Here is a 57,671-nt window from a genome sequence, read left to right on the forward strand (position 1 = left end):
ATGCGGCCATGACGGTCGTCTGCCTGCTTCTGTTCATGGGGGCCATGGGCAAGTCGGCGCAGTTCCTGCTGCACACCTGACTGCCGGATGCCATGGAAGGCCCGACGCCTGTGTCGGCGCTTATTCACGCTGCGACCATGGTCACCGCCGGTGTTTTTATGGTGGCGCGTCTGTCACCTCTGTTCGAACTGTCGCATGTTGCGCTCACAGTGATCATCTTCTTCGGTGCGACCACGGCCTTCTTTGCTGCAACGGTCGGGCTGGTGCAAAATGACATCAAGCGCGTTATCGCTTATTCGACCTGTTCTCAGCTTGGCTATATGTTCGTGGCTCTGGGATGTGGCGCTTATTCCATCGCTGTGTTCCATCTGTTCACGCACGCCTTCTTCAAGGCACTTTTGTTCCTGTGCGCCGGTTCGGTGATCCATGCCGTGTCGGACGAGCAGGACATGCGCAAGATGGGTGGCCTACGCAAGTTCATCCCCTGGACCTACTGGACCATGATGATCGGCACGCTGGCTCTGACCGGTTTCGGTATTCCTTTCACGCACCTGGGCTTTGCAGGGTTCGTGTCCAAGGATGCCATCATCGAGGCCGCCTATGCGGCCGGGTCGGGTGAACATGCCAATGGCATGGCCATGTACGGCTTCTGGTTGACGGTAATTGCTGCCGCGTTGACATCCTTCTATTCATGGCGCCTGACGTTCATGACTTTCCATGGCAAGCCGAAGGCATCTGTCGACGTCATGAAGCACGTGCATGAAAGCCCGTGGGTCATGCGAGGGCCGCTGGTTCTGCTGGCCATTGGGGCCACATTGGCGGGGATGGTGTTCTACGTTTCCTTCTATGGCGCCGGTTACGATGCCTTCTGGAAAACGGCGCTTCCGTCGATGGAAGACAGTCATGTGCTGCACGCAATGCATGATGTTCCGGCCTCAGGTTTCTGTCAGTCCGTTCGTCATGATGCTCGGCGGCTTCCTTGTTGCATATTATTTCTACGTTGTTTCCCCGGAAACTCCCCGGAAACTGGCGCAGCGCCATAACGGCCTCTACAAATTCCTTTTGAACAAGTGGTATTTCGACGAGTTGTATGGCTATCTTTTTGTACGCCCGGCACTGAGTCTCGGACGCTTCCTGTGGAAGAAGGGCGACGGGACAGTTATTGACGGTTACGGGCCTAATGGTGTGGCCGCACGCGTTCAAAGTATTACGGCTTGGATGGTCAGATTGCAGACCGGTTACCTGTATCACTACGCCTTCGCGATGCTGATTGGCGTAGCTGCTCTGATCACCTGGTCGATGTTTAGTGGCGCGGGGCCAGTTGGAGGAGCGCACTAAATATGTTGAATTGGCCAATCCTATCTCTCACGACATTTTTGCCCCTTGTGGGCGTCGTGTTTATCCTGCTCGTCCCAGGCGACGATGAAGGTGCAAAGCGCAACATCCGTATGGTTGCGCTGGTGACAACTGTCTTCACCTTCGTCTTGTCGTTGTTCATCTGGGCCGGTTTTGACTATGGCAATCCGGGCTTTCAGATGGTTGAGCAGGGGGATTGGCTCGACGAAGCAATTGGCTACAAGATGGGCGTCGACGGGATCTCGCTTCTGCTGGTGATCCTGACGACGTTCCTCATGCCGTTCTGCATTCTCGCCAGTTGGGAGAGTGTGCAGAAGCGGGTGAAGGAATACATGATTGCGTTCCTGATCCTGGAGACCCTGATGATCGGCGTGTTTTGTGCGCTGGATCTGGTGGTGTTCTACGTGTTTTTCGAGGCCAGCCTCATTCCGATGTTCCTGATCATCGGCGTTTGGGGAGGACCGCGTCGCGTCTATGCTTCGTATAAATTCTTTCTCTATACGCTGTTCGGCTCGGTTCTGATGCTGATTGCGATGATGGCGGTGTACTGGGAGGCAGGCACCACCGACATCGTGCAGCTCTTACAGTTCAATTTCCCGCCTGAAATGCAGACGTGGTTGTTCCTGGCTGTTCTTCGCAAGCTTTGCGGTGAAGATGCCCATGTGGCCGGTGCATACCTGGTTGCCAGACGCCCACGTCGAGGCGCCAACGGCTGGGTCCGTTATTCTGGCTGGCATTCTGCTGAAGCTCGGTGGTTACGGCTTTCTACGCTTTTCGCTGCCGATGTTCCCGGTCGCGTCCGAGATGTTCGCGCCCTATATTCTGGTGTTGTCGGTGATTGCCATTGTCTACACCTCGTTGGTGGCGCTGGCTCAGGAGGACATCAAGAAGTTGATCGCCTATTCCTCTGTGGCTCACATGGGTTACGTGACGATGGGTTTGTTCACCTTTACGGAGCAGGGGGTTCAGGGCGCTGTGTTCCAGATGCTGTCGCACGGCATCGTTTCGGGGGCACTGTTCCTCTGCGTCGGGGTGATTTACGACCGAGTGCACACCCGCGATATTGCCGCCTACGGCGGGTTGGTCAATCGGATGCCGAAATATGCGGTGGTCTTCCTAATCCTGACAATGGCCAATGTCGGGCTGCCCGGCACCTCTGGTTTTGTCGGCGAAATTCTGACGTTGATCGGCGCCTATCAGGCCAACACCTGGATTGCGGTGATCGCAACCACGGGTGTCATTCTGTCAGCGTGTTATGCGCTGTATCTTTTCCGTCGAGTGGTCTTCGGGGCGCTTGAAAAGGAAAACCTCAAGCAGATTCTCGATCTGAGTATGCGGGAGAAGGTTCTTCTTGCTCCCCTGATTATCCTGACGATTGTTTTCGGTTTCTACCCCATGGCGCTTCTTGATGTGACGCAGGGTGCCGTCGACAATCTTCTGACACACATGCGCACGGCGCTTGACGCGGCTGGTTCCATCCAGCATGCGGCGAGCATCGCGTACTAACGTTCCTAAGGCGAGATTAAAGCCAATGGCTGATGTAAACAGTGTTCCAGACCTTCTCCCAGCGCTGCCGGAGATCTTTCTCTGCGTTGGGTCTCTCATCCTCCTGATGGTGGGAGTGTATGCGGGCAAGAGCGCCAATTTTGTGGTGAACGGGATTGCGATGGGCCTCATTGCTGTCACCGGCCTTGGTGGTGTTGCCCTTCTGGGCCACTCAGGGGAGCACGTTTTCAGGAAGCTTTGTCCTTGATGACTATGCCTTCTTTCTGAAGGAGCTGATCCTGATCGGCTCCTTCTTCGCCATCGCCATGGCCTGGGCCTTTTCCAAGTCCCAGACCTTCAACCGTTTCGAATATCCGGTTCTGGTGCTGCTGACGACGGTTGGCATGATGATCATGGTTTCGGCAACGGACATGATCTCGGCCTATCTCGCTTTGGAATTACAAAGTCTGGCGCTTTATGTCGTCACGTCGATCAATCGCGACTCGGTCCGCTCGACTGAGGCCGGGCTGAAGTATTTCGTGCTCGGCTCGCTGTCCTCCGGCATGTTGTTGTATGGCATGTCGCTGGTTTACGGTTTCTCGGGTCAGATCGGCTTTACGGAAATCTCGACACTTCTGTCGACGAACGGATCGTCTTTCGGCCTTATCGTTGGTCTGGTGTTCATTCTCGCCGGCATGGCCTTCAAGGTGTCTCTGGTGCCCTTCCACATGTGGACGCCAGATGTGTATGAGGGCGCGCCGAGTCCGGTGACCGCTTTCATGGCGGCCGCGCCAAAAATCGCCGCGATGGGTCTTCTCATCCGCATCATCGTTGAAGCCTTCCAGCCGATTACCCATGACTGGCAGCAAGTCGTCGTTTTCGTGGCGATTGCCTCCATGGTGGTCGGCGCATTCGGTGCAATCGCGCAGCGCAATATCAAGCGGCTGATGGCCTATTCCTCCATCGGTCACATGGGTTACGCCCTGGTGGCACTGGCCGCTGGCACCGAGACAGGTGTCGAAGGTGTGCTTATTTATATGACCGCCTATCTGGCCATGACGCTCGGCGTCTTCGCCTGTATCCTGTCGATGCGTCGCAAGTCGGGCATGGTTGAGGAAATCGACGAACTGGCCGGTTTGTCGCGCACCAATCTGCCGGTTGCCATTGCCCTTGCGGTGTTGATGTGGTCACTTGCCGGTATTCCACCGTTCCTGGGCTTCTTTGCCAAGTGGTTTGCCTTCTCCGCCGCCGTGCAGGCCGGATTGTTCCCGCTCGCCGTGATCGGGATCGTGACCTCGGTAGTTGGCGCCTTCTATTATCTGCGCGTCATCAAGGTGATGTTCTTTGACGAGCCGGCCGAACCTTTCGAGAAGATGCCGGTTGAGCTGGGCTTCATCCTGGCGGTGTCGTCCTTTGTGGTGGCCTTCTTCTTTATCGCGCCGGGGCCAGTGGTTGATGCGGCCGCATCGGCTGCCGGTTCTCTTTTCTGATCAAAGAGATGATCGTTGAACCGACAATAGAAACGAGAAACCCGGTCGGCGAACGACCGGGTTTTCGTGTGATGAAGTTCGGCGCAATGCCGTCGACCAACACCTATGCCCTGGAGCGCGCACGAGGCGGCGACGAGGGGCATCTTTGGGTGGTGGCGGCCGAACAGACCGCAGGACGTGGCCGGAGAGGAAGACATTTCGTTTCTTCGCGCGGTAACCTTTTTGCGAGCTTTCTACTTGTCTTCCCAAGAATTGAGGAGCATATAGGGGACTTGCCGATGGTTGCTGCCGTAGCGGCGGCCGAGGCTGTAGAGAATGCGACGGGTCAAAGTGATCTCGTTTCTCTCAAATGGCCCAATGATCTCCTTATTGGTGATGCGAAGCTCTCGGGAATCCTCCTCGAGGCAGAGCGTCTGCCAGATGGACGTCAGGCGTATGTCATCGGTTTCGGTGTAAATTGCGTCAGCCATCCAGATATACCGAACTACAACTGCACGGATCTGTCCGAAGAAGGGTTCACTGTTTCGCCGGAAGTGCTTTTCGAAGCGCTTGCACATGCATTCACGTCGTGGATTGCACATTGGCGCGGCGAGGGCGGGTTTGCAGCTGTGCGCGAGGCGTGGCTTGCGCGTGCGCGCCACCTGTGGGCAGCAGATTACGGTGAAAGATGGCAACACGGAACGCAGCGGAACGTTCGTAAATATTGACATGAATGGGCATCTGGTGCTCGAAGATGAGACTGGATGTCAGACCAAAATCTATGCGGGTGACGTTTTTTTCGAAGACGCCGAGAAGACATCGGCTCCGAGGCAGCGTTGACGCGAAGAATAAAGGGCGTGCAGCCTGACCCCAGCCGGGTTCGAAAGGGAAAACCCTCGGACCCGGGCGGCGTCAGCGTTGTCGTGCCTCATGCAGGAGCGTACTGATGAACGACTGGCCAATATTATCCCTCACGACGTTTCTCCCCCTGTTGGGCGTCGTGTTTATTCTTATGGTGCAAGGATCTGACGAGGCGGCGAAAACCAATATTCGCCGTGTAGCGCTGATCACCTCTGTTGCCACCTTCGTGCTGTCTCTTTTCATCCTCTTCGGGTTCAACTATGACAACCCGGGCTTCCAGCTCATCGAGCAGGACAGCTGGATGGGCGGCGCAATCACCTACAAGATGGGGGTTGATGGCATTTCGGTGCTGATGGTGCTTCTGGCAACCTTCCTCATGCCGTTCTGTATTCTGGCCAGTTGGGAAAGCGTTCAGACCCGCGTCAAGGAATACATGATCGCTTTTCTGGTGCTGGAGACACTGATGGTCGGGGTTTTCTGCGCCCTTGATCTCGTGATCTTCTACGTCTTCTTCGAAGCGACCTTGATCCCGATGTTCCTGATCATCGGCGTATGGGGCGGCGCCAAGCGCGTTTATGCCTCCTACAAGTTCTTTCTTTATACGCTGCTTGGCTCGGTTCTGATGCTGATTGGCGTCATGGCCGTTTATTGGCAGGGGCACACCACGGACATCGTTGCGCTCCGCGATGTTCAGTTCTCCTCGTCAATGCAGACGTGGTTATGGCTCGCCTTTTTCGCCAGTTTCGCCATCAAGCTGCCGATGTGGCCACTGCACACCTGGTTGCCGGACAGCTATTCTGAAGCTCCGACCGCCGGATCAGTGATGATGGCAGCCATCCTGTCGAAGATGGGCATTTACGGTTTCCTGCGAATTTCGTTGCCGATGTTCCCGGATGCCTCGCATTACTTCGCGCCAATGGTGTTTACGCTATCAGCCATCGCTATCGTCTACACCTCGCTTGTGGCCATGGTGCAGGGCGATATGAAGCGGCTGATCGCCTATTCCTCGATTGCTCATATGGGGTTTGCCACGATGGGCCTTTTCACGATGACACCAGAAGGGGTGCAGGGCGCTGTCTTCCAGATGCTGTCGCATGGCTTGGTCTCTGCGGCTCTGTTCCTCTGTGTCGGCGTGATTTATGACCGCATGCGGACCCGCGAGATTTCTGCTTATGGTGGGCTTGTCAGCCGTATGCCGAAATACGCCGTTGTCTTCATGATCCTGACAATGGCCAATGTTGGTCTGCCAGGCACATCTGGTTTCATCGGAGAAGTGCTGACATTGATTGGTGCGTTCCAGGTGAACTCGCTCGTCGCGGTGGTTGCCACGACCGGTGTTATTTTGTCGGCCTGTTATGCGCTTTATCTGTATCGCCAGGTGTTGTTTGGACCGATGGAAAAGGACAGCCTGAAGTCGCTGCTTGATTTGAAGCCGCGCGAGAAGGTGATCCTGGCTCCGCTGGTGATCCTCATTATCGTGCTGGGTGTTTACCCGAATGCTGTGCTGGATATCAGCCGCGGGTCGGTGAACAATCTGGTGTCGAACTATCATCAGGCCTTGGCGCAGCCCGCCAATGCCGAAAAAACGGCAAGCTTGGGCAAGTAATTCAGTCCGGTAAACCGCTTGATCTTGTGTCAACCGCTCTTCCGCCTTGCGCGGGGGGCGGTTTGCGCATATTCACGCTGAAGCGCGTCTTCATGAGGAGCGGGACGGCTGGCATCTTTTGGGATGTGAGGCCTGAGACCGCCCCTTTTGAAGGCACGTTCTTATTTTTCGCATGGGTGCAGGATCGACGGTCCTGGTCCCGAAGTTCATCCGGACGCGATTGTCCGGTCTGTTTCAAGGTCAGTCCCGCCGTCAAAACGGTGTGAAGGGCGACAAGGGAGCAGCAAGTGGAGTAACGTATGGCATCCGCCACTGATATTGTTTTTCTGCCCCTCGGTGGGGTAGGTGAAATTGGAATGAACCTGGCGCTTTATGGCGTTGGCCCGAAGAATGATCGACGCTGGCTCATGGTTGATTGCGGCGTCTCCTTCGCCGGTCCTGACCTGCCGGGGATTGATCTGGTGTTTCCGGACATCAGCTTTCTTGAAGAGAATATCGACCGTATCGAGGCCATGGTCATCACACATGCCCATGAAGATCATTACGGCGCGATTGCGCATCTCTGGCCGTTCCTGAAGATCCCTGTCTATGCAACGGCTTTTACTGCCGGTCTGCTGGCCTCGAAGATTGAGCGCGAGCCAGGCGTTGAAGAAGTGCCTGTCACGGTCGTCAAGCAGGGTGACCGGATTGATATTGGTGCATTCAATGTTGAGTTTATTGCCATGACACACTCGATCCCGGAGCCCTGTGCTCTGGCGATCCGTGCGGGGGGCAATCTGGTTCTGCACACAGGCGACTGGAAAATCGACCCGACCCCCGGAATCGGCAAATCGATCGATCTCGATCGTCTGCGCGAACTGGGCGACGAAGGTGTCACGGCGCTGGTTTGCGACAGCACCAATGCCATCCGTGATGGCGTCAGTCCGAGCGAGGCTGATGTCGTCGCCGAACTGACCAAGGTGATGAAGTCCGCCACCAAGCGCATTGCGATTACCACCTTTGCCTCTAACGTCGCTCGTATTCGCGGTATTGCACTGGCGGCTGCGGCCTGTGACCGGGATCTGGTGGTCGTTGGCCGCTCGATGCACCGCGCGATCGAAGTGGCGGGTGAACTCGGGTATCTCGATGGCTTGGCCCCGTTCCTGGACGAGGATGCCTTTGGCTATCTGCCGCGCGAAAAAGCCGTGCTGCTTTGTACCGGCTCGCAGGGCGAAGCCCGCGCCGCCTTGTCGCGTATTGCCGGTGGTGAGCATCGCCACATTGCCTTTTCCAAGGGTGACACGGTGATCTTCTCGTCGCGCACCATCCCTGGCAACGAGAAGGCTGTGGGCGCTGTTCTCAACAATCTTGCCAAGAGCGGTGTGCAGATCGTGACTGATCGCGACGCGATGGTGCACGTCTCAGGCCATCCGCGTCGGGGCGAACTTGAGCAGATGTATCAGTTGGTGCGACCGTCTGTGGCCGTGCCGGTTCACGGTGAGCCACTGCATCTGGCCGCTCATGCTGCCTTTGCTGAAAAGATGCAGGTTCCGGAAGTCATTCAGATCGAAAACGGCAAGATCACCCGTTTGAACGCGGGTCGTGCCGGTGTGGTGGGCGAGATTGAGCCGGGCATTCTGGTCATGGATGGCCACATCCTGGACGATCCGGATGAAACTGGTGTGCGGGATCGCCGCAAGCTGTCGTATGCGGGCATTCTTGTCGTGTCGCTTGTTGTCAATGCCTCTGGAAACCTGCTGCACGATCCAGCGATTGTCATGATGGGCATGCCGGAAAGTGATGACGAAGGTGAAGCGATGGAAGACATCGTGCGCAAGGCGGTTGTCGGTGCTGTTACCAGCATCCCCAAGGCACGCCGCAAGGACCGTGACTTGATCGGGGAAGCCTCTCGCCGTGCGGCACGGGCGGCCGTGCTGGACGTGTGGGGCAAGAAGACCCAGGTTCGGGTGACTGTCACCACAATCTGACGCGACCGTCAGACACTGTCTAATCTCTGCGAAAGCGGGGCGCGGGTTTTTCCCACGTCCCGCTTTTTCGTCTGAAACCGAATCTAGGCGAATACCTGCAAAGGCTGGGTATTTCGCAGACTTGCAGGGTCACGGAGATCCGCGCACAATAACTCTCGCAAGGGCAGTTCTAGGCGGAGAAGCTCAAGGGTGGAGCCTCAGCCAACCGGGAGAAGGCGATGGATATCATTTATTATTCCGCGATTTACATCATGATCTGGTGGATCTTGCTGTTTGCCGTTCTACCTTTGGCGGCTGGCCGCTCACAGGCAGAGACCGGGATAATTACTCCGGGCACTGAGCCGGGCGCACCGGTGCGCCCTCGGTTTCGCCGAGTCCTCATTTTGACGACACTTGGGGCCAGCGCGATCTTTCTTCTGGGATTTGTTGCCACCCATATCGGTCTGTCCTTGGACGAGATTCCATTTTTGACGCCGCCTTCGGACCGTTTTTAGGCACACCGACTTTCGCTTTTAGCGCCTGTGAACAGGTCTTTTCGCTGATATTTTTTTCCGGAAAAGTCATTGAATAGCTGCACGAGACAGTTTCAGGCATGAAGAAGTCGTGAATCATGCCTGAAATGGCCTTTTAAATGCCGATGTTCTGACGGGGCGGGGGCGAGGGAAGATCAATAAGACCACGATCCAGATCCATTGCAGCGCTGCTTAGCAATCTTGTCAGGGGCAATTGTGGCTTGCCTCAGCGTTATGCGGGTGATGAAAAAAGAGGTGAGGGGCGTGCCTGCTCATTCTTCGCCTGTCTCCACTTGCACTGGAGGTGGCAATCTATTGTCCTGAAACGGCGGAAAACAGGTAATCTAGGCAAAAAAAAGCAGGGCCGAAGCCCTGCTTTTTCAGTAACGCGTCTATACTCTCATCACTGGAACGATGTTACATTCCAATTCGGCAGCACACTTAGAGTTGCGCCAAAGAGCTCTTCCTCCCAAGACCTAGAACACGTTATTCTTTGGGACCTTAGCGTCTCCACCTTGCTCCCGTTCGATGATTTGAAACTAGCTCATTGTCTTATTCTTGTCACCAGTTTGTGCAGCAAAGCCTAAAATTTCCTCTTGCGCTCTAAATGATCAAAAAGCTTGCGCTTCTTTCGCGTATATTTCATTTCATTGCGTCTGCTTTCGTTTGTGTTTGTGTGCGGGAAAGACTGTTCTGGCCAACCGGCTTTCAAGGGCGTAAAGGTCGCGAAACAGAAGGGTTGGACTATTTGAAAAAGTGGCGTCAAAAGCGTGGCGAGGTCTTGTTTTTCCAAGTCTCATGCGGTTTGAGTAGTCAAAAGGCTGTCGCCCGGAAATAAAGAGAGAATACATGCGCCTGTCCCGCTATTTTTTGCCTATCTTGAAGGAAACGCCCAAGGAAGCGGAAATCGTTTCACATCGATTGATGCTCCGTGCCGGCATGATTCGGCAGCAGTCTGCGGGGATCTATTCGTGGTTGCCACTGGGGCTGCGCGCTCTCAAGAAGATCGAAAAGATCGTCATTGAGGAGCAGGAGCGCGCCGGGGCGGTTCAGCTTTTGATGCCGACGTTGCAGTCGGCGGACCTGTGGCGTGAAAGTGGGCGTTACGATGCCTATGGTGCCGAAATGCTGCGCGTGACTGATCGTCACGAGCGCGACATGCTGTACGGGCCGACCAATGAAGAAATGATCACCGACATCTTCCGCTCGTCCGTGCGCTCCTACAAGGATCTGCCGTTGAACCTGTTCCACATCCAGTGGAAGTTCCGCGACGAAGTCCGCCCTCGCTTTGGGGTCATGCGCGGCCGTGAGTTCCTGATGAAGGATGCCTATTCCTTTGACATTGATCAGGACGCCGCAGTGAAATCCTACAATCGCATGTTCGTGGCCTATCTGCGCACCTACAAGCGTATGGGCCTGACCGCGATTCCGATGCAGGCAGAGACTGGCCCCATTGGGGGCGATCTCAGTCATGAGTTCATCGTGCTGGCCGAGACCGGCGAAAGCGCGGTGTTCTGCCACAAGGATTTCTGGAAAAGGCTGTGCCAGGCACAGACATTGATTTTGATGGTGATCTGACCAGCATTGTCGAGGATTGGACCTCGCTTTATGCGGCAACTGAAGATGTCATTGACATGGAAGCCTTCGAGGCCAGCGTGCCGGCGGAAAAGCGCATCGCGGCGCGCGGCATTGAAGTTGGGCAGACATTTTACTTCGGCACCAAGTATTCCGAGCCGATGGGCGCTAAGGTCACCACCCGCGATGGCACCGATGTTCCGGTTCACATGGGGTCATATGGGGTTGGCGTGTCGCGTCTTCTGGGGGCGATTCTGGAAGCAAGCCATGACGATCAGGGCATCATTTGGCCCGCGGCTGTGGCCCCGTTCCATGTTGGTTTGATCAACCTGAAGGCGGGTGACGATGCCTCTGACGCAGCATGTGAAGAGCTTTATGCCAAACTCACTGCTGCTGGCATTGAAGTGCTTTACGACGACACCGATGCGCGGGCCGGGTCTAAGTTCTCAACCATGGATTTGATCGGTTTGCCGTATCAGGTTGTCGTCGGTCCACGTGGTCTTAAAGACGGTGTTCTTGAAGTCAAGGATCGCAAGACGGGCGAGAAGGAACTGCTGTCTCCCGAAGCAACGTTTGACAGGCTGAAAACGGCTTTGGCCGACATTTTCTGAAAGCCTGATCTGACGTTTGGGGTCTGAGGCGTCGCCCTGAAAAGGCCTCGTGGGAAGGTGGCAAAGTCCTGAAATTTCCCATGGTTTCTGATTCCTTCTTCAAAAAGCCGGAATTGGCCGGGAAGAAGGAATGGCTTTGGTGCCGAATCGCTTGTTCGAACCTGTGAGAAAAGGCAGGTTCGGTCAGGCTGATCAGATTTCGCAAGAGTGGATGGTAGATGACTGAGCATGAGACCGCTGAAGTCGGGTCTTCCGACTTGAGGGCCAACAGACCGTTTTCGGCATTCGAATGGATGCTGGCCGGGCGGTATCTGCGCTCCCGCCGCAAGGAAACTTTCATTTCCGTCATCGCCGGGTTCTCTTTTGTCGGCATTACGCTTGGCGTTGCAACGCTTGTCATCGTCATGGCGGTCATGAACGGCTTTCGAGCCGAGTTGCTCGACAAGATCCTTGGTATCAACGGCCATATGCTGGTGCAGACGAGCGGTGAGCCTTTCACCAATTATGATCCGGTCGCCAAGCGGCTGGCCGGCGTGCCGGGCGTTGTCGGGGCCATTCCCTTTGTCGAAGGGCAAGCACTGGTTTCCGGCCCAAGCGGTAATCTGGGGGGACTGGTGCGCGGCATGAACGAGAGCGGGCTGCGCAAGGTTCCTCTGGTGTCACAGAACGTCAAAATGGGCACCTTCAAGAATTTCGATCAATCTGGCGGCGTCGCAATTGGCACGCGCATGGCCCAGCAGCTTGGTGTGTCGGTCGGCGACCAGATCACCATTATCAGCCCGCAGGGCAATGTCACCCCGATGGGGGTAACGCCGCGGGTGAAGGGCTACAAGGTCGTTGCCATCTTCGAGATCGGCATGAGTGAGTATGACAGCACCTTTGTCTTCATGCCCATGACCGAGGCACAGAACTTCTTCAACATGGAAGACAAGGTCACCGGCATCGAGCTTTATGTGTCCAATCCCGACACCGTGGGCACGATGAAGGCAGCCGTGCAGAAGGCGGCGGGCCGTCCGACCTATATCACCGACTGGCGGCAACGAAACGTCACCTTTTTTTCCGCGCTTCAAGTGGAGCGCAATGTGATGTTCATCATCCTGAGCCTGATCGTGCTGGTGGCTGCGCTGAACATCGTCTCCGGGCTGATCATGCTGGTGAAGGACAAGGGCAGCGACATTGCCATTCTGCGTACCATGGGCGCCTCACGAGGCGCGGTGATGCGGGTTTTCCTGATCACGGGTGCCAGCATCGGTTTCGTCGGCACATTCGCAGGCTTCGGTCTTGGGTTGCTGGTATGTCTGAACATCGAGAACATCCGTGAGTTCATTTCCTGGATCACGCGCACGGAAGTCTTCGATCCGACGCTGTATTTCCTCTCCAAGCTGCCGGCGCAGATCGACAACGGCGAGACTACGCTGGTGCTCGTCATGGCATTGGTTCTGTCGCTGTTGGCCACTGTCTATCCGGCACTGGCGGGCTGCCCGTCTCGATCCGGTTGAAGCGTTGAGGTACGAATAATGCAATCCGCTTCTCATCAAACGGCCGCCCATCGCCCTGTCCCGGCGCTGGCGCTGCGTGGCGTCACCCGGGTCTTCGAAGAAGGTGACAGAGAGCTGCACGTCCTGCGTGGCATCGACTTTTCCATGGCGCGTGGTGAAATGGTGTCTCTGGTGGCCCCGTCTGGCACGGGCAAGTCGACGCTGCTCCACATCGCCGGGCTTCTGGAATATCCTGACGATGGCGACGTTTTCATTGCTGGCGAGAACGCCTGCGAGATGTCGGATACAGAGCGAACGACCTTGCGGCGTGACCAGATTGGCTTTGTCTACCAGTTCCACCATCTCCTGCCGGAGTTTTCAGCGGTCGAAAACATCATGTTGCCGCAGATGATTTCTGGCCTGTCCAAGAAGCTGGCGCGCGAGCGGTCGATGGACCTTCTGTCCTATCTCAAGATGGCAGAACGAGCCGATCACCGTCCGGCACAATTGTCCGGTGGCGAACGGCAACGCGTGGCGGTTGCCCGCGCCGTGGCCAATGCGCCGCAACTGCTTCTTCTGGACGAGCCGACCGGCAATCTGGATCCGGCGACGGCAGATTATGTCTACGATGCGCTGCATGCTCTGGTGCGGGCATCTGGCGTGGCGACGATCTTCGCGACGCACAACATGGAGCTGGCGGCCCGCATGGACCGTTGCGTGACCCTGTCGGGCGGCCACCTCGTTCCTCATACGTTCTGATCACCCGAGATCCTCGGGGCATCTGTGACATCATCTGACGGTTTGAAAGGGCTGGCACCATTTTGAGTGCCGGCCCTTTTTGTGTGCCGCCAAACGCGTCTTTCAGGCGTCCGGCGTCGTCAGAAAAGTCGGCCTTTTCGTAAAAAGAACAAAAAGTGCTTGCAAGGCGAACAAAATAAGAACAAAATGATTTTAACGAAGAGAGTTCGTCGTATGGAGTTTGAAAATGATCCTTCTTGCCCGTGACTGTGCCGCCTTTGCTTCCCTCGTTGCCTTTGCAACCTCGATGGTTGTGTGGGGGGATGTTCTGCTTCATCTCTAAGCTGTGCGTAGAGGTAAAAGCTGTCGATCAAAGATCGATGATCGGCTCTCTGCATTGCCTTGGCAGGGATCAGGGGGCTACCTTCGCCGCACTGTGAGCGAGTGTCCGGCTGTGTCGGCATAGCCTGTCGAGTTTCATAAGCGCGACAGGGCATTCCGGTGCGATCATGCGGAGCCTGAGCGATGAGCCAAGACCTTTCCAATCCTGTTGCCCTTGCGCCATCTGACGAAAGCCTTTTGGCGCGAGCAAGGTCGGAGCGTGACAAGGTTGGCTTTGTTCATCTCAGAGTTCACTCGGCGCTGTCCTTGCTTGAAGGGGCTTTGCCGATCAAGAAACTGCTGTCGCTTGCAGAAGATGATGCGCAGCCAGCGCTTGCCATCACCGATTCGGGCAATCTGTTTGGTGCGCAGGAGTTTTCTCACAAAGCGTGGGGCAGTGGCATTCAGCCGATCATTGGTATTCAGCTGACAGTGCGTCTTGAAGCGCCTACTGATGAGCATGATGACAAGGGCGAGTTGAGTGAGCTTGTCCTGCTTTCCATGTCGGAGATCGGGTATGGCAACCTGATGGAATTGTCGTCGAGGGCTTTTCTCGACACGGCCACGGGGCTGAAGCCACATGTCTCATTTTCATATCTGTTGGAGCATTCGGACGGGCTGATCGTCCTGACTGGTGGCAGCCTTGGGCCGATTGGTCAGGCGTTGTTGTCTGGCCGCAAGGGATTGGCTCGCGAGCGTCTGGACGCGCTGGCCGCAGCCTTTCCGGGTCGCTGCTACATCGAGATCCAGCGTCATGGCATGGAGGAGGAAAAGCGCACCGAAGCGCCGATGCTTGATCTTGCCTATGAAATGGGTCTTCCCATCGTTGCGACAAACGAAGCCTTCTTTAAATCACGTGACGATTATGAGGCGCATGATGCCTTGATCTGCATTGCCGAGGGTCGGGTGGTGATCGAGGATGATCGCCGCCGGCTGACGCCAGAGCATTATTTCAAATCCCGGTCCGAGATGCAGGAGTTGTTTGCTGATCTGCCGGAAGCGTTGGCGGCCACCGTCGAGATTGCACAGCGGTGCAGCTATCGTCCCTTGCGCCGTGATCCGATCCTGCCACGTTTTGCTGGCGCTGATGCGGACCCGGAAGAAGCCGAACGGGCCGAGGCGAGTGAATTGCGCCGTCAGGCGGAAGACGGTCTGCGCAACCGGCTTGCAGCGCATGGTACTGGCGCCGGGGCTAGATGAAAAAGCCTATTGGGACCGCCTCGAATATGAGGTCGGGATTATCGAGGGTATGAAGTTCCCCGGTTACTTTCTCATCGTTGCGGATTTCATCAAGTGGGCCAAGAACCACGACATTCCGGTGGGGCCGGGGCGTGGATCGGGCGCAGGGTCGTTGGTGGCCTTAGTCACTGACGATCACCGACCTTGATCCAATGCGCTTTTCCTTGCTGTTCGAACGATTCCTCAATCCTGAACGTGTGTCGATGCCGGATTTCGACATCGACTTCTGCCAGTCGCGGCGTGAAGAGGTCATTCGTTACGTTCAGGAAAAATATGGTCGCGGCCAGGTGGCGCAGATCATCACCTTCGGGTCCTTGCAGGCCCGCGCGGTGCTGCGCGATGTCGGTCGTGTGCTGCAAATGCCTTATGGCCAGGTCGACCGTCTTTGCAAGCTGGTGCCGTCCAATCCCGCCAACCCGGTTACACTTGAGCAGGCGCTCCTTGATGAGCCACGTCTGCGCGAAGCCGCAAGGGAAGAGGAAATTGTCGACAAGCTTCTGACGATGGCGCAGAAACTTGAGGGGTTGTACCGTCACGCCTCAACCCATGCCGCTGGTGTGGTGATTGGCGATCGGCCGTTGGAACAGCTTGTGCCGCTCTACCGCGATCCGCGCTCAGATATGCCGGTCGCGCAGTTCAACATGAAGATGGTGGAAGATGCCGGACTGGTGAAGTTCGACTTTCTTGGCCTGAAAACGCTAACGGTCATCGATACCGCAGTGAAGTTGATTGCGCGCCGCGGTATCGATGTCGATGTTGCGGGCCTGCCCATCGATGATGGTCTGACCTATGCGATGTTGACCCGTGGCGAGACCTTTGGCGTGTTTCAGCTTGAAAGTCAGGGGATGCGCCGCGCCATTGCGGGCATGAAGCCTGACCGGTTCGAAGACATCATTGCGCTGGTGGCGCTCTATCGTCCTGGCCCGATGGAAAACATTCCCGTTTACAACGCTGTGAAGCACGGCGAGCAGGAACCGGATTGTCTGCATCCATTGCTAGAGCCGATCCTGATGGAGACGAATGGCATTATCGTCTATCAGGAACAGGTGATGCAGATCGCGCAGGTTCTATCCGGCTATTCGCTCGGTGAAGCTGATCTTCTGCGTCGTGCCATGGGGAAGAAGATTGCTGCCGAGATGGAAATTCAGCGTGCTCGTTTTGTCGACGGGGCGGTTGAGCGGGGAATTTCCAAGGAGCAGGCAGGTACGATTTTCGACTTGGTGGCAAAATTCGCCAACTATGGTTTCAACAAGTCGCACGCCGCAGCCTATGCGTTGGTCTCCTATCACACTGCCTGGTTGAAGGCGAACCACCCGGTCGAGTTCATGGCTGCCTCCATGACACTTGATATGGGCAATACCGAAAAGCTGGGCGATTTCCGACAGGAAGTCCGGCGCATGGGGATCGAGATCGTGTCTCCCTCGATCAATCGCTCCTTTGTTCATTTCGATGTGCAGGATGGCAAGATCATCTACGCCATGGGGGCTATCAAAGGCGTTGGCGAGCAGGCGGTCGAACATATCGTCTCGGTGCGGGGCGACAAGCCGTTCCGCAGCATGGGCGATTTTGCCCGCCGGATTTCACCGCGCCAACTCAATAAGCGCACGCTCGAAAATCTGGTCGCTGCCGGTGCGTTCGACGAGATCGAGCCGAACCGCGCGCGGGTTTTCGAGGGGCTTGACCGGGTGATGGGTCTGGCACAGCGCTCAGAAGAAAATCGGACGCTTGGCCAGGACGAATTGTTTGGCGGTAGCGAAAGCGAAGAGCCGTTGCAGTTGCCGGATGTTCATGGCTGGAACTCGGAAGAAAAACTCAACCGCGAACATTCGGCCATCGGCTTCTATCTGTCGGCACACCCGCTTGATCAATATGATGCGCTGCTCGACAAGATGCGGGTGCAGCCCTGGGCGAAGTTCGCTGAAGCCGTGAAGAAAGGCGCTTCCGCGGGCCGTCTGGCAGGAACGGTGATCTCCAAGCAGGAGCGCAAGACCAAGACCGGCAACAAGATGGGCATTGTCCGCTTTTCTGATGGTACGGGTCAGTTTGAAGGTTTGCTGTTCAAGGAGAAGCTTGAGCAATTCCGCGATGTGCTGGAACCGGGCCGTTCAATGGTGGTGCTGGTGGGCGCGGATTTGCGGGATGATGAGCCAAGCATCCGCATCGAGCAGGTCGATCCGATCGAGGCCGTGGCCGCTCGGGTTCAAAAGAGCATGTGCGTCTTCCTGAAAGATATTCGCGCGGTGGAAAGCCTGTCGCGGCATTTGCAGCAACGCGGCGAGGGGGAGGTCCGGGTAGTGGCGATGCTGGACAATGGCGAACAGGAGGTTGAGGTGCGTTTGCCGCAGCGCTATCGGTTGTCACCGGAGATTGCCGGTGCCATCAAGGCGACGCCCGGTGTGATCGACGTTCAGATGGCGTGATCCCATAGCCTGTCCCTGAATGGTCAGCGCGCTCTTTTGTATATGAGCGCATGTCCAGGAGGGAAGGTCGAGGTGGTTGTCCGGTCCCGTGCCTCGTCGTTTTCCGAAGCCTTGTGTCGGGTTTGGAGGCGCCAATTTATGCGGAGCGGGCACATCTGCGGTCCATACCGGGAAATCGCGTGATCGGGCCTTGAAATTCATCCGAACCCCGCATATAAGGCGCCCATCCCACACGCGGGAGGTGGTTATCGGTGTATCCGATAGTCTATCCGGTGGTTCTTGCGAATTGAATGACCTTGCTTTGAGGTTTGTCGCAAGGATCCGCAACCTGCCCGCGGAGGAGTAACCGGAAAACAGGAGTAAAGAGCGATGGCTCTGCCCGATATCAACATGCGTCAGCTGCTGGAAGCTGGTGTGCACTTTGGTCACCAGAAGCACCGTTGGAACCCGCGTATGGGTCAGTACATCTTCGGTGTCCGCAACGACATTCACATCATTGACCTGGCACAGTCCGTGCCGCTCTTCCATCAGGCTCTGAAGGCTGTCAGCGACACCGTCGCTCGCGGCGGTCGCGTTCTGATCGTTGGCACCAAGCGTCAGGCACAGGAATCTGTTGCTCAGTCCGCTCGCAACTCTGCTCAGTACTTCGTGAATGCACGTTGGCTCGGCGGCATGCTGACGAACTGGAAGACGATCTCCAATTCGATCCAGCGTCTTCGCAAGCTCGAAGAAACGCTTGGTTCCGATGCAGCGAACTCGCTGACCAAGAAAGAGCGTCTGTTCATGGACCGCGAGCGCGAAAAGCTTGAGCGGAACCTGGGCGGCATCAAGGATATGGGTGGTCTTCCGGACCTGATCTTCGTGATCGACACCAACCGTGAAGCCATCGCCATTCAGGAAGCACGTCGTCTGGGGATCCCGGTCGCAGCTATCCTCGACACCAATTCCAATCCGGAAGGCATCACCTATCCGGTGCCGGGCAACGACGACGCCGGCCGCGCGATCTCGCTTTATTGCGATCTGATCGAGCGCGCAGCGATCGACGGCATCCTTCGTGCACAGGGTGGATCCGGCATGGACATCGGTGAAGCAGAAGACGCTCCGGTCGAAGAAGCACTCGTTGCTGAAGCTGCTGGCGAAGAAACTGCTGTTGAAGCAACTGCTGGCGAAGAAGCCGCAGCTGAGTAATCGGTGTTGTTTTGATGCCTGGGCCGGACGTGTTTGTGCGGAACGGGTCTTGAACGAAAAGGACGGAAACGCATGTCTGCGTTTCCGTCACATTTATGCGGTAGGACAGGTCTTACCGCTTTTGTCTATAACCTCCTATCCACGAGGCTTCCGATGAGCATTACCGCTTCGATGGTCAAAGAGCTGCGCGAAACATCCGGCGCTGGCATGATGGACTGCAAGACTGCCCTGACCGAGTCGGGTGGCGACATGGAAGCAGCCGTTGATTGGCTGCGCACCAAAGGTCTTGCAAAGGCTGCCAAGAAGGCTGGCCGTGTTGCTGCCGAAGGCCTGGTTGGCGTTGCTTCCGAAGGCGCCAAGGCTGCCGTGATCGAGCTGAACTCCGAAACCGACTTTGTTGCCCGCAACGAAGGGTTCCAGCAGCTGGTTCGCAATGTTGCAGAAGTTGCAATTGCAACCGATGGCTCTGTTGACACAGTCAAGTCCGCGAAAATGGGCGAAAAGTCTGTTGAAGACACCATCAAGGACGCGATCGCTACGATCGGCGAGAACATGAACCTGCGTCGCAGTGAAGTTCTTTCGGTCAGCACCGGCGTTGTTGCCAACTACATCCACGGCGGCGTTGCCGATGGTCTTGGCAAGATTGGGGTTCTGGTCGCGCTCGAATCGACCGGTGACAAGGACAAGCTGAACGCACTTGGTCGTCAGATTGCCATGCACATTGCTGCAACCAGCCCGCTGGCACTGACCACGGATGATCTGGATCCGGAAGTTGTCGAGCGCGAACGCGCCGTCTTCTCCGAACAGGCACGTGAATCCGGCAAGCCGGACAACATCATCGAAAAGATGGTCGAAGGTCGTATCCGCAAGTTCTATGAAGAAGTCACGCTGACCAAGCAGGCTTTCGTCATTGATCCGGACAAGACGGTCGAACAGGCTGTCGATGCGCTGGCCAAGGAACTGGGCACGGAAATCAAGCTTTCCGGTTTCTCCCGTCTCGCTCTCGGCGAGGGGATCGAGAAGGAAGAGGCGGATTTCGCCGCCGAGGTGGCGGCGGCCACCGGACAGTAAGACACGAGAAAGCGCCGGCATTGACCGGCGCTTTTTTTTAGAAGGAAGTTTGTAAAAGGAAAGGCCACACCATGACGAAGCCCTTGCGTTGGAAGCGCGTGCTGCTCAAGCTCTCAGGCGAAGCGCTGATGGGCTCGCAGCCCTTTGGGATCGATCCTCAGGTTGTGCAGCGGGTCGCGAAAGAAATCGCGGACGCAGTCGCACTTGGGGCTCAGGTGGGTATCGTGGTCGGCGGCGGCAATATCTTCCGCGGTGTTGCTGTGGCAGCCAAAGGTGGCAACCGCGTCAGCGGCGATCACATGGGCATGTTGGCCACCATCATGAACTCCTTGTCGTTGGCTGATGCCTTGCGCCGCGTGAATGTTCCCTCGCGCGTTCTCTCCGCTGTTCCCGTTCCCTCGATTTGCGAAACATTCACGCAGCGTGTCGCCGAGCGTTACATGGAAGATGGCGATGTGATCGTGTTTGCAGGCGGCACCGGAAACCCGTTCTTCACCACCGACTCAGGGGCAGCTCTGCGCGCCGTCGAAATGAAATGCGATGCGTTTCTCAAAGGTACACAGGTTGATGGCGTCTACTCCGAAGACCCCAAGATCAATCCGGATGCGGAACGCTACGATACGCTGACCTATGACGATGTCATTCAGCGCAACCTCAAGGTCATGGATACAACGGCAATTGCGCTTGCGCGTGACAACGACGTGCCGATGATCATTTTTTCGATCCATACACCTAAGGCGCACTGGTCAGTGTTCTTAAGGAAACGGGTCGCTATACGGTTGTTGGCAACTAAGACTTTTAATCAGGTCGGCGGTCATACCACTTGTAATTCACCACAGGTGTGCGATTTTGGCCGCCAACGACTGTTGCAAGACTTTCATAAATATCTAGTGAGGAAGCTATGCCGGTAGAAGGTGTGGATCTGGACGATCTGAAGCGTCGCATGCAAGGCGCGCTTGCGTCTTTGAAAACCGATTTTGGCGCGCTCAGAACAGGCCGTGCATCCTCGTCGATGCTGGACGCCATTACCGTCAGTGCCTATGGCCAGCCGATGCCGATCAATCAGGTCGCCAGCGTCACTGTTCCCGAGCCGCGCATGCTTGCCGTGCAGGTGTGGGACAAGGGCATGGTGGGGGCTGTTGAGAAGTCGATCCGGGAATCGAACCTTGGCCTCAACCCTGTCGTCGATGGAACGCTGCTGCGTTTGCCGATCCCCGAGTTGAACACGGAGCGTCGTCAGGAGCTTATCAAGCTGGCGCACAAGTATGCCGAGCAGGCCAAGGTGGCGATCCGCCATGTGCGCCGCGATGGTATGGACACGGCCAAGAAACTCGAAAAAGCCGGTGACATCTCTCAGGATGACAGCCGCGTGGCGTCTGATGACGTTCAGAAGCTGACGGATGAAATGATTACCGAAGTTGACGGTCTTCTGGAACACAAGCAGCAGGAAATTGCTCAGGTTTGATCCTGTCCTGATGGTTGACTTGACAAGGAGGGCCGGGGGTCGATGACCGCACAGTCCGACACGCAAGATGTGAGCGAGATGCAGGCGCGTGACACCACGCGCCTGCCTGTTCATGTTGGCGTCATCATGGATGGAAACGGGCGTTGGGCTCAGTCGCGTGGTCTTTCCAGATCGGAAGGGCATCGCGCGGGGCTGAATGCATTGCGGCGTCTGATCCGGCATTCCTCCGGCCTTGGCTTGAAATATCTGACGATCTTTTCGTTCTCCTCGGAAAACTGGAACCGCCCGCACGGGGAAGTGTCCTTTCTCATGGGGCTGTTGAAGCGGTTCGTGCAGCGTGACCTTTCTGAATTGCACCAGGGCAATATTCGCGTCCGCGTCATTGGCGAGCGCGACGGGCTAGACCGGGGCATTCGCCAGTTGCTTGAGCAGGCAGAAAACCTGACGTTGGCGAATACAGGCATGACGTTGGTGGTTGCGTTCAATTATGGCGCCCGCCACGAAATCGTGCGCGCCGTACGGTCTCTCGCCGAGGACGTGAAAAGCGGCGAGCTGACGCCGGATGCAATCACGTCTGAAATGATTGATCAGCGTCTCGACACAGCAGATTTTCCCGATCCCGATCTGATCATCCGCACCAGTGGTGAAATGCGCTTGTCCAACTTTCTGATGTGGCAGGCTGCCTATTCCGAGTTCTATTTCTGTCCGTGTCACTGGCCGGAATTTGACGAGCAGGCCTTTGATCTGGCTCTGGCAGAATTCGCCGGGCGTGAGCGACGCTTTGGCGGGCTCGGGGCCAAGGCGCGATAGATGGGCAATGACGACAAGGGGGCAGGGGCCGCAGATGGTCGCGGACGAATGTCCGACCTGAAATTGCGTTTGGCATCCGCCGTCATTCTCGGTCCGCTTTCCTTGCTCATCTGTTGGTTTGGTGGTGTGCCGTTTCTTCTTTTGACCGGCCTCGTCTGCGTTCTCATTCAGTGGGAATGGCTGATGATGACCAATCGTCAATGGGTTTCAACCCCGGGCATCCTGTCTTTGGTGGGAGTGATTGCGACTGGCGTCTTTTATGCCCTCGATTTTCCAGTATTGCTTCTGGCCTGCCTTGTTGCGGTGCCCGTTCTGGTGCTGCTCATCGGCCGCTTGACCGCACGGGCCAAATGGGCTGCAGCGGGGTTTTTGTATTCTGCCGTGTCGCTGGTCGGCCTGATAGGCGTTCGTCAGGGCGTCGATGGTCGCATCTTTGTCTTTTATCTGCTGCTCATCATCTGGGCGACGGATATTCTGGCCTACTTCACGGGTCGCACTTTCGGTGGGCCGAAGCTGTGGCCGCGCGTTTCCCCTAAGAAAACATGGTCCGGCGCACTTGGCGGTTTCGTCAGCGCCATTCTCGTTGCGGGCCTTTTTGCGCTGGTACTGGATCTGGAAGCGACTGTGCGCTGGATGGTGTTGGCTGGCGTCCTGTCTATTGTGGCGCAACTGGGCGATCTGGGCGAATCCTCTCTCAAGCGTCGGTTCGAGATCAAGGATTCCAGCAACCTCATTCCGGGGCATGGCGGTATCATGGACCGGGTCGACGGGCTTGTCGTTGCTGCGGTCATCGCCATGGTGCTTGGTCTTGTGCTGGGTGGCTCGCTTGGCGACCCGTTGGCCGGGCTTGGGTTGCGCTAGTGATGGCTCTCACTTTGCATCGTCCGCTCATCGGGGATGAGCGCAGCAGCTGCGCAGGCGCTGGCTCGCCGTCACAGTACGAAGAGGTATCCTCGTGTCATCAGTGGAAATTGACCGTGTCCGTTCGGATGCCGGTAAGCTTGCGCAGGACGCGCCGATGAAGGTCACCGTTCTTGGCGCGACCGGTTCCGTCGGCCAGAACACGCTGGACATTTTGCGACGCAACCCGGAGCGGTTCGAAGTCGTGGCCCTGGTGGCCAACAGCAATGTTGATGACCTGGCGCGGCTTGCCAAAGATGTTCATGCCGAGATTGCCATCATCGCACGCGAAGATCTTGGGGCGTCGCTGAAAGAACAGCTTGCCGGATCTGGCGTTGAGGCGGCGGCCGGCGAACAGGCCGTGCTGGAGGCTGTCAGTCGTCCGGCGGACATGGTGGTCGGAGCCATTGTTGGCGCCGCCGGGCTTCGTCCCACTTGGCAGGCGTTGCAAGCGGGACGCACGGTCGCCCTTGCCAACAAGGAATGCCTCGTTTCCGCCGGGGACCTTTTCATGCAGCGGGTCGGTGAAACCGGCGCAACACTGCTTCCCGTCGATAGCGAACACAGTGCCATCTTTCAGATCTTCGAGAATGCCAATCTCGATCAGCTTCATAAGGTCATTTTGACGGCCTCGGGTGGGCCCTTCCGCACGGCAACGCTGGACGATATGAAAAAGGCCACCGCAGCCGAAGCGTTGAAACATCCCAATTGGGCAATGGGCAATCGTTTGACCATCGACAGCGCCACGATGATGAACAAGGGCTTCGAGGTGATCGAGGCTCGCTATCTGTTCCCTGTCACGCGCCAGCAGCTTGATGTTCTGGTGCATCCGCAGTCAATTATTCATGGCCTTGTTCAATATAAGGATGGATCGACTCTGGCCCATATGGGTGTGCCGGATATGCGCACGCCGATTGCTCATGCCTTCAGCCTGGCCAAAGCGGATGAAGACACCTGTCGAGCCGCTCGATCTGGCTGAAGTTGGCAATCTTGATTTCGAGAAGCCGGATTTGCAGCGGTTCCCCGCCTTGCGTCTGGCCTTCGAGGCGCTTGAGACGGGCAAAGGAGCCACCACGGTGCTTAATGCGGCCGATGAAATTGCCGTCGCGGCCTTTTTGAAGGGGGGCATTGGCTTCATGGATATTCCAGCCGCAGTCGAGGCGACACTTGAAGCCATGGACCGGCGCGGGGCCTTGCAGGTGCTAGGGCGAAATCGACGCAGTGTTCGCGCTCGATGATGAGGCTCGGCGGGTGTGCTTAGGATTGGATTGCCGCCTATTGTTAAGTTTGTCAGGGCTGTTTTGCAGCTGGCCTTGATGATGTTGCGGAGGTCTTGCAAAAGGCCCGGCAAAAGCTCTGTGCGGCGCCGCGATGCATATTTGCCACGCGGTAAATTTAGGGTAGAACAAAGCGTAACAATTCTCTTTTCACCGTTGGGGGGAGAGACTAACGTACCAATCTGAACGGGCGATGCGCGGCGGTCTTCAAGAGGCATAAATGGAAATTCTGACATCTGCCTACCACCTGATCATTGGTTACATCGTCCCCTTTCTGTTCGTGCTGACGATCGTTGTCTTCTTCCATGAGCTCGGCCACTTTCTGGTGGCTCGTTGGTGCAAAGTGAAGGTTGATGCCTTTTCTGTGGGGTTTGGCCGTGAGCTGATCGGCCGTACCGACCGTCAGGGAACGCGCTGGCGTTTGTCGGCCATTCCACTCGGTGGCTACGTCAAGTTCGCAGGCGACGACAACGCCGCCAGTGTACCGGACCGTGACCAGATCGCTGCCATGAGTGAAGAAGAGCGCGCAGGCGCCTTCATGGCCAAGCCTGTGTGGCAGCGTGCCGCCGTCGTAGTGGCAGGCCCTGTAGCCAATTTCATTCTGGCAATTGCAATCTTCTCGGTCATCCTGATGACCTTTGGCAAGGTCGAGATTTCGCCAAAGATTGACAAGGTGCAGCCGGAAAGTGCCGCAGCGGCCGCAGGCATGAAGCCGGGCGATCTCATTCTCAGTGTCGATGGCGACAAGATCCACAGCTTTTCCGCTCTTCAGCAGATTGTCACTGTCAGTGCCAATCTGCCGCTGCATCTCGTGGTTGAGCGTGACGGTGTCAAGGTGCCATTGACGGTGACGCCGCGTTATTCCGAGATCAAGGATCGCTTTGGCAATGTGCAGCGGGTGGGGCTTCTGGGTGTCTCTCGCAGTCCCAAGCCCGAGGATCTTGTGGTCAAGCGCTACAATCCGGCGGAGGCGCTGGTTGGTGGTGTCCATGAAACCTGGGTAATCGTGGCACGGACCGGCGATTATCTTGGAGCTGTTTTTGCAGGCCGTGAATCTGCCGATCAGATCGGCGGGCCTATCCGGGTGGCAAAAGTGTCGGGGCAGGTGGCCTCGCAAGGCTTTGTGCCTCTTGTGTCATTGGCGGCAATTTTGTCGGTGTCGATAGGACTTCTTAACCTGATGCCAATTCCTATGCTGGATGGTGGGCATCTGGTTTTTTATCTCGCTGAAGCGGTTCGAGGGAAGCCTCTCAGCGAGCGGGTTCAGGATATCGGGTTCCGGTTTGGTCTCGCCATCGTATTGATGTTGATGGTGTTTGCGACCTGGAACGATGTCATGAGTTTGACGAATCTATGATGGGGAGCTGATCTCGTAACGTCGATAACCGCTTTTTGTTCCCGCTCTTATGGGAAATGCGGCATTGATGTGGTTGCGAAATTGGCAAAACACTGTAAAAAGAGCCGAGTAGCTCAGAATCAGGGCTGTCTGTACATTTGCGTGCAGAAAGCTTCAAAACATAAGGGCATAGCGCACTAATGCAGCGATTGCACAAATTGACTCGCGCCGTACTTGTTGCAGCGGCTGTCTTTACTTCTGGAGCCGTGGTTCCCGCTGTGCTGGGACCGCTTTCGGTAACGACTGCTGAGGCAGCTGTCGCACGCAGTATTGCAGTGCGCGGCAACACCCGCATTGAGCCCGAAACGGTGCTCAGCTACATGACCATCCAGAAGGGGAAGTCATACAGCGCGTATGATGTCGATGAATCGCTGAAAGCGCTTTATGCGACCGGCCTCTTTGAGGACGTCAAAATCACGCCAAGCGGTGGAACTCTGATTGTGACCGTCAAGGAGAATCCTGTGATTTCGCAGGTTTCTTTTGAAGGCAACAAGAAGGTCAAGGATAAGTCTCTCGAAGGGATCGTGCAGTCGTCTTCCGGCAGCATGCTGACGAAGGCGAAGGTTCAGTCTGACGTTCAGAACATTCTTGAAGCCTATCGCCGATCCGGTCGGTATGGCGCTTCTGTCGATCCCAAGGTCATTGACCGGGGGCATCAGCGCGTTGATCTGGTCTTCGAAATCAACGAAGGCAAGAAGACAGGCGTTGGCCGTATCACCTTCATTGGCAATCATTCCTTTAGTGACGGTCGACTGCGTGACGTGGTGCGGACCCGCGAAAGTGGTCTTCTGAGCTGGCTGCGGACAACAGACACATACGATCCTGATCGTCTGTCTGCTGATAAGGAGCTGCTGCGCCAGTACTACTTCAAGAAGGGCTTTGCAGACTTCCGTATCTTGTCTGCAACGGCCGATCTTGATCGCGGCAACAATGAATTCGACATCACCTTCACGGTTGATGAAGGCGAGCGTTACAAGATTTCCAGCGTTGATGTCGTGTCTTCCATTCCGGAAGTGCATGCTGATGATCTGAAGTCTGATGTGATCACCGATGCTGGTGACACTTTCAATTCTCTCAAGGTTGAAAAGAGTGTCGAGGACCTGACTGAAAAGGTCTCTGCGAATGGTTATGCCTTTGCACAGGTTCGTCCTCAGGCTGTCGCGTGACTACAAGGATCACACGATTGCGCTGACCTATTACATCGAACAGGGGCCTCGGGCTTACGTCGAGCGTATCAACATCACCGGCAATACCCGGACACGTGGTTATGTCATTCGTCGTGAATTTGATCTGGCCGAAGGCGATGCCTTCAACCGGACGCTTCTCGACAAGGCGAAGCGCCGTTTGAAAAACCTCGGCTTCTTTGAGAAGGTCAACATCACGACTTCTCAGGGCAGTGCTCCGGACAAGGTGGTCATCAACGTCAATGTCGAAGAAAAGTCGACGGGACAGATCTCCTTCGGTGTCGGTTACTCGACGACGGACGGTGTCATTGGTGATGTGTCTGTGAGTGAAAAGAACTTCCTCGGTCGCGGTGAGTTCGTGAAAGTCGCTGTCGGCGGTGGTACGGACACTCAGACGTATGAGTTCCAGTTCAAGGAGCCTTACTTCCTTGGTCGCCGTCTCGGGTTCGATCTGGACCTTTACAAGAAGGCCTATGATGCGAACGACTATCGTGACTACGATCTGGACAAGACCGGTGGTGAAGTTGGCCTGACCTTGCCGCTGCGTGAAGAAGAAACCTCGCTGCGTGTCTACTACCAGGGTTTCCAGACCAAGATTTCGGATGACAGCTCCAGCAGTAGCAACTGTTCGAATTCCGAACTGTCCTTCGCCATCTGTAACTCGCTTGGCAGCTACTTTACTTCGGCTGTTGGGTACACGCTGACCGAGAACACTCTCGACAACAACCTTGACCCGACGGATGGTTATTTCCTTCAGTTCGGTCAGGAAGTCGCTGGCCTTGGTGGTGACTCCAAGTACATCAAGACCACGGCTGAAGCCCGTGCTTACAAGGAATTGTTCCCGGATTGGGGCATTGTTGGTAAGCTTGGCATCAAGGGTGGCAACATCCAGGGCTTTGGTGACGACGGCCTGCGCGTAACTCAGCAGTTCATGCTTGGTGGCGATACAGTCCGCGGCTTCGAGACCCAGGGGATCGGTCCTCGTGATGCGAACTCCGGTGATGCTCTTGGTGGTCGCTTCTTCGTGGCAGCCACGGCGGAAGCAACCTTCCCGTTCCCGATGATCCCGGAAGACTTCGGTCTCTCAGGGGCTGTCTTCGCCGATGCCGGGTCCGTCTGGGATCCGGACAGCAAGATCGAGGATGCGGTTTCTGATGGCGGTAGCTCGGTGGAATCGGATGGCTTTGATGTCCGGGCCAGCGTTGGCTTCGGGATCCGCTGGAAGTCGCCCTTTGGACCGCTGCGTGCTGACTTTGCAGTGCCGGTTGTCAAGGACGACGCCGATAAGACCCAGGTCTTCCGTCTGAGCGGTGGAACGAAGTTCTAAGATCTTTGTTCTCTTGAATACTCCAACGGCCGCCGCATTCGCTGGCGGCCGTTTGCTATTGGGTAGGTGATATGTCTGATCCAGTTTTCTTTGAAGCTTTCTCGCCGGTCTCCGTTGCAACCCTGTGTGAGTGGGCGGGCGCGGAGCTTGTGCGCGGTGACGGTGCGGCGATGATTGCGTCGGTGGCACCTGTTGAGGATGCAAGTTCCGGCAGTCTCGTTTTCTTCGACAACACCATTTATGCTGACAAGCTGCGCGAGACCGGTGCGACCGCCTGTCTTGTTGCGAAGAAGCATGTCGACAAGGTGCCTGCCGGTGTTGCGGTTCTTGTCAGCAGCGACCCCTATCGCGGTTGGGCCAAGGTTCTGGCCAAGCTGTTTCCGGCAGCCATGTCGCCTGTGTCGGAGGCCGCACGAGGTGTGATCTCCGCGCGCGCCATCATTGATGAGACGGCATCTCTGGAAGACAATGTCACTGTTGAGCCGGGCGCTGTGATTGGCGCGCATGCCGAGATTGGTGCAGGCACGGTTGTGCGTGCCAATGCGGTGATCAGTGACAGGGTGCGCATTGGACGCGATTGCGTTATCGGGCCAAATACTACCGTTCAACATGCATTGCTCGGCAATCGTGTTTTCCTGCATCCGGGCGTGTCAATCGGACAGGATGGCTTCGGCTATGCCATGGGGCCAGGTGGGCATCTTAAAGTGCCACAGGTTGGGCGCGTCGTTATTCAGGATGATGTCGAGATTGGTGCCAACACCACCGTCGATCGTGGTGCCAATCGCGACACGGTGATCGGTGAGGGAACCAAGATCGACAATCAGGTCCAGATCGGCCACAACGTGGTGATTGGTCGGCATTGCGTTATTGTGTCTCAGGTTGGCCTGTCAGGCAGTTGCCGTCTGGAGGATTATGTCGCCATTGGCGGCCAGTCCGGTGTTCGTGGTCATGTCACGCTTGGCATGGGGGCGCAGGTTGCCGCCGTCAGCGTCGTACATGACGACATTCCTGCCGGCGGACGTTATGGCGGGACGCCTGCGAAACCCATCAAACAGTGGTTTCGTGAAATGGCAGCCATTCGCAAGCTTGCAGAAAAGGGTTCTGCAAATTAAAGGAACAGGCAGGAAATGGCTGTTTCGGACGTCGGTACAGGTGTCGCCCGTCCAGCTGCTTTTGAGACTGACCTTTGCAGGGTGCGCTGGGGCACTGTGCAAATCAACAATCTGGCGCGGATGGCGCTAGGGGGCTTAAAATGGAACAGACGGAAAACAAGACGCTTGGCAGCGCAGACATCATGCGGATCATGGAATTGCTGCCGCACCGCTATCCTTTCCTGATGATCGACAAGATCATCGAAATGGATGGGGATCGGAGCTGTATCGGCATCAAGAATGTCACGATCAACGAGCCGCATTTTCAAGGACACTTTCCTGTGCGGCCAATTATGCCGGGGGTGCTTCTGATTGAAGCCATGGCACAGACTGCCGGTGCGCTTTGCGTGGATTCTCGCGGCGAGGACGCTTCGCCGCAGTTGGTCTACTTCATGACGATCGACAACGCTAAATTCCGCAAGCCGGTTGTTCCGGGTGATGTGGTGGAGTTTCACGTCACCAAGAAGAAGCAGCGTGCCAACATCTGGCGTTTCGAAGCTGTCGCGCTTGTGGACGGTGCCAAGGTTGCAGAAGCCGAAATCAGCGCCATGCTGGTAGACGCGTGAGGACTTGATGAGCAACATCCATCCGACGGCAATCATCGAAGATGGTGCGACGCTGGGAGACGGGGTCGAGATCGGCCCCTATTGCGTTGTCGGGGGCAAGGTTACGCTGGACGACGGCGTCGTGCTGAAGTCGCATGTGGCGCTCGAAGGGCGCACCCATGTGGGATCTGGTACGAAGATCTATCCCTTCGCCAGCATTGGCAGTCAACCGCAAGACCTGAAATACGCTGGTGAAGACACCGAGTTGCGGATTGGCAAAAACAATCAGATTCGTGAGCATGTCACCATGAACCCCGGCACCGCTGGTGGCGGTGGCGTCACGCAGGTTGGTGATGGCTGTCTGTTCATGATGGGGGCTCACGTCGGGCACGATTGCAAGGTCGGTAATCGGGTTATTCTGGCAAACAATGCCACGCTGGCCGGTCATGTCGAAATCGCTGATCAGGTGATCATGGGTGGCTTGAGTGCGGTTTTGCAGTGGACTCGTGTTGGCACCGGCGCCATCATTGGCGGCATGACGGGTGTTGAGTTTGATGTCGTGCCTTTCGGCTCAGTGCTTGGAGACCGGGCACGCCTGCATGGCCTCAATCTTGTCGGTCTCAAGCGCAGTGGTCAGCCACGCGAGCAGATCCATGCTCTGCGCGCGGCCTATCGCGCCTTGTTTGAAAGCGACGAGGGGACGCTGCTGGAGCGGGCGCGTGCTCTTGTCGAGACCGCACAGGATCAACCGTTGGTCAAGGTGATGCTGGATTTCATTCTTGAAAAGGACGGTCGACGGTTCTGTACTCCGGACCGCGGCGCGTAAGTCTCGGCATGGCGGGCGGCTTTCTCTTCAAAAGGCGATCTGGCGGGCCACCGCGAAGCGTGACGCCATCTGAAGCTGGTCCGCTCGCCATTGTCGCTGGCAATGGCCTGTTGCCATTGCATGTGTGCGACAGCGTTGAAGCCAAAGGCCGCAAGACATTGCTCATTGCCATCAAGGGCGAGGCGCATGACACCGTGCGTGCGCGGGCGGATGTTGAACTGGGGTTTGGCGAAATTGGCCGGCTCTATGCCGCCTTGGCCGCAGCCGGATGCCGCGATCTCATTCTGATTGGCGGTATCACTCGTCGCCCCGATTTTTCATCCATTCTCGGCGATCTCGGAACTATCCGTCGCCTGCCCAAGATCGCGAAGGCGCTGACGGGGGGCGATGATAGCTTGTTGACCCGTGTGATGCGGCTTTTCGAAGACGAAGGTTACCGGGTGGTTGGTGTTGCGGATGTCGCGCCGGATTTGCTGGCCGGTCGTGGGCCACTCGGTCGGGTGAACGTCGATGAGACCGATCTTGCTGATATGGCTCTGGCGCGGGAAGCAACGCGACGGCTGGGTGATCTTGATATTGGTCAGGCTGCGGTAGCGATTGCGGGACGTGTCGTTGCGCTTGAAGGCGCTGAGGGGACCGATGCGGTTCTTCTGCGCTGCGAAGAGTTGCGCGCCTCCGGCCGCGTCCGGGCCAAAGGCCAGTGCGGCGTTCTTGTGAAGACGGCGAAACCCGCTCAGGATCTCCGCGTTGATTTGCCGACCATCGGCCCTCAGACCGTTGAAAACGCCGTCCGGGCCGGGCTGCGTGGCATTGCCGTTCAGGCAGGAGCCGCATTGATTGCCGAAACGGCGGCCACCATTGCGGCCGCAGACAAGGCCGGGATTTTTATCTACGGGCTTGAGGATGTGAGTCACTCAGGCTGAACCGTCAGCATCATCGCCCATTGTCAACGATCCGCTACACCAAACTTAACCGCCGCGATTGGAGACTGCTGTGATCTCGTCTGCAAAGCCCTTGCGTATCGGTCTGATCGTGGGGGAAGAATCCGGGGACGCGCTGGGGGCAGGTCTGATGGACGCTCTCTCGGCGCGGCTGGGAGAGGCCACAAGCTTCGTCGGAGTTGGCGGCGAACGTATGCAGGCGCGCGGACTGGAAAGCCTGTTCGATATTTCAGACATTTCCGTCATGGGCATCAGCGCGGTTTTGGCGCGTTTGCCGTCGATCATCAAGCGCGTCTATCAAACGGTCGATTATATCGTTGAGCAGCAACCGGATGTGCTGGTGATCATCGACAGTCCAGATTTCACTCACAACGTTGCCAAGCGCGTGCGCAAGAAGGCGCCGGGCATTCCCGTTGTCGGCTATGTGTCGCCATCGGTTTGGGCATGGCGGCCGGGCCGAGCCCGCAAGATGAGCGCATATGTCGATGAACTTTTGGCGATCCTGCCATTTGAGCCGGATGTTCACGCCAGACTGGGTGGCCCACGCACGCATTACGTTGGTCATCCATTGATCGAGCAGGTGGGTCGCCTGCGTCCAGCGCCAGGCGAGCGGCAGCCGATTGAGGGTGAACATAAGGTCTTGCTGGTTTTGCCGGGCAGTCGCCGTGGTGAAATTGATAGTCTTTTGGAAGACTTCGGGGCAACAGTTGCCAAACTTCATCAAGGATTTGAATCACTTGAGGTGATTCTTCCGGCCGTCTCCCATCTGCGTGACAAGATCGAAGACGGTGTCAGGAACTGGCCTGTCGCTCCGACAGTGGTGTTTGGCGAGGAGGCCAAACAGGCAGCCTTCCGTCGCGGTCATGCGGCCTTGGCTGCAAGTGGCACCGTATCACTTGAACTGGCGATTTCTGGCGTGCCGATGGCGGTTGCCTACAAGCTTGACTGGTTTTATCGCCGCATGAAGCAGATCAATCGCTATATCAAGTTGGCACAGGTTACCTCCATGGTTCTGCCGAACATCATCCTGGGCCGCAATGTGGTGCCGGAGTTTCTCGATGATGACGCGAGCCCGGATCAGCTCTCGACAGTGATTGCAGGTCTGTTGAGCGACACCGAGGCGCGGCGCCGCCAGATCGCAGCCTTTGAGGAACTGGACGACACCATGCGGTTGGAGGATGGCAAGCGGCAGAGTGAGGCGGCTGCCGATGTGGTCCTGCATACTCTGGGTCTCAAGGCACAAATCCTGCCCGAGACGGCATGATTCAAACTGACAGAATAATCATCCAAGGCTATGGAAAATAGTATGAATCCGGTTATGAGCGTTGAAGCGATCGAAGCGTTCCTGCGTGCAGACTTCCCTCAGATCCCGCTTGGCAGGGACGGCTTGCAGATTGAGACCATTGGCGCAACGTCTGTGGTGATGCGTCTTCAAACCGGGGATGATCATCTGCGCCCCGGCGGAACGATTTCCGGGCCGACGATGATGATGCTTGCCGATGTCGGTGGCTATATCACCGTAAACGCATTCGCGGGACCTGTAGCGGAGGCCGCGACCACCAGCTTCAATATCAATTTTCTGCGCCGTCCTGATGCTACTGATCTGATCTGTCGTTGCGAAGTTCTCAAGATTGGTCGCCGTCTCGCGGTTATCGAGGCCTATCTGTCGACGGCGGGTAATGAGGCCTGCGTGGCGCATGCCACGGCCACTTACTCGTTGCCCGCCAAAACGTCTGTTTGAGTGCCCCGCCACCGGGGCAGGGCATGGGGTTTTCATTTTGATGAGAAAATATGCGGTAATATAATACCGTTTTTTTAAGTATTTGATTTTATTGCATTTATTAAAGAGTAATGCGAAACATTGCGCTTGACGCTGGTTTCAGGCTGACCTATAAGCAGCCTCGACGAAAGCGAAGTCCGTCGTCCGGTCCCTTCGGGGCGCTGCGAGCGGGCTTTCTTGTTTCAAGACAAACGATGGATCTGAAACCATGAAGACCTATTCTGCCAAGCCGGCTGAGGTCGAGAAGAAGTGGATCTTGATCGACGCAGAAGGCATGGTTGTTGGCCGTCTGGCTGCCTACATTGCCAATCATCTGCGCGGCAAGCATCTGCCGACCTACACACCTCACGTTGATTGCGGTGACAACGTTATTGTCATCAATGCTGAGAAGATCGTTCTGACCGGTAAGAAGTACGAAAACAAGAAGTACTACTGGCATACCGGCCATCCGGGCGGCATCAAGGAGCGCACTGCGCGCGCCATCATCGAAGGCCGCTTCCCGGAGCGCGTCGTTCAGAAGGCTGTTCAGCGCATGATGCCGGGCGGTCCGCTGTCCAACAAGCAGCTGAAGAACTTGCGTGTTTACGCTGGCGAAGCACACCCACATGAAGCTCAGGCGCCCGAACTGGTCGACGTCAAGAGCCTCAATGTGAAGAATGGCAAGAGGGCATAACGATGGCTGAGCTGAACTCCCTGGAAGATCTGGGTGGCGCTGTCGAAAACGCTGCTCCCGAAGCACCGGTCCACGTTCAGAAGCTGGACGCACAGGGCCGTGCCTATGCAACGGGCAAGCGTAAAGACGCTATCGCTCGTGTCTGGATCAAGCCGGGCTCCGGCAAGATCCTGGTCAACAAGAAGGACTTCACCGAGTATTTTGCTCGTCCGGTTCTTCAGATGATCCTGAAGCAGCCTATCGTTCTGACGGATCGCGCTGGTCAGTATGACATCATCGCAACTGTTGTTGGTGGTGGTCTCTCGGGCAAGGCAGGTGCCGTACGTCATGGTATCTCCAAGGCTTTGACATACTACGAGCCAGAGCTGCGTGGCGTCCTCAAAAAGGATGGCTTCCTGACACGCGATAGCCGTGTTGTTGAACGTAAGAAGTTCGGTCGCCGCAAGGCTCGCCGCTCCTTCCAGTTCTCCAAGCGTTAATCGCTGCTATAGGTTTCTGGATTACAAAACCCGCCGGGGTCTCCTCGGCGGGTTTTTTGTGTTCGTTGGAGCACAACAGTTGGAGATAAATTGACGTTACGTGAAATGCTGATGATTTTGCGATAATCTTTTGAAATATATTCTGAGGGCAATATTTCGGGGAACGCAGAGGCAGTATGTCGTTAAATCCAATTCGGTTTGTAGTGAAAAAAATAAATAAGAAGCTCAGGAAACGTCAGGTGCTGAAAGCACGGGCTGCTGAAATAGATAAGGTTTTTGACTTTGTTCTAAAGATGAATGGTGGCGGCGATAGCCAATCTCAAATCAAGCAGGATATTTTTGCTCTGATTGCCACCAACTTCAAACGGGATGGTTTTTTCGTCGAGTTTGGTGCTGCAAACGGAATTGGCTTAAGCAACAGCTATCTTTTGGAGAAAGACTTTGGTTGGACCGGCATTTTGGCCGAGCCTGCTCGCGTTTGGCATGAAGAGCTGCATAAAAATCGTAAGTGTGCAATCGAGACCGATTGTGTCTGGGGCAAAACGGGCGAAGTTCTGGATTTTGATATGGTCGAGATCGGCCGAGCTATCGACGGTCTCGCAGTTTTCTCAGGGGGATCAGCATGCGAAAGAGCGGCTGTCTAAGACCAGCTATAAGGTCAAGACAATTTCTCTGGTTGATCTTTTAGAAAAATACAGTGCGCCAAGGCTGATAGACTACCTGTCTATCGATACCGAAGGGTCAGAATTTGAGATCTTGAGCAATTTTGATTTCGACAAGTATCGCTTTCGGGTCATCACGGTAGAGCATAATTTCACAAGTGATAGAGAGAAGCTGCGCAAGCTGCTTGTCGGAAAAGGGTATAAGCGTGCTTTTGATTATGTCGCACGCTGGGACGACTGGTACATTTTAGATGATGTCGTAGAGTGATCGCTTGGCAGTGTGTGAAAGTGTTGTGGCACGCGATAGCCGTGTTGTTGAACGTAAGAAGTTCGGTCGCCGCAAGGCTCGCCGCTCCTTCCAGTTCTCCAAGCGTTAATCGCTGCCAAGGTTTCTGGATTACAAAACCCGCCGGGGTCTCCTCAGCGGGTTTTTTGTGTCTTGTCGCGCGGTGCCGCTTTCGATCATCCTGTGAATATGGCTAGGGTGTTGCCACGTGCAGACCAGTGCCGAAAGGGAAAACAGAATGTCCGACAATCCACGCCCCACCGACAATGCTTTTCTCGGATCTTCGTTGACCGGCGGCTCCCATGAGCCGACCTATGGCGGTGCGCTGTCCTTCATGCGTCGACGCTTTACGCGCGACCTGAGGGGCGTTGATGTGGCTGTCTGGGGTATTCCCTTCGATGCCTCTGTCTCCAACCGGCCCGGCGCACGCTTTGGTCCGCAAGGGGTGCGTCGTGCATCCGCCATTTTCGATGGCGATCCGCAATATCCCTTTGCCGCCGATCCTTATGAGCATCTGTCGGTCATCGACTATGGCGATTGCTCATTCGATTATGGTCGTCATGCCGATATTCCAGGTCATATTGAACGGCAGGCGCGTGAGATCCTTGATGCCGGGGTGCATTTGTTCTCCATTGGCGGCGATCATTTTGTCACCTATCCCTTGCTGAAGGCGCATGTCGCACGGCATGGGCCTCTGGCGCTTGTGCAGTTCGACGCGCATCAGGACACTTGGGACGACAAGGGAGACCGTATTGACCACGGCACTTTTGTCGGGAGAGCCGTTCGTGAGGGGCTGATCGATCCCGAAAAGTCGATCCAGATCGGTATTCGGACCCATGCGCCTGAAACGTGCGGTTTGGAAATCCTGACCGGTGAAGACATGGAGTTGCTTGGAGTTAACGGCGTTGCGGAGCTGATTCTGGACCGCGTGGGCGATGCGAAAACCTATATGACCTTCGATATTGATTGTCTGGACCCTGCCTTTGCGCCGGGCACAGGCACGCCGGTTGCGGGCGGTCTGACATCACGCGAAGCCATGATGGTGTTGCGGCGTTTGGGAGATTTGAACTTCGTCGGTGGCGATGTTGTGGAAGTTGCCCCTGCCTATGACCACGCCGACATTACCTCAATTGCCGGAGCCACCGTCGCGCAACATTACATGGGCCTTCTGGCGGAAAAGAAGGCCGATGCGGCCAGCTGATCGTTACGCGAACTTTGAGTGAAACGCAACGGGTCGCGGTCGCTGTGAGGGGGAGGTTTCGCGCACGCACGTGTGTCGCGCTGTAAACTCAATGGCTCACTTGAAAGCGAGCAAAAGAGGCAAGGCAGGGCGGCGCGTTTCAGCCTGCTTTGCTTTGCTTCAGGTCATCGTTGGCAGGGCTCCGCGACCAGAACCGGTACAGTGGATGCGCTGATTGCATGGCGTCGTAGAGCTGCGCCATCCGATTGAGAAACGACAGGCGGGCTGCCAACGCTACGACAATGCCTGTTGCCGATAACACGGGCGACAGGAGCAGGGCCCCGCCAAGCGCGCTTACTGTGCCAAGCGCGCCAACCACCCAGAGAACGGTGCTGCTGCGGCTGTCATAGCCTGCCAGCGGCAACAGCAGCCGGTTCAGCCAGATACGCTCCCCAAAAGCGGCCTTTGCCGCCCAGCTCGTCCGCTTGCCAAATCGGCGGCCAATGTGCGAGGCAGCGAAAGTGCAAACCAGTACGAGGCCGAAGAGACCATATTCCAGCGCGGGCTGTAGGAACGGCGCGAGCCACAGGACTCCGGTCAAAAGTGGAACCGTCAGGAGGCGGAAATACACGCTCCAGGGCGCGGCCGGTCTGCGCCAGACCTTTGGCGGCAAGGTCATGACCCGCAAATGTCGCGATGCCAATTCTGCTTTTTTCAGCTCTGAAGCCGCCAATGTTGGCTGGGACATAGGTGCATCGAAACATGTCCTCCACGTTTTATCCCACGAAATTTAGCTGCTCGCCTCATTGAAGCCAACACTTACCGGTTGTTTGGGTGAAGAGTCAGTATCTTTTGACGTGCAGAGGCACTCATAGGATGCTTATCGGCGTCATCCTACACCTTGTTACAGCGAATTTTTCAAAATTCACAAGGCGGTGCATAAAAGGTGGAGGAGGGCGTCACATGGTCGCAGGGATGAGCCGCGTTTACCCTGAAGCAAGCCCGGTGTTGCGCCATCTCTTAGCGATCCGTTAAAAGTTCGCCAATCGCCAGTCATAATGCGGCGAAAATGCAGCCTTGCACCGGTTTTGTTGACAGGAAATATGCGTTAAGGTTTTTTGTAAACGACTTGGTTACCAAGATTCCCGACAATCAGTTTTGACGGGAGAGAGGTTTCACTCGTGAACAGCTCGGCTGCCGTCGCGAATATGTTCCGGTCAAACGTCCAGCAATGGGCGTCGAGTTTGAGTAGTTTGGATCGTATGTCAGTAACGTACTCGCCTGTTAGAAGTTCCGATTATTCGAAGACCAGTGTCTTTGGACCTAAGTCAATGTTGTTCGGCATTGCTTTGGCCTGCACTGGTGGAGCTGCGGTTCTGGGTCTGACCAGCGCATCGCTTGCTCCCGTCTACTTGTCGTCTTCGTCACTGTTTTCCGGCTAGGAATCCTTTATTACGCCAGCGTCAACGGTGATGCATGAACGTCAGGTTCAGCGTGCGCCAAATTGGCCGGTGCCGATGACCTGGCTGAGCAAAACCAAGCTTGCACGTGTGTTGAATGTCGAAAAAGACATTTTCCTGAGCGACGTGTCTGCGGGGCATCTCGAAATCAATCCTGACAAAATGCTCTATCGTGAGCGATCGGGCGATGCACAGCCGCTTCATGCGACGCAGCAGCAGGGTGTCGTTATTGCCTCTGCGCCGCCAGCAACGGATGCAGCGGGACAATGGCAACTCGCCAAGGCAGAGCTGCGCTCAAAACTGGCCCATGCGACGTTGGCGCGTCGTTTGATGTCAGTAAAAGATCATGTGCGCACTCAGGTTGCGATCGCCTCTGTTCCGGTCAAGCCCGGCTCCGTTGCCGAGCCGATGCCTGCGCCAGCACGCAACACCGTTGCCTCTGCCGACGTGACGGGCGATGTGCCCAACGCTGGCCAGATCAACGTTGTGCCACGCAGTGAACCGGACATCGCGGTGCAAACGTCAACTGTGGTCGCCTCTTTGCCAAGTGTCGCTCCGGTGCCGCATTTGCGTCCGGCCTCTGTTCCTGCAGCCTCCCGGGCGTCGTCACAATCGACGCTGGCATATGCCAAGGCGGAGGAGCCTGAATCGGGAGGTTTGTTTGGCGGTCTTGGCAAGGTGTTCAGTGGCGGGCACTCATCCGGTCGTGTTGAACTTCCCAGTCCAGGCAGTGAAATTGCGGTTTACTCGATCAAGCAGGCAACGGTTTATCTGCCGGATGGCCAAAAGCTGGAAGCACATTCCGGGCTGGGGCATATGACAGATAACCCGAACTTCACGAAGCAGAAGAACCGTGGTCCCACGCCGCCGAACATCTATCATCTGCGGATGCGTGAGAACTTGTTCCATGGTGTGCAGGCAGTGCGTATGCTGCCGGTCGATGCGAGCAAGATGCATGGACGTGACGGGATGTTAACCCACACATATATGCTGCGCGGACGGGCTGGTCAGTCAAATGGGTGCGTGGTGTTCAAGCACTACAATCGCTTCCTGCAGGCCTTCAAGGCGGGCAAGATCAAGACCATGATCGTGGTGCCCGACATTTCCAAGCTGCCAACCTACATGGCGTCGCTTTAAATCAGCGGTGTCGGTGGCCATACTGCGTGGCCGGGGCACCAAAGTACTCTCCCACCAACGCTGAAGGTGGGAAAGCGGCATCTGTGATCTTTAAGAGCGCCCCGTTGGGCGCTCTTTGTGTTTCGGGGTATTGGTTGTTGGTCGATGGAGCTGCAAGGCAGTGTGTGGTGTGTGCTTTCTCGGAGCATCGACGAGATCGGTGGGCAGTCGGGTCGGCGTCGCTTTGTCGTCACGCAGTGTGTGAGCGTGGGCGTCCAATCAATGGCGCATGAACCATTTCGCCTGACAGACAGTGTCTGTTCCACGGTGAGGCGCCATAGGTCATGCTCCCATGACCTTGGCGAGCTGCGGTTCAGGATTTTTCCTTCACGTAGCTGCCTGGTGCGTCCTCAATGAGCTTCATGCGGTAGGCTCCGGGCTTGCGCGCCTTGACGGTGGTGTCATCCTGCTTGCGGATCCAGTCATCCCAGTAGGGCCACCATGAGTCCTGGATGTTCCTCCGCTTTCTTCAGCCAATTGTCGAAGACGCCCTTGGGGGGCTTGCCGGTCCAGAACTGATACTTGTTGCGGGACGGCGGATTGACTACGCCTGCTATATGCCCGGAGCCAGACAGCACAAATTCCACCGGTGTGCCAAAACACTGCGTCCCCAAAAACACGCTTGGTGCCGGGGCAATATGATCTTCACGCGTCGCCAGTGAAAAGATCGGCAGATCGAGTGTTTCGAGATCAATACGAATGCCGTCAATTTCCATCTCACCTTTCGCCAACGCATTCTGCTGATAGCACTTGCGCAGATAGAACGAGTGATTGGCTGCCGGCATTCGGGTGCTGTCGGAGTTCCAGTACAGCAGGTCAAAGGGGAAGGGGTCTTCGCCCTTGATGTAGTTGTTGACCACATAGGGCCAGACCAGATCATTGGAGCGCAGCATGTTGAAGGCGTTCGCCATCGCCGAGCCATCCAGATAGCCCGTTGCGTTCATACGCTCTTCCAGCATTTGCAACTGGTCGTCGTCGATGAACACTTTCAGGTCGCCGGCCTGTGTGAAATCCATCTGCGCGGTGAAGAAGGTTGCGGTCTTGACCCGCTCGTCGCCCTTGGCCTTGAGATAGGCCAGCGCCACTGCAAGCAGCGTACCGCCAACACAATAGCCAATGGCATTGATCTCCTTGACGCGCGTCGCAGCTTGCACGCGATCAAGAGCAAACAGAATGCCGAGCTTGATGTAATCCTCGAAGGACATTGCAGCCTGTTGTGGGCCGGGATTGACCCACGAGATGACAAAGACGGTGTGGCCCCGATCAACAGCCCATTTGATGAAGGATTTTTCCGGCGACAGATCGAGGATATAATATTTGTTGATCCAGGGGGGACGATCAACAGTGGCCGTTTCAACGCAGTTTCCGTCGTCGGCGAATACTGAATGATCTGGCAGAGCTCATTTTGCGCCACCACCTTGCCATCTGTCATGGCGATGTTGCGGCCAAGCGCAAATTTGCGCGCATCCGTCTGGCGAATGCGGATTTCTCCTTTGCCCGCTTCAATGTCTTCGGCGAGATGCTTCATGCCCCGCACCAGATTATCGCCGTTCGATTCCATCGTCAGGCGCAACAATTCCGGATTGGTGAGCAGGAAATTTGAAGGCGACATCGCATTGGCAATCTGGGCCACATAGAAACCTGCCTTGTGGCGTGTGTGCTCATCCAGTCCATCTGCGTGTTCGACCAGTTCTTCGGCCCAGTTCGAGGTGATGAGATAGATCTGCTTGAGGAAGTCGAAATACTGGTTGTCGCTCCAGTCCGGATCCTTGAAGCGCTTGTCGCGCGGCGCGGGTGTAACAGCGGGAACGCTGTCTTCTCCCATCATGCGTTTGAGTGAATTGTTCCAAAGGTCGATATATCCTGACCACAGCCGCGTTTGTGCTTCCATCGAGCGCTGCGGGTCGGACATCCAGTATTCCCCGAGCTGGCCAAGGGTCTTGACGATATTGCTGATCTGCTCGACGTCCTGAGAGCGAATCTCTCCCTTTTCGCGGGGTCCGATATAGGCGGCGAGGGCCTGGCCGGCATTTTCAAGCGTCTTCGCAAGATTTTGTGCGAATGTTTCTGGATTGTTGATAATGAACTGCAACATCGGATGCTGAGCGTCTTCGGACATGCGATCGTCTCCCTGCAACCGCGTGGTTTCTAGAATGTTTTGGCAAGTTTGACGCGATCAAGGGGGCAAACGCAATGGCCTTCTGGACGGAAGCTGTCATTTCACGCAGGGCTGTGTTGCGGGCTGCGGATACGAAAAGTGTAAACCTTTCTTAACCGCTGCGTGACAGCAGTGATGTGGTAAAGCTTTTGCGTGTCCGCTTCGCTGGAGTGGAAGAAATGCAATTTTCGGCATCAAATCCGCCCTGATAGGGCCGCAAGGGCTTCCGTTTTACGATCTGTTCCGATAGATAATTGTGACAATCGGAAAGATAAATTGAGTGGAAAAGACTTGAGATCTCTGCTTCGCCCCGTCCTGTTGATTTCTGCCACCGTTGGTCTGGCAGGATGTTCGTCCTTCCCCGCAATGACCTTGTCGGGAATGTTGAGTTCGCCCAAGAGCGAATACGCGCAGACGGATAAATCGGAGACCACCAAGGCGGCAAAGCACACGCGGGTCGTCGCGCAGTCGGATGATGCAGATCATCAAAAGACCATTCGTTATCTTGAAGCGCTGGCTGATCGTGGTCGCAAGCAAAGCTTCCCGGTTTTTGCAAGTTCGCAGAAAGAGCTGGCCGACCTTCAGCTCGATCAGGAAAAGCAGGCTGCCGAGACCGAAGCTCTGATCAAGGCTGGTAAGGCTTACTGAGTTTCCAAGATATTTGTCTCTCTTTGTGTCTGAAAATGGGCGGTTGAGAGCCGACAAAACGACTGGTGCTGCGCTTGTCGGCTGAGCCTGCATGTCGCTTTTTGTGCAGAGCGTTGTATCGCTCTCGGTCTGGGGTTCGACGGTGTCAAATAACTGTCGATTTTCTCAAAGAATGGTGCAGAGCAGCTAACAGGCTGCTAAAAGTGGCAAACCTGTCGACGGATCCGCCGCCGACCCGCATTTGCAACACATCAAGGACTGCACCATGACCGAGGAGTTTCACAAGATACGGCGGCTTCCGCCTTATGTCTTCGAACAGGTAAACCGTTTGAAGGCCAGTGAACGAGCGGCGGGTGCAGATATCATCGACCTTGGCATGGGCAATCCCGATTTGCCAACGCCACAGCATATTGTCGACAAGCTCACCGAGGTTGTGCAGGATCCACGGTCGCACCGCTATTCTGCGTCCAAGGGCATTCACGGTCTGCGGAGGGCGCAGGCGGGCTATTATGAGCGCCGGTTCGGCGTCAAGTTGAATCCGAACACCCAGGTTGTGGCAACGCTCGGCTCCAAGGAAGGCTTTGCCAACATGGCGCAGGCGATTACCGCGCCGGGCGACATTGTGTTGAGCCCCAATCCAAGCTATCCGATCCATACCTTCGGTTTTTTGATGGCTGGTGCGGCGATCCGCTCCGTGCCTGCGGAGCCGAATGACGATTTCATTCGTGCACTGGAGCGGGCGCTGATCCACTCGGTGCCCAAGCCGATTGCGATTATCCTGTGCTATCCGGCTAATCCGACCGCCTATTGTGCGACGCTTGATTTCTATAAGGAAATCGTTGCCTTTGCGCGCAAGCATGACATCTTCATTCTGTCGGATCTGGCTTATTCTGAAATCTATTTCGGTGATACGCCACCGCCTTCTGTCTTGCAGGTGCCTTGGCGCCATGGATGTCACGGTGGAGTTCACCTCCATGTCGAAGACGTTTTCCATGGCCGGGTGGCGGATGGGCTTTGCGGTCGGCAACGAGCGCCTGATCGCAGCGCTTTCGCGGGTGAAGTCCTATCTCGATTATGGTGCATTCACGCCGATCCAAGTGGCCGCAACCGCTGCCTTGAATGGGCCGCAGGATTGCATTGCCGAAACGCGGGCAACCTACAAGAAGCGCCGTGATGTCGTTGTGGAAAGCTTTGGTCGGGCGGGCTGGGACATTCCTGCTCCGGAAGCCAGCATGTTTGTCTGGGCGCCGATCCCGGAGAAGTACCGCGATCTCAAGAGCCTTGCCTTCTCCAAGCTGCTTTTGGAAAAGGCGCAGGTGGCTGTTGCTCCGGGCATTGGCTTTGGAGAATACGGCGACGATTATGTGCGCATCGGCCTCGTTGAGAATGAACAGCGTTTGCGTCAGGCAGCACGAAATATTCGTCGCTTCCTTGAAAGCGCCGACGAAAAAATGCAAAACGAAGCCCTCGCATAAGGCTCGTGTCCTTTACGGCCTCATTGAAAACGGAAATTTCGGTTTATGACGAACGACTTGAGACTCGGTGTTGCGGGCCTTGGTACGGTGGGTGCCTCTGTGTTGCGCCTGCTGTCCACCCATGGTGAAGTGCTTTCCAGAAAAACAGGACGCTCTATTGCCGTGACCTCGGTCTGTGCCCGCGATCCCAACAAGGATCGCGGTTTCGATGTTTCAGGCTTCAATTGGTTTACCGATCCGGTGGAAATGGCGCGCTCCAGCGACGTTGACGTCTTTGTCGAGTTGATGGGCGGTGAAGATGGCCCGGCCGCTGACAGCGTTCGGGAGGCGTTGCGCAACCGCAAGCATGTGGTGACAGCCAACAAGGCACTTTTGGCCAAGCACGGCGTTGAACTGGCACTGCTAGCGGAAGAAAATGACGTCAGTCTCAACTATGAGGCTGCGGTCGCCGGCGGTATCCCGATCATCAAGACGCTGCGTGAGTCGCTCGCTGGCAATGAAGTGCGCCGGGTCTACGGCATTCTCAATGGCACGTCGAATTACATCCTGACGCAGATGGAAGCCGAGGGGCTGTCGTTTGATGCCTGTCTGGCGGAAGCTCAGCGTCTTGGCTATGCAGAGGCCGACCCGACTTTCGATATCGAGGGCAATGATGCCGCCCACAAACTGGCGATCATGACCAGTCTGGCGTTTGGCACCAAGATTGCCAGCGACGAGATTTACCTAGAAGGCATTTCCTCTCTGACGCCAGCCGACATTCAGGCCGCTGACGAATTGGGCTACCGCATCAAGCTTCTCGGCGTGGCACAACGCACGGACACGGGCATCGAGCAGCGCGTGCATCCGACGATGGTGCCAAAATCTTCGGCGATCGCCCGCATCGACGGGGTGTTGAATGCGGTGGCTGTAGAAGGCGACTTCATTGGCGACATCGTGTTGGTGGGGCCGGGAGCCGGGGGCGATGCCACCGCCTCGTCTGTTGTGTCCGACATTGCCGATATTTATCGAGGTATCAAGGTGCCTGTGCTTGGCACCCCGGCCAAGGCTCTGGTGGACTATACTCGCGCGCGCATGCGTTTACATGAAGGCGGCTACTACATTCGTCTGGCCTTGCAAGATCGTCCCGGTGCCTTTGCCGAGATCGCTCAGTCGATGGCCGAGGCCGGTATTTCGCTGGAATCAATTGTGCAGCGTCAGCGCATGCCCGGCGAGAGCCAAGGCGGACGTGGCGAAAAAACCGTGCCGCAACCGGTTATTCTCATTACCTATGAGACGACCGAAGTGGCCGTGCGCGAAGCGCTTGAGGGCATTGCCCGCAAAGGCGTGATTGTTGGCGATCCGCAGATGATCCGCATCGAGAAACTGGCGTAAAGACGGTTTCGTTGCACTGCGTCGCATATGAGGTGCGGTGCGCCGCAGCTTTTGGAGATGAAGATGGCCGAGACCGGAACAGGCGAGACGAGTGTTCTCGATCGTATTCTGACACTGGAACTGGTGCGCGTGGCCGAACGCGCGGCAGTGGCTGCAGCTCGCATGCGGGGACGGGGTGACGAGATGGCCGCTGATCAGGCTGCGGTCGACGCCATGCGCCGCGAATTGAACCGCCTGCCGATTGACGGCACAGTTGTCATTGGCGAGGGCGAGCGCGATGAAGCCCCGATGCTCTACATCGGTGAGCCGGTTGGCAACGGCAAGGGGCCGAAAGTCGACATCGCGCTGGATCCGCTGGAAGGCACCACCATCTGTGCCAAGAACCTGCCGAACTCCATGGCGGTCATTGCAATGGCGCCGAAGGGAGACCTTCTCAATGCGCCAGACAGTTACATGGAAAAGATCGCCATCGGACCGGGCTATCCGGACGGGTTGATTGATCTGGATGCGCCGATTGCCGACAATCTGGCGGCCGTTGCCCGGGCCAAAGGGTGTGCGGTCAGTGAGGTGACGGCCTGTGTTCTCGACCGTCCGCGCCACGCCCGGCTGATTGAGGATATTCGCGCCACCGGCGCTGCCATCCGTCTGATTGGCGATGGTGATGTGGCGGGTATCATTCACACCACGGACCCGGAAGAGACCGGCATTGATCTTTATGTCGGTATTGGCGGGGCCCCCGAAGGTGTGCTGGCGGCTGCTGCCTTGCGCTCTATCGGCGGGCAAATGCAAAGCCGTCTGCTGATCACCCGGGAAGACCAGATCCTGCGGGCGCGCCGGATGGGCATCGAAGATGTGAACCACAAATACACCCTGGAAGAGATTGCCGGACCGGATGTGCTGTTCGCAGCCACCGGTGTCACTGACGGCAATTTCCTGCAAGGCGTCCGTTTTGGGCGCAACGACATCACCACTCATACGGTCGTCATGCGATCATCAACGGGGACCGTGCGTTACATCAAGGCGCGACACACCCAACTGGACAAGTTCTATCTCGATTGAGGTCGGACAGGGAATGAAAGCCATCACACAACACAGGTCTGCTGCATCATGAGCGCGCCGGAGAGCCGGGATCCGTCTTCGGGGCGTCTTGTGCTGGGCGTGACACGCTCTGCCAACGACAATGCCTGCGCGTGAACGGCTCAGTGAAGCGGAAAGCCGGACCGCGATGATGATCGCGCAGCGTGAGGGCTTGCCGGATGTGCTGTCCCGGGTTCTTGCGGCGCGCGGTGTCGGGGCAGACGAGGCCGTCAGCTTTCTGGAGCCGTCCCTGAAGGCCTTGATGCCGGATCCCTCGCGTCTTGTAGATATGGACAAGGCCGTTGCCCGTGTCGCGGATGCCGTGATGGCTGGAACAAAAATCGCGATTTTTGGCGATTATGACGTCGACGGTGCGACATCCTCAGCGGTTCTGGCGCGCTATCTGCAATGGATGGGGTTGAACCCGGCCATTCACATTCCCGATCGTATTATCGAAGGCTATGGTCCGAACTCTTCAGCCATCGAAGCGCTTTACGCTGACGGAGCGCGGCTTTTGATCAGTGTTGACTGCGGCAGCACATCGTTTGAAGCCTTTGAAACCGCAGCCAATCTGGGCCTTGATGTGGTGGTCATTGATCACCACCAGGTGAGCGAAAAATTGCCCAAGACCGAAGCGCTGGTCAATCCGAACCGGCAGGACGATTTGTCGGGGCAGGGCCATCTGGCCGCAGTTGGGGTGACCTTTCTGTTTCTGGTTGGCCTGAACCGCGAACTGCGGACACGTGGCGTCTTCAATGGAAAACAGCAGCCGCCCTTGATGGAGCTGCTTGATCTGGTGGCGCTTGGTACAGTCTGCGATGTGGTGCCACTGCAAGGTCTCAACCGGGCCTATGTAACGCGCGGTCTTGGAGTCATGCACCAACGTGCCAATGCAGGGCTTGCCAGCCTTGCCGATGTGGCGCGCGTGGCGGGGAGACCCGCGCCCTATCACTTGGGATTTTTGCTCGGGCCTCGCATCAATGCAGGCGGTCGTATTGGCGATGCCGCCCTTGGCGCGCGATTGCTCCTGACGCAGGATCCGGCGCAGGCGCGCTTGATTGCGGAAAAACTCGATCAGCTCAATAGCGACCGTCAGATTCTGGAAGCTGCAATGCTGGAACAGGCCGACGCGGAAGCGGTCTTCACCGTGGAGCGGGATGATCCCGCCGTTCTGGTGACCGGACAAGATGGCTGGCATCCTGGTATCGTTGGGTTGGTCGCCTCGCGTCTCAAGGAAACCTGGCGGCGTCCCGCTTTTGCTATCGCCTATGATGCGAACGGGCAGGGCGCAGGTTCGGGCCGGTCCATTCCGGGTGTCGATCTGGGGCGCGCGGTGCGTCAGGCGGTAGACCTTGGTCTTCTGGTCAAGGGGGGCGGTCATGCGATGGCGGCTGGCCTGACCGTGATGCGGGACAAGGCTCCCGAATTTGCCGCGTTCCTGAACGAGACGCTGCGCAAGGATGTGGACATTGCAGCAAGCCGCCGTGACCTGAAGATCGATGCTGCATTGACTGCAACGGGTGCCAAGCTGGAGCTTCTCGAGATGCTTGAAAAGGCTGGGCCTTATGGCGCTGGTCATGCGGATCCGGTCTTTGCTTTTCCCGCACATCGCATCAGTTTTGCTGATGTGGTGGGTAAGGGCCATGTGCGCGCCACACTGGTGTCCACTGACGGGACAACGCTGAAGGGTATTTGCTTCAAGGCTGAGGACAAGCCACACGGTCAGCTTTTGCTGAACAACCGTGGGCGCAATCTGCATGTGGCCGGCAGCTTGTCGATCGACACCTGGCAAGGCACGCCGCGGGTGCAATTGCGCATCCTTGATGTCGCCGATCCGCAAAAATCTCGTCACTGAGCACGGCCGCCAGACCCGACAGTTCCAGACCTATGGATCCGTGTGATTTCGCTTGGTTAACTCCATCTTTATGCGCTGTGCAGTAGACTTTGTGCATCGGCGTAACAGAAGGGGTCGGCGGATGTCAGCTCAGGACGAGCTTCAACAGGTGATGAAAGAGCTGGATCAGGCGACTGATCGCTCCTTGTCGTCCCTGCGTAAGCTGCGTCATGAACAGGAAGCCGTCATCCTGGCACGCAATCTGCCAACGGTTGCAGATTTCATACAGCCAGGATGTTTGCTGGGCCGCGCAGAGAATATTTCGTACGGTTGTGGGCCTCACCGAAAGCTGTGAGATGGTCCTACGAGACGCCATTGCATTGCCGACAAACTTTGACAGGACTGCTGGGCGGTTTGAAAGAGCGTTGCCAGAATCTGCAAACTCTGATGTCCGTATTTTTTCTGTGTCTCGTTCTCGCACAAGCAGTTAGCATGTTGAAAAGCTTGCGCTGCCACTAAGCGCAGCCCTTGTGTCAGCGGCTGCGCGATGCACTCGTCTTGACGAGTGACACAATTCGTGAAATTTTCCGGCGCTTGTCTCGCATAGTTTGGTCGTGCGGCTTTGCAAATGCGATGGGACCTGGCCCTTGAGAACAACAAGAAAGGGCAGGGCGGTCGAAAGATCGCAGACAGAGCGAAACGTTTCTTGAACCCTGGACAGTTAGATTTCTTTGAGTGCTCTCAAGGGATGGATGAGGTGTTTTGCAATCAGTGCAAGGTGCCTTCTTGTGGGAGGGGTGACTGTGACGGACTGGATCGAGAAGAAGAAGCGCAGCCTCTTGCGGTTTAATCCGCTGGAGATGTTTCGCACACCGTCACGTTTGCAGATCGCTGCGCTGTGCTATCGCCGTGTTGGCAAGCGTTATGAAGTCCTGATGATCACATCGCGCGGCACGGGCCGCTGGATTTTGCCTAAAGGGTGGCCGATGCTGAAACGGCGTGCCCACCGGACTGCCTCTATCGAAGCATACGAGGAGGCCGGAGTACGGGGGCGCGCGCACAAAACGCCCTACACATCGTTCGAGTCGTTCAAGGGCGTCGATAATAATCTGGCTTTGAAAACCGAAGTCCTGGTCTATCTGGTCGAAGTTGACGAGCTTTTGGAAGATTTTCCGGAAGTCGGGCAACGTGAGATTCGATGGATGTCGATTGAGGAGGCCAAGCGTCACGCGAGTGAAGCTGGCATTGTGCAAGCTCTGTGTACATTTGAACGCGACGTTCGCCGCGAGAGCGTCCCGACTACGTGATGTTTTCGCGCTCATCTGAGCATTTTAAACAGACATTTTTGCTCATGTGAAAATTCCCAAGCCCGTTTTACCTTGCTTTTGTCAGCCCTCTTGTCTATGCGATTTTGAATGCAACTGCGCGCCGCCTGACTGGATGCCGTGTCATCCACGCCGAGCTGAAGTATTGTTTTTGCTCAAACGCGGCCGTTCTGATGGGTCTCCGCTAGCGCCATGAAGCCGACACTCGATAAGGATCTGGACAAGATTACCTACGTTCAGGAAGCGACTGCGTCTTTTTCGCAGGGCTTGCGACGTGTCGGGTTGGCCGTTCTTTTCATTGCGGTCTGTGCATCGTTGGCAGCACTCGTGCTCGGTGGGGCCTTTGACATGCTCGCCGTCGGTGCGGTGGCGGTCGGGGCCTATATGGCCCTGAACATTGGTGCCAATGACGTTGCCAACAATCTGGGCCCGGCGGTCGAGGCTAGGGTTCTCAGCATATCGACCGCGCTCGGCATTGCCGCCATCTTTGAATGCGCCGGCGCCTTCTTTGGCGGTGGGGATGTCGTTGGCACGATTGCCGACAAGATGGCGTTTCAGACGGTCAGCGGACATTCTCAGGTGCTGGCACTCGGTATGATGTCAGCGTTGATCGCGGCGGCCCTCTGGGTCAACCTGTCGACATGGTTGCGTGCTCCGGTTTCAACCACCCACTCCATTGTTGGTGGCGTTGTCGGGTCCAGCATTGCGGCGCTTGGCCTGTCCTCCATCAACTGGGGTCTGATCAGCGGCATTGCCGTGGGGTGGGTTCTGTCGCCCATCATGGGGGGCGTCATTGCGGCATTCTTCCTGTTTCTCGTCAAGACACTGGTGATCTACCGAGACGACAAGATCGCCAGCGCGCGCCGCTGGGTGCCGGTGTTTGTGGCTGTCATGTGCGGCGCTTTCACGGCGTATCTCGCTCTCAGTCGGGTCGGGCGCGATTACGGTGTCTCTCTGCATGCAGCATTGCTGGGCGGATTGGTGTTGGGGTGCCTGAGTTATCTGGTGGTCAAGCCGCTGATCGCGCGTCAGTCGCGGGGCATGGAAAATGCCAACAAGTCGTTGCGCCAATTGTTTGCGTTGCCACTGATCGTTGCGACCGCACTTCTCTCATTCGCGCATGGCGCCAACGATGTGGCCAATGCGGTGGGCCCCGTGGTGGCTATTCTTCAGATCGCTCAGGCTGGAAGCTTTGGCGGTAATGCAGACCTGCCGATCTGGGGGCTGGCATTCGGCGGCTTGGGGATCTCGCTCGGCCTGTTTCTGTTTGGTCCAAGGCTGGTGGCCATGGTTGGACAGCGGATCACCCGGTTCAATCCGATGCGCGCCTTCTGTGTGGCGCTTTCGGCCGCTGTCACCGTGTTGGTGGCAGCAATGATGGGATTGCCCGTCAGTGCCACGCATGTGGCGATTGGCGCGGTCTTTGGCGTCGGCTTCTTCCGCGAGTGGTATACGGAGCGATCCCGTCGCCGCATGGCCTATGTCAATCGGGCGCACGGCAAAGAGGTGCGACGGGTGCGCAACCGGGAAGAGCGGCAGCGGCGTCTGCTGGTCCGGCGCGCCCATGTGTTGACCGTTCTTGCCAGCCTGGGTGATCACGTTGCCTTGTGCCATGATGATGGGGGCAGCTGTCTATTTCATCCTCTCACATCTCTTCGGCGGCTGATCCACATCCGAGATCGACCAGACGATTGTCTTTCCCAAAACAAGACACGGCTGTGTGTGTCGGGACCGTCTTGCCGTCACACATGATCAGCTATGAGTGATCATATGTGACACCGACACGCCGATAGGATTTGAACGGAAAGGGGTCACGGCAGTGTGTTCATATGAATGCCGTTGGAGTTATGTGACAGTCTGGTGATTGTTTTCAGACATTTGCGTCATATTGGACCTTGAATTCGGCGTTTGTCTGGATCTGAGGCGCTGAGTACTGCTTTATATGTCTTGTCTCTGACCTCTTCTGCGCGGCGCTGAAAATTCAAAAACGCGCAGGAACTGGCGCTTTCCTAATGGACAAGAATGCAAAAAGCCGTGGTCAACTTCGCTGTACGGACGATATTTACCAGGTTTTGACGAGCATCCCTTGACCGTCACAAATGGTTCATATAGCGCGGCTACAAGGCCATCACACGAGGTTCACGGCATTAACACGCCGCCGTGAGCAAAGTTGATCGTCAATAGGAGAATATAGCCGTGAGCTTCTTCAAAACTTTGTCCGTTGGTGTTGCCGCAACCGCACTTGGTCTTTCCATGACCGGCGCATCGATGGCTGCGACCACCACCATCTCCGGCGCTGGGTCCAGCTTCATCTACCCGGTCTTCGCCAAGTGGGGCGCTGCTTACCAGAAAAAGACTGGTATCGCTCTGAACTACCAGTCGATCGGCTCGGGCGGCGGCATCAAGCAGATCGAAGCCAAGACGGTTACGTTCGGCGCTTCCGACAAGCCGCTCAGCGACAGCGAGCTGAAGAAGAACGACATGACACAGTTCCCGATGATCTCGGGCGGCATTGTCATGATGTTCAACGTCAAGGGCATCAAGCCGGGTTCGTTGGTTCTCGACGGTGACACCGTTGAAAAGATCTACATGGGCAAGATCACCAAGTGGAACGACAAGGAAATCAAGGCTCTTAACCCGAAGCTTGATCTTCCGGACGAAGCAATTGTTGTTGTTCACCGTTCTGACGGATCGGGCACGACTTTCAACTTCACCAACTACCTGTCGAAGGTTTCCAAAGAATGGAAGTCTCAGATCGGTTCCGACACGGCTGTTGAATGGCCGGTTGGTCTTGGTGCCAAGGGTTCTGAAGGTGTTGCCAACACGATCAAGCAGACCGAAGGTTCCATCGGCTACAACGAGTATGCCTATGTGATCCAAAACAAGCTTGGCTACTCCAAGATGAAAAACGCTGCTGGCAAGGTTGTCGAGCCGTCCCTGGAAACGTTTGCCAACGCTGCTGCAAACGCTGACTGGGCGCACGCTTCCAACTTCCGCGTGATCATCACGAACCAGCCTTAGCGACAAAACATGGCCGATTGCTGCTTCGACCTGGGTTATCATGCACAAGACTCCGACCGATAAGGCTGCGACTGCTGCTGCTCTGAAGTTCTTCTCTTGGGCTTACAAGAACGGCAAGCCAGAAGCTAAGGACCTTCAGTATGTTGCGATCCCGGAAAACGTTGTTTCCCTGATCGAAAAGTCTTGGAAAAAGAACATCAACGCTAAGTAAGCTTCGGCCCTTAGCTTTGTGAAAATGGAGCTGGCCGCCTTCTTTTGGGTGGCCAGCTCTCTTGCGTAACAGATCTCTTGTATCCAGCTCAATTGCGTGAATGACAAGCAGAAGCGGAACGTGGACCCATGACCCAATCTCTTGACGGCGGAGACGTGAAAACAAGCGCCCCCGCGGGAAATTCGCGGCGAGTGCAATTGCAGGACCTGCTGTTCGTGCGCCTGACTGCTGGCTCAGTGCCGCCCTTGTGGTTCTGCTGCTGCTGGGTGTGTTGTTTTCTCTTACGGTCTCTTCCCTTCCGACCTGGAAGGAATTCGGCTTAGGCTTTCTGTGGCATACGCGCTGGAGCCCGGCCAAAGAAATCTTCGGGGCAGCGGCTCCAATCTACGGCACGGTCATCACTTCGATCATTGCCATGGTGATCGCCATTCCGGTGAGTTTTGGCATTGCCATGTTCCTCACTGAAATTTGCCCAATGCCGCTGCGTCGTCCCATCGGGACCGCGATTGAGCTGTTGGCCGGTATTCCTTCGATCATCTACGGCCTTTGGGGCTTTTTTGTCCTTGCGCCTATCATGCAGCGCACCGTCCAGCCGTTTTTGATCAGTCATCTTGGGCCTATTCCCGGCATTGGGGTGCTGTTTCGGGGTGCGCCCTATGGCATCGGGTTGTTGACTGCGGGCCTCGTGCTGTCGATCATGATCATTCCGTTCATTGCCTCTTTTGCCCGCGATGTGTTTTTGACCGTGCCGGTCATGCTGCGTGAATCAGCCTACGGCATGGGCATGACCCGTTGGGAAGTCATTCGCCGCATCACCATTCCCTATACGCGCCGCAGCCTTGTTGGCGGCGTTATGCTGGGTCTTGGACGAGCGCTCGGTGAAACCATGGCGGTCACCTTCGTCATTGGTAACTCTCACCGGATTTCGGCGTCGCTTCTAGCGCCTTCAACGACCATTTCGGCATCCATTGCCAACGAGTTCACCGAGGCAACGGGGCATCTCTACACCTCAAGTCTCGTGTCCTTGGGTCTTATCCTGTTCGTGATCACCTTCATCATCCTGGCGCTGACGAAGTGGCTCATCGGGCGCAGCGAGACGTTTTGAGGATCTGACATGTCGATTACCTCCCGTCGTTATCTCATCAACAAGATCGCCGTTGGGCTGGCTGTTTTCTCGGCGCTCTTTGGTCTGTTCTTCCTGGCAGCCATTCTCTGGACCCTGTTCAGCAATGGCCTTTCATCGATCAATCTGGCGGTGTTCACCGAAAGCACACCGCCACCGGGAGAGGCTGGCGGCCTGGCCAACGCTATTTTCGGTTCCTTGGTCATGACGGTCCTATCGATCGTCATCGCAACGCCGGTCGGCATTCTGGCAGGCACTTACCTGTCGGAATATGCAAGAGGCTCGCGCCTTGCTGCCGCTGCGATCTTCGTCAATGACGTGTTGCTGTCTGCGCCTTCAATCATCATTGGCCTGTTTGTCTATGCCGTTGTCGTCGTGCCCCTTGGTCATTTTTCGGCCTATTCCGGCGCACTTGCGCTGGCCGTGATCGCCATTCCGGTGATCAACCGCACGACGCAGGATATGCTCAGTCTGGTGCCCAATGCGATGCGCGAGGCTGCTGCTGCCCTTGGAACACCACGCTGGCGCATCATGGTCTTTATTATCTGGCGTGCAGCCCGTAGTGGTCTTCTGACTGGCGTGCTGTTGGCTATCGCCCGTGTGAGTGGCGAAACGGCGCCGCTGCTGTTCACGGCGCTGAACAATCAATACTGGTCTACCGACATGTCGCACCCAATGGCGAACTTGCCGGTCGTGATCTTCCAATTTGCCATGAGCCCCTACGACGACTGGCAGCGCCTTGCCTGGGCCGGCGCGCTGATCATCACCGTGACCATTCTGGTGTTGAACATTGTTGCCCGTTTCGTAACCGGGCGTCGGTCCGGCTAAAGGAGAATTCAGATGACTTCGACTGACACGATTGAGCCGACCATCAATGTCGGTGGTTCCATGGTGCCGCGCGGTCGCCGCCGGGCCAACCCGGAACAGCCGACAAAGCTTGAGGTGAAGGACCTGTCGTTCTGGTATCAGAACGGCCACCAGGCTCTGCACAACATTGACCTTGTACTGCGCGACAAGTCGGTCACGGCTTTTATTGGTCCGTCCGGTTGCGGCAAGTCGACCTTGCTGCGTACGCTGAACCGCATCTACGATCTGTATCCGGGTCAGCGTATCGGCGGCGACGTGGTTCTGGACGGCAAGAGCATTTTTGCCAAGAACGTCGATGTGAACCGTTTGCGGGCGCAGGTCGGCATGGTGTTCCAGAAACCGACACCATTTCCGATGACGATCTATGAGAACATCGCTTTCGGCGTGCGCTTGTATGAAAAACTGTCACGTGAAGACATGATGAACCGCGTCGAGAATGCGCTGCGTGAAGCAGCTCTTTGGGACGAGGTGAAGGATAAGCTGCATCAGAGCGGGCTTGGCCTTTCTGGCGGTCAGCAGCAGCGGTTGTGTATTGCCCGCGCGATTGCGGTAAAGCCAGAGGTTCTGCTACTTGATGAGCCTGCCTCCGCGCTGGATCCGATTTCGACCGGCAAGATCGAGGAGTTGATCGACACGCTGTCCGAGCATTATTGCATTGCCATCGTGACCCACAACATGCAGCAGGCCGCACGGACCTCGCAGTACACGGCGTTCATGTATTTGGGCGAACTGGTCGAGTTCGACAGCACTGAGAAGATTTTCTCGTCGCCGGCAGAAAAGCGCACCAATGATTATATCACGGGTCGCTTCGGCTAAACGGGTATCGCAATTTTCAGGCGCTGCGTCTGACCTGACGGACTGAACGAAAAAGGCTCCCGCCGCAGGATTGGTGGGAGCCTTTTTGACAAGGCCACTGTGTGGAGCGCGGCACTGTGAGTGGTCATACTGATCAAAACAAGAGGGGCCGGGCAGGGATTCGGCAAAGTGTCAGCGGGTCTCTGGCGTGGCTGTAACCGCAGAGGTATCGATGTCGAGTTCCGCCCAGATCGGCAGGTGATCCGAGGCGATCTTGGCCAGTTTGCTGGCGTGTGCGCCGCAGGACGAGACGGTGACGTCCGGACTGGTCATGATGCGGTCAAGACTGGCGATTGGCAGAAACGCCGGATAGCTGTTGCCGAGTTGGGTGACGGTGTAATGCGGCGCAAAGAGCTTCAGGCTCTGGCTCTTGTCACGCCATTCGTTGAGGTCGCCTGCCAGCACCGTTGGCATACGGTGATCGGCCCGCTCAAGTTGTTTCATAATATGGGCAATCTGGCGCCGACGATACAGGCCCACAAGGCTCAGATGCATGGCGGCAAAGCGCAAGGTGCCCTTGCCGCGTTTGAGATCAGCAAAGACCGCTCCCCGAGGCTCCAGTGTCGGCAGGTGGAGTCGCTGAAAATCCAGAATTTCTACATCATGATGCACGAGAATGGCATTGCCATGCCAGCCGATGCTGCCTTGGCGGGCAGACAGCGGTACCACCTTGTAATCGGTGTGCTGTCGGATGTCTTGCGGGCTCAAGGTGCTGATACGTTCGCCAAACCGCCTGTCGGCTTCCTGCAAGGCCACAACATCGCATTGCATCTCTTGTAGAACGCGCAGGATCCTGTCGGGACGCCGCCGTCCATCCAGACCGATGGACTTCTGAATGTTGTAAGTGCCGATTTTCATCATGTGCCAAATGGATAGGCGAATTGAGGCCAGTTTAAGAAGCTTTGCAGGAACACGCAGACATATTTAAACTTGAGTATATTTCTCATATTATATAAAGATCTGATCAGACAGTCGAATGTCTTCAACAACATGTGTGAGAAGGTCCCACCGGTCAATGATGTTTCGGCCCAATATGGAAAGCAGTATCGAGGGGGTTCAGGTCGGCAGCTTTTGCTATCGTGCCTTGGCCGGGCGTTCTGGCTGACGTGTGGGACGTGCGCTGTGCGGCGGGGGCCAGTGGACGTTATGTCTCGCACGCTCCCCGTCTGTTTGTTCTTCTGGACGCAGAGCCGGGGGCTGAACTGCACTTGCGCTCACGCAAGAACGGCACCGAGGTGGTGTCGCTCAGTCGTGAACAGCGAATGTGTTTTATTCCGGCTGATTGCCCGATCTGGTCGAGTGTACCGACCGAGGGACGTTTGAAGCATCTCGATGTGCATCTGGATGTTGCAACCTTGTCCCGACGCCTTATGGGCCGAATTCCACCAACGGCCTTTCGGCACTTGCATTTGCAGATGCAAGACCCGCGCCTGTGGATGCTGGCGGGTCTTCTGGCGCAGGACTGTGAAGCCGGGGATCAAAGTTTGGACCTTTACGGCGAAAGTCTGATCACGGGATTGCTGGCGCTTCTGGTTGATCACGATCAGATCTCTGTGCCTCTTGCGCGTGGCGCTGTCGGGTTGGCGTCTCGACAACTGTCGCGCGTGAAGGCGCATCTGGCGGATCATGCGGCGCGCAATGTTCCGCTTAAGGAACTGGCTGACCTTGTCGGACTGTCGCCCTCATATTTCTCACAGGCTTTCAAGATATCGACAGGGCATCCGCCGCATCGTTGGCACATGCTGATGCGCATTGAACGAGCAAAAGATCTGCTTGCACGAACTCCGCCCCCCTCGATCAGCGAGATAGCGATTACATTGGGATTTGCCGATCAGGCGCATTTCACCCGCGTGTTTCGAAAGTTCGAGGGGGTGACGCCAAGTGTTTGGAAGCGCATGGGCGCTGCGGCAGGAAACCTCGTATCTGAAGCCAATTGAACGCAATTTCGTTCCATTTGTCGAAAGAACCGACAATCTGCGTTTTAAAACTTGAATTATATACTCCAGTTAAATAAGGCCTGCGAAGCGACGGGATCGTGTAGGCCTTGGGGTCAAGCTGGGGAATAAAATCAATGACAAAAGGCTTCATTCGCACCGCGCTGATGGCGAGCACTGCGTTGAGCATGGTGGGACTGTCCGCCGCTGCGCAGGCACAGGACGCAGCCACATACACCGTTGACTTGAAACAGGTGAACGTGCAGGCAGAAAGCGATCGTGATGCAGCGACCGGCA

At 56.4% G+C, this 57,671-nt stretch carries 43 protein-coding genes and 11 pseudogenes (2 of these 54 running past the window's edge); 50 read left to right on the plus strand and 4 right to left on the minus strand.

The window, feature by feature from the left end:
- The 35 genes and pseudogenes from nuoL to speB all read left to right on the plus strand — a co-directional run.
- Positions 1-1,338 (plus strand): annotated as a pseudogene (gene nuoL, locus AC0L7U_RS00645) (NADH-quinone oxidoreductase subunit L) (it extends 679 nt beyond the left edge of the window).
- A gap of 2 nt (positions 1,339-1,340) precedes the next feature.
- A pseudogene (locus AC0L7U_RS00650) lies at positions 1,341-2,862 on the plus strand (NADH-quinone oxidoreductase subunit M).
- 25 nt (positions 2,863-2,887) lie between these two features.
- A pseudogene (gene nuoN, locus AC0L7U_RS00655) lies at positions 2,888-4,331 on the plus strand (NADH-quinone oxidoreductase subunit NuoN).
- Positions 4,332-4,339: 8 nt separating this feature from the next.
- Positions 4,340-5,038 (plus strand): biotin--[acetyl-CoA-carboxylase] ligase, encoded by a 699-nt coding sequence (locus tag AC0L7U_RS00660; protein ID WP_473692992.1) that lies wholly within the window; start codon positions 4,340-4,342, stop codon positions 5,036-5,038.
- Complete coding sequence (locus AC0L7U_RS00665; RefSeq protein WP_473692994.1) at positions 4,992-5,150, plus strand: hypothetical protein; 159 nt, start codon at positions 4,992-4,994, stop codon at positions 5,148-5,150. The genes AC0L7U_RS00660 and AC0L7U_RS00665 overlap by 47 nt, the downstream gene beginning before the upstream one ends.
- A gap of 106 nt (positions 5,151-5,256) precedes the next feature.
- Positions 5,257-6,777 carry an NADH-quinone oxidoreductase subunit M gene (locus AC0L7U_RS00670; protein ID WP_473692996.1) on the plus strand — a complete coding sequence of 507 codons (1,521 nt, stop codon included), beginning with the start codon at positions 5,257-5,259 and terminating at the stop codon, positions 6,775-6,777.
- A 299-nt stretch (positions 6,778-7,076) separates the two neighbouring features.
- Positions 7,077-8,744: a ribonuclease J gene (locus AC0L7U_RS00675; RefSeq protein ID WP_473692998.1), complete on the plus strand. Its 1,668-nt coding sequence runs from the start codon at positions 7,077-7,079 to the stop codon at positions 8,742-8,744.
- 218 nt (positions 8,745-8,962) lie between these two features.
- Positions 8,963-9,238: a DUF1467 family protein gene (locus AC0L7U_RS00680; RefSeq protein WP_473693000.1), complete on the plus strand. Its 276-nt coding sequence runs from the start codon at positions 8,963-8,965 to the stop codon at positions 9,236-9,238.
- A gap of 867 nt (positions 9,239-10,105) precedes the next feature.
- A pseudogene (gene proS, locus AC0L7U_RS00685) lies at positions 10,106-11,442 on the plus strand (proline--tRNA ligase).
- 218 nt (positions 11,443-11,660) lie between these two features.
- A pseudogene (locus AC0L7U_RS00690) lies at positions 11,661-12,960 on the plus strand (lipoprotein-releasing ABC transporter permease subunit).
- Entirely contained in the window at positions 12,960-13,679 is a 720-nt protein-coding gene (locus tag AC0L7U_RS00695) for an ABC transporter ATP-binding protein (protein ID WP_473693002.1), read from the plus strand. The pseudogene AC0L7U_RS00690 and the gene AC0L7U_RS00695 overlap by 1 nt, the downstream one beginning before the upstream one ends.
- A gap of 504 nt (positions 13,680-14,183) precedes the next feature.
- Positions 14,184-17,698, plus strand: a pseudogene (dnaE, locus tag AC0L7U_RS00700) (DNA polymerase III subunit alpha).
- Between the two features lie 369 nt (positions 17,699-18,067).
- Positions 18,068-18,886, plus strand: a complete 819-nt coding sequence (rpsB, locus tag AC0L7U_RS00705) for a 30S ribosomal protein S2 (RefSeq protein WP_473693004.1) — start codon at positions 18,068-18,070, stop codon at positions 18,884-18,886.
- A 153-nt stretch (positions 18,887-19,039) separates the two neighbouring features.
- The gene (gene tsf / locus AC0L7U_RS00710; protein WP_473693006.1) at positions 19,040-19,957 is read left to right on the plus strand and encodes a translation elongation factor Ts; all 918 of its coding nucleotides are present in this window, start codon (positions 19,040-19,042) and stop codon (positions 19,955-19,957) included.
- Between the two features lie 71 nt (positions 19,958-20,028).
- Positions 20,029-20,750 (plus strand): annotated as a pseudogene (gene pyrH, locus AC0L7U_RS00715) (UMP kinase).
- 108 nt (positions 20,751-20,858) lie between these two features.
- Positions 20,859-21,422, plus strand: coding sequence for a ribosome recycling factor (gene frr, locus AC0L7U_RS00720; RefSeq protein WP_473693008.1), 564 nt, complete (start codon positions 20,859-20,861; stop codon positions 21,420-21,422).
- Between the two features lie 42 nt (positions 21,423-21,464).
- Positions 21,465-22,232 carry an isoprenyl transferase gene (locus tag AC0L7U_RS00725; protein ID WP_473693010.1) on the plus strand — a complete coding sequence of 256 codons (768 nt, stop codon included), beginning with the start codon at positions 21,465-21,467 and terminating at the stop codon, positions 22,230-22,232.
- Complete coding sequence (locus AC0L7U_RS00730) at positions 22,233-23,093, plus strand: phosphatidate cytidylyltransferase (RefSeq protein ID WP_473693012.1); 861 nt, start codon at positions 22,233-22,235, stop codon at positions 23,091-23,093.
- A gap of 94 nt (positions 23,094-23,187) precedes the next feature.
- Positions 23,188-24,111 (plus strand): 1-deoxy-D-xylulose-5-phosphate reductoisomerase, encoded by a 924-nt coding sequence (gene dxr / locus AC0L7U_RS00735; RefSeq protein WP_473693013.1) that lies wholly within the window; start codon positions 23,188-23,190, stop codon positions 24,109-24,111.
- Entirely contained in the window at positions 24,077-24,370 is a 294-nt protein-coding gene (locus AC0L7U_RS00740; RefSeq protein WP_473693015.1) for a hypothetical protein, read from the plus strand. The genes dxr and AC0L7U_RS00740 overlap by 35 nt, the downstream gene beginning before the upstream one ends.
- Before the next feature lie 259 nt (positions 24,371-24,629).
- Positions 24,630-25,766, plus strand: coding sequence for an RIP metalloprotease RseP (rseP, locus tag AC0L7U_RS00745; RefSeq protein ID WP_473693017.1), 1,137 nt, complete (start codon positions 24,630-24,632; stop codon positions 25,764-25,766).
- Between the two features lie 197 nt (positions 25,767-25,963).
- Positions 25,964-26,971: an outer membrane protein assembly factor BamA gene (gene bamA, locus AC0L7U_RS00750; protein ID WP_473693019.1), complete on the plus strand. Its 1,008-nt coding sequence runs from the start codon at positions 25,964-25,966 to the stop codon at positions 26,969-26,971.
- Positions 26,934-28,316, plus strand: a complete 1,383-nt coding sequence (gene bamA / locus AC0L7U_RS00755; protein ID WP_473693021.1) for an outer membrane protein assembly factor BamA — start codon at positions 26,934-26,936, stop codon at positions 28,314-28,316. The genes bamA (AC0L7U_RS00750) and bamA (AC0L7U_RS00755) overlap by 38 nt, the downstream gene beginning before the upstream one ends.
- 71 nt (positions 28,317-28,387) lie before the next feature.
- Entirely contained in the window at positions 28,388-29,428 is a 1,041-nt protein-coding gene (lpxD, locus tag AC0L7U_RS00760; RefSeq protein WP_473693023.1) for a UDP-3-O-(3-hydroxymyristoyl)glucosamine N-acyltransferase, read from the plus strand.
- A gap of 140 nt (positions 29,429-29,568) precedes the next feature.
- Entirely contained in the window at positions 29,569-30,033 is a 465-nt protein-coding gene (fabZ, locus tag AC0L7U_RS00765; protein WP_473693024.1) for a 3-hydroxyacyl-ACP dehydratase FabZ, read from the plus strand.
- Positions 30,034-30,040: 7 nt separating this feature from the next.
- The gene (gene lpxA, locus AC0L7U_RS00770) at positions 30,041-30,838 is read left to right on the plus strand and encodes an acyl-ACP--UDP-N-acetylglucosamine O-acyltransferase (protein WP_473693026.1); all 798 of its coding nucleotides are present in this window, start codon (positions 30,041-30,043) and stop codon (positions 30,836-30,838) included.
- A 59-nt stretch (positions 30,839-30,897) separates the two neighbouring features.
- Entirely contained in the window at positions 30,898-31,761 is an 864-nt protein-coding gene (locus AC0L7U_RS00775) for an LpxI family protein (RefSeq protein WP_473693028.1), read from the plus strand.
- 70 nt (positions 31,762-31,831) lie between these two features.
- Positions 31,832-33,043, plus strand: coding sequence for a lipid-A-disaccharide synthase (gene lpxB / locus AC0L7U_RS00780; RefSeq protein ID WP_473693030.1), 1,212 nt, complete (start codon positions 31,832-31,834; stop codon positions 33,041-33,043).
- A gap of 42 nt (positions 33,044-33,085) precedes the next feature.
- On the plus strand, positions 33,086-33,520 hold the full coding sequence (locus AC0L7U_RS00785) for a PaaI family thioesterase (protein ID WP_473693032.1): 435 nt from the start codon (positions 33,086-33,088) through the stop codon (positions 33,518-33,520).
- A 247-nt stretch (positions 33,521-33,767) separates the two neighbouring features.
- Positions 33,768-34,232, plus strand: a complete 465-nt coding sequence (gene rplM, locus AC0L7U_RS00790) for a 50S ribosomal protein L13 (RefSeq protein ID WP_473693033.1) — start codon at positions 33,768-33,770, stop codon at positions 34,230-34,232.
- A 2-nt stretch (positions 34,233-34,234) separates the two neighbouring features.
- Positions 34,235-34,711: a 30S ribosomal protein S9 gene (gene rpsI / locus AC0L7U_RS00795; RefSeq protein WP_473693035.1), complete on the plus strand. Its 477-nt coding sequence runs from the start codon at positions 34,235-34,237 to the stop codon at positions 34,709-34,711.
- Positions 34,712-34,950: 239 nt separating this feature from the next.
- A complete protein-coding gene (locus AC0L7U_RS00800; RefSeq protein WP_473693036.1) occupies positions 34,951-35,355 on the plus strand; it encodes a hypothetical protein in 405 nt (134 codons plus the stop codon).
- Complete coding sequence (locus AC0L7U_RS00805) at positions 35,240-35,641, plus strand: FkbM family methyltransferase (protein WP_473695591.1); 402 nt, start codon at positions 35,240-35,242, stop codon at positions 35,639-35,641. Before AC0L7U_RS00800 ends, AC0L7U_RS00805 begins: the two co-directional genes overlap by 116 nt.
- 25 nt (positions 35,642-35,666) lie before the next feature.
- Positions 35,667-35,750: pseudogene (gene rpsI, locus AC0L7U_RS00810) on the plus strand (30S ribosomal protein S9); the annotation flags it as partial.
- 147 nt (positions 35,751-35,897) lie between these two features.
- Positions 35,898-36,860, plus strand: coding sequence for an agmatinase (gene speB, locus AC0L7U_RS00815; RefSeq protein WP_473693038.1), 963 nt, complete (start codon positions 35,898-35,900; stop codon positions 36,858-36,860).
- Positions 36,861-36,999: 139 nt separating this feature from the next.
- On the opposite strand, the gene AC0L7U_RS00820 is transcribed toward speB, so the two are convergent.
- Positions 37,000-37,587, minus strand: coding sequence for a DUF6653 family protein (locus tag AC0L7U_RS00820; protein ID WP_473693040.1), 588 nt, complete (start codon positions 37,585-37,587; stop codon positions 37,000-37,002).
- Positions 37,588-38,356: 769 nt separating this feature from the next.
- Between AC0L7U_RS00820 and AC0L7U_RS00825 the strand changes: the two genes are divergently transcribed.
- Complete coding sequence (locus AC0L7U_RS00825) at positions 38,357-39,436, plus strand: DUF2778 domain-containing protein (protein ID WP_473693042.1); 1,080 nt, start codon at positions 38,357-38,359, stop codon at positions 39,434-39,436.
- A gap of 461 nt (positions 39,437-39,897) precedes the next feature.
- Here AC0L7U_RS00825 and AC0L7U_RS00830 read toward each other — a convergent pair whose 3' ends face one another.
- Positions 39,898-40,872: a PHA/PHB synthase family protein gene (locus tag AC0L7U_RS00830; protein ID WP_473695593.1), complete on the minus strand. Its 975-nt coding sequence runs from the start codon at positions 40,870-40,872 to the stop codon at positions 39,898-39,900.
- Positions 40,804-41,594 (minus strand): annotated as a pseudogene (locus AC0L7U_RS00835) (class I poly(R)-hydroxyalkanoic acid synthase); the annotation flags it as partial. The gene AC0L7U_RS00830 and the pseudogene AC0L7U_RS00835, both read right to left, overlap by 69 nt.
- Positions 41,595-41,924: 330 nt before the next feature.
- On the opposite strand from AC0L7U_RS00835, the gene AC0L7U_RS00840 reads away from it, so the two are divergent.
- From AC0L7U_RS00840 to pstB, 12 genes and pseudogenes are all read left to right on the plus strand, one after another.
- Entirely contained in the window at positions 41,925-42,281 is a 357-nt protein-coding gene (locus AC0L7U_RS00840) for a hypothetical protein (protein ID WP_473693044.1), read from the plus strand.
- A gap of 376 nt (positions 42,282-42,657) precedes the next feature.
- Positions 42,658-43,756 (plus strand): annotated as a pseudogene (locus AC0L7U_RS00845) (LL-diaminopimelate aminotransferase).
- 45 nt (positions 43,757-43,801) lie between these two features.
- Positions 43,802-45,127 (plus strand): homoserine dehydrogenase, encoded by a 1,326-nt coding sequence (locus AC0L7U_RS00850; protein WP_473693045.1) that lies wholly within the window; start codon positions 43,802-43,804, stop codon positions 45,125-45,127.
- Between the two features lie 63 nt (positions 45,128-45,190).
- On the plus strand, positions 45,191-46,186 hold the full coding sequence (glpX, locus tag AC0L7U_RS00855; RefSeq protein WP_473693047.1) for a class II fructose-bisphosphatase: 996 nt from the start codon (positions 45,191-45,193) through the stop codon (positions 46,184-46,186).
- Positions 46,187-46,307: 121 nt separating this feature from the next.
- On the plus strand, positions 46,308-48,059 hold the full coding sequence (gene recJ, locus AC0L7U_RS00860) for a single-stranded-DNA-specific exonuclease RecJ (protein ID WP_473693049.1): 1,752 nt from the start codon (positions 46,308-46,310) through the stop codon (positions 48,057-48,059).
- Between the two features lie 121 nt (positions 48,060-48,180).
- Positions 48,181-48,393, plus strand: coding sequence for a hypothetical protein (locus AC0L7U_RS00865; RefSeq protein WP_473693051.1), 213 nt, complete (start codon positions 48,181-48,183; stop codon positions 48,391-48,393).
- A gap of 448 nt (positions 48,394-48,841) precedes the next feature.
- Positions 48,842-49,345: an NUDIX hydrolase gene (locus tag AC0L7U_RS00870; RefSeq protein WP_473693053.1), complete on the plus strand. Its 504-nt coding sequence runs from the start codon at positions 48,842-48,844 to the stop codon at positions 49,343-49,345.
- Between the two features lie 210 nt (positions 49,346-49,555).
- Positions 49,556-51,115 (plus strand): inorganic phosphate transporter, encoded by a 1,560-nt coding sequence (locus AC0L7U_RS00875; protein ID WP_473693055.1) that lies wholly within the window; start codon positions 49,556-49,558, stop codon positions 51,113-51,115.
- 501 nt (positions 51,116-51,616) lie between these two features.
- Positions 51,617-52,595 (plus strand): annotated as a pseudogene (gene pstS, locus AC0L7U_RS00880) (phosphate ABC transporter substrate-binding protein PstS).
- A gap of 247 nt (positions 52,596-52,842) precedes the next feature.
- A complete protein-coding gene (gene pstC, locus AC0L7U_RS00885) occupies positions 52,843-53,700 on the plus strand; it encodes a phosphate ABC transporter permease subunit PstC (protein ID WP_473693057.1) in 858 nt (285 codons plus the stop codon).
- A gap of 9 nt (positions 53,701-53,709) precedes the next feature.
- Entirely contained in the window at positions 53,710-54,546 is an 837-nt protein-coding gene (gene pstA, locus AC0L7U_RS00890) for a phosphate ABC transporter permease PstA (protein WP_473693059.1), read from the plus strand.
- A 60-nt stretch (positions 54,547-54,606) separates the two neighbouring features.
- Positions 54,607-55,401: a phosphate ABC transporter ATP-binding protein PstB gene (gene pstB / locus AC0L7U_RS00895; RefSeq protein WP_473695595.1), complete on the plus strand. Its 795-nt coding sequence runs from the start codon at positions 54,607-54,609 to the stop codon at positions 55,399-55,401.
- Between the two features lie 171 nt (positions 55,402-55,572).
- Here the strand turns inward: pstB and AC0L7U_RS00900 are convergent, their stop codons facing one another.
- Positions 55,573-56,301 carry an endonuclease/exonuclease/phosphatase family protein gene (locus AC0L7U_RS00900; RefSeq protein WP_473693061.1) on the minus strand — a complete coding sequence of 243 codons (729 nt, stop codon included), beginning with the start codon at positions 56,299-56,301 and terminating at the stop codon, positions 55,573-55,575.
- 218 nt (positions 56,302-56,519) lie between these two features.
- On the opposite strand from AC0L7U_RS00900, the gene AC0L7U_RS00905 reads away from it, so the two are divergent.
- On the plus strand, positions 56,520-57,377 hold the full coding sequence (locus tag AC0L7U_RS00905) for a helix-turn-helix domain-containing protein (protein WP_473693063.1): 858 nt from the start codon (positions 56,520-56,522) through the stop codon (positions 57,375-57,377).
- A 134-nt stretch (positions 57,378-57,511) separates the two neighbouring features.
- Positions 57,512-57,671, plus strand: partial view of a TonB-dependent siderophore receptor gene (locus AC0L7U_RS00910; protein ID WP_473693065.1) — the beginning only. Its footprint extends 2,027 nt past the window's final position; only the first 160 of its 2,187 coding nucleotides appear in the window; the start codon lies at positions 57,512-57,514; its stop codon lies beyond the right edge, outside the window.

This window comes from Roseibium sp. 10G30-5, assembly GCF_055809635.1.

Coding starts and splice junctions, on each gene's coding strand:
- AC0L7U_RS00660 (WP_473692992.1), top strand. CDS start 4,340: ATGATCGTTGAACCGACAATAGAAACGAGAAACCCGGTCGGCGAACGA.
- AC0L7U_RS00670 (WP_473692996.1), top strand. CDS start 5,257: ATGAACGACTGGCCAATATTATCCCTCACGACGTTTCTCCCCCTGTTG.
- AC0L7U_RS00675 (WP_473692998.1), top strand. CDS start 7,077: ATGGCATCCGCCACTGATATTGTTTTTCTGCCCCTCGGTGGGGTAGGT.
- AC0L7U_RS00680 (WP_473693000.1), top strand. CDS start 8,963: ATGGATATCATTTATTATTCCGCGATTTACATCATGATCTGGTGGATC.
- AC0L7U_RS00695 (WP_473693002.1), top strand. CDS start 12,960: ATGCAATCCGCTTCTCATCAAACGGCCGCCCATCGCCCTGTCCCGGCG.
- rpsB (WP_473693004.1), top strand. CDS start 18,068: ATGGCTCTGCCCGATATCAACATGCGTCAGCTGCTGGAAGCTGGTGTG.
- tsf (WP_473693006.1), top strand. CDS start 19,040: ATGAGCATTACCGCTTCGATGGTCAAAGAGCTGCGCGAAACATCCGGC.
- frr (WP_473693008.1), top strand. CDS start 20,859: ATGCCGGTAGAAGGTGTGGATCTGGACGATCTGAAGCGTCGCATGCAA.
- AC0L7U_RS00725 (WP_473693010.1), top strand. CDS start 21,465: ATGACCGCACAGTCCGACACGCAAGATGTGAGCGAGATGCAGGCGCGT.
- AC0L7U_RS00730 (WP_473693012.1), top strand. CDS start 22,233: ATGGGCAATGACGACAAGGGGGCAGGGGCCGCAGATGGTCGCGGACGA.
- AC0L7U_RS00740 (WP_473693015.1), top strand. CDS start 24,077: ATGAAGACACCTGTCGAGCCGCTCGATCTGGCTGAAGTTGGCAATCTT.
- rseP (WP_473693017.1), top strand. CDS start 24,630: ATGGAAATTCTGACATCTGCCTACCACCTGATCATTGGTTACATCGTC.
- bamA (WP_473693021.1), top strand. CDS start 26,934: ATGCCTTTGCACAGGTTCGTCCTCAGGCTGTCGCGTGACTACAAGGAT.
- lpxD (WP_473693023.1), top strand. CDS start 28,388: ATGTCTGATCCAGTTTTCTTTGAAGCTTTCTCGCCGGTCTCCGTTGCA.
- fabZ (WP_473693024.1), top strand. CDS start 29,569: ATGGAACAGACGGAAAACAAGACGCTTGGCAGCGCAGACATCATGCGG.
- lpxA (WP_473693026.1), top strand. CDS start 30,041: ATGAGCAACATCCATCCGACGGCAATCATCGAAGATGGTGCGACGCTG.
- AC0L7U_RS00785 (WP_473693032.1), top strand. CDS start 33,086: ATGAATCCGGTTATGAGCGTTGAAGCGATCGAAGCGTTCCTGCGTGCA.
- rplM (WP_473693033.1), top strand. CDS start 33,768: ATGAAGACCTATTCTGCCAAGCCGGCTGAGGTCGAGAAGAAGTGGATC.
- rpsI (WP_473693035.1), top strand. CDS start 34,235: ATGGCTGAGCTGAACTCCCTGGAAGATCTGGGTGGCGCTGTCGAAAAC.
- speB (WP_473693038.1), top strand. CDS start 35,898: ATGTCCGACAATCCACGCCCCACCGACAATGCTTTTCTCGGATCTTCG.
- AC0L7U_RS00820 (WP_473693040.1), bottom strand. CDS start 37,587: ATGTCCCAGCCAACATTGGCGGCTTCAGAGCTGAAAAAAGCAGAATTG.
- AC0L7U_RS00825 (WP_473693042.1), top strand. CDS start 38,357: ATGACCTGGCTGAGCAAAACCAAGCTTGCACGTGTGTTGAATGTCGAA.
- AC0L7U_RS00850 (WP_473693045.1), top strand. CDS start 43,802: ATGACGAACGACTTGAGACTCGGTGTTGCGGGCCTTGGTACGGTGGGT.
- glpX (WP_473693047.1), top strand. CDS start 45,191: ATGGCCGAGACCGGAACAGGCGAGACGAGTGTTCTCGATCGTATTCTG.
- recJ (WP_473693049.1), top strand. CDS start 46,308: ATGCCTGCGCGTGAACGGCTCAGTGAAGCGGAAAGCCGGACCGCGATG.
- AC0L7U_RS00865 (WP_473693051.1), top strand. CDS start 48,181: ATGTCAGCTCAGGACGAGCTTCAACAGGTGATGAAAGAGCTGGATCAG.
- AC0L7U_RS00875 (WP_473693055.1), top strand. CDS start 49,556: ATGAAGCCGACACTCGATAAGGATCTGGACAAGATTACCTACGTTCAG.
- pstA (WP_473693059.1), top strand. CDS start 53,710: ATGTCGATTACCTCCCGTCGTTATCTCATCAACAAGATCGCCGTTGGG.
- pstB (WP_473695595.1), top strand. CDS start 54,607: ATGGTGCCGCGCGGTCGCCGCCGGGCCAACCCGGAACAGCCGACAAAG.
- AC0L7U_RS00900 (WP_473693061.1), bottom strand. CDS start 56,301: ATGATGAAAATCGGCACTTACAACATTCAGAAGTCCATCGGTCTGGAT.